The following is a 54,944-nucleotide window of genomic DNA, read 5'->3' as shown; positions in this document are numbered from 1 at the left end:
GCTTCACAGAGGCGCGTTCGCGTCTCGAACAACAATGGAGTCGCGGCGAAGAGGCGTCTACCGAAGATCTCCGCGTCGCTCTGAAACGCTATCGAGAATTCTTCGACCGCCTGCTCGCGGTTTGACGCTCGACTAGGTAACGCCGGCCAGAACCCATTCGACCCGCACATGGGTCGGATGGGTTCAGTCGTATTGTCTCGAAGCTGCGCGTCGGTCGGGCGCTCAGCCGTGCGGCGCCTCTGAGATCTTGGTGTCTTCCTTGCCGACCGCCTGGCAATAGATTGTCACCGAGGCCTTGGTTGCGGTGATCTCCAGATTCGCCGGGTCCTGACCGCTCTTGTCCTTGAGCATCTTGCTGACTTCGTCTTCTCGTCCTGGGTGAGGAAGTCCTTGCACTTCGTGTCGCCGCCGGTGTTGACGATCTCGGACGCCGAGCAGCCGCTCATTGCGGTCGCCACCGCCGATGCCGCTAGGACGGAGTAGACGATTTGCTTCACTGAGGACCTCTCTCACGGGGACTGGCACGGAGTTAATTCACAGAATGCGCAGATTTGAAACCCTGCCGTGTGCCTGTTCGAGCCTGTGTGGCTGTGGCGGCGTGGGTGAGTGCAATAACCGGCGGGTCCGGTGTCCTCGCCGCTGTCGCTGGAATGCGTCGCCCAGAATTTCGTTTCTCTCACATTTGTTTCCGCGCGCAAAGCTCGGGTAAGCCCTTGACGAGTGGGTCAATTTTGTCGGGCACCGCCTCGGCTTAGGCCATCCACTCCGACTGCACCGCGGTGTTCACCGAGAGCGGCTTCGGACCCGCAACGAGAAGTGAAGGGAAGCAAATGTCGTTACCAAGTGATCGTCCCCAGGGTGGGGTAGGCCCGTTATCGGGTGGCTATCCGGCCGGAGTTCCCGCACCCATCGCGGAGCCTGGACTCAGCGCACAGCGCGCAGAACGTTCGACCGCCGACGTCGCAAAAGATCAGGCTGCTGAGGTCGCTGGGACAGCGCGCGACGCCGGAAAACACGTAGCCGGCGTAGCAGGCGAGCAGGTCGGCGAGGTGGCCTCCGAAGCCACCCATCAGGTCAAGCAGCTTGTGCAACAGACCCGAGGTGAACTCACTGAGCAGGCTGCAACCCAACAGCAACGGGTAGCAGGTGGCTTGCGCTCGCTCAGCAAGGAACTCAGGGCGATGGCTCAGGGTTCCGACCAAGCCGGCATGGCCACCGATCTTGTCCACCAGGCCAGTGAGCGCACCAACGCTGTGGCGTCCTGGCTGGAGCAGCGCGAACCGGGGCACGTGCTAGACGAGGTGACCCGTTTCGCCCGGCAACGCCCTGGAACGTTTCTGGCCCTCGCCGCCGGTGCCGGCTTACTCGTCGGACGTCTCGGTCGTGGTCTGAAAGCAGCCACCGACGACAGCAATGACGGCACGGCGCCACAGCAACCCGCGGATGTCCCGAACGCTCGGTTGGCCGCGCCTAGCGGCCCGGGTTACGACCGAAGCCCGACGCCATTAGCTCCGACGCACCCGCCGACGCCGGGTTACGACCGCACTGGCGGATATGACCCCGCACCCGGTTACCAACCCCCGCGGCAACCGCCCGCCTACCCACCGCCGGCACCGGGATACCAGCAGCCGCAGGCGCCGGCATACCCTCCGCCACCCCGCTTCTCGCCGCAGCCGGGATCGGCTAACCCTCAGGGGCCGAGCGGGCGGGATATAGCTCCGTGAGTGCGCCATACGGCAGTTCGGATACTCCCGACGCGTCGGCGCCGTCGGTGGGCGAATTATTGAGCGAGGTCAGCAGCGACCTCTCTGAGCTCGTGCGCCAGGAGCTGGCGCTGGCCAAGGCCGAAGCAACCCAGACCGCGACCCGCGCAGGGAAGGGCGCAGGCATGCTCGTGGGCGCAGCCCTGGCCGGAGTCTTCGTACTGCTGTTCCTGTCGCTTTCTGGTTGGTGGGCTCTCGGCAACGTCATCGGGCGCTCCTGGTCGGCGTTGGTGGTGATGCTCGTCTGGGCGATCATCGCTGCGGTGCTGGCCGTGGTGGGACGTACCGCTTTAACTGCTGTCAAGGGACTGCCGCGCACTACCGACACCGTCAAGCGCATCCCGGATGCGCTCACCCCACACCCTGAGGAGATCCAATGACCACCAGCAATGACCCCGACCAGATCCGCGCCGAGATCGAGCGCACCCGCAATCGTCTCAGCACCAATGTCGACACCCTGGCCCATGAAGCCAAGCCGAGCACGATGGCTAAGCGTCAGGTCGGCAGGTTAAGTGGCGCGGTCGGCGGGCTACGGGAACGGGTGATGGGCTCGGCTCAAGACAGCACCTCCGCTATCAGCGAATCCGCGCAGTCGGCGGTGTCTTCGGCGGCCGAGGCTGCGCAGTCCGCACCCACCGCTGTGCGCAGGCAGGCGCAAGGCAATCCTCTGGCTGCTGGACTCATCGCGTTCGGCGCGGGGCTGGTGGTGGCCGCATTGATCCCGGCGAGTGAGAAGGAACAACAGGCCGCCGCGGCGGTGAAGGATAAGGCGCAGCCACTTCAGCAGGAAGTAACCGAGGTGGCCAAGGACGCGGTGCAGAACCTGAAAGAGCCTGCGCAACAGGCTGCCCAAGCCGTAAAGGAAACCGCGACCGATGCGGCCGGCACCGTCAAGGAGGAGGGCACGTCAGCCGCGCAGGATGTGCAGGACCACGCCCAGGACGCCAAGCACGCCGTACAAGACAAGCAAGGTTAGCCGCCTGCTGCTGTTCCAAGACCGAACATCAGCCTAGCTCGGCTTCCGTGGCCTGGGCCTGCGAGTGTTATTGGCGCGCAGCGTCCTCGAAGACAACCGCCTTCGCGAGCTTCATCGCGACGATGTGGCGCTTTCGATAGCCACGAGAACGTCGTCGGAGGCCTTGCGCAGCATGGCCAGCCGCTGCGGCCCCAACACGTCGATGAAGAGTTTCCGAACGCGGGCTGCGTTGACGGGAGCCGATGACTCGATCGCGTCTCGGCCCGCGCGGGTTAGCACGACGTCCGGATAACGCGCATTGGACCGGGCCGCGACCTCTCGGCGTACCAATCCGCGTTTCTCCATCCGGCTGAGGTGATGCGACAGCCGGCTCTTCTCCCATTGCGTGGCCTGACCCAACTCGAACGCGCGCATTCGGCCGTCCGGAGCCTCGGAGAGGTTTACGAGTACCTCGAAGTCCGAGCCCGATAACCCGCACTCGCGCTGCAATTGTCCGGCGAGGTGCCGCTCCAATCGGTGATGCATGGTGACGAAGCTGCGCCACGCCGCCAACTCCTTCTCGCTCAGCTGCTCCTCATCTGCCATGACTCATATTCTAGCGCACCGAGTTGACATATCAACTCAAATCGATAGAGTTCGAGCCACCAGATGACATATCAACTCGGAACGATTGGAGAGATCATGACCGACGGAAAGTTGATCGCTGTGGTGGGCGGCACCGGATCGCAGGGTGGCGGCCTGGTACGGGCCATCCTTGACGATCCCGCACGGGAGTTTCGGGTGCGGACGCTCACCCGTAATGCACAATCCGCGAAGGCTCGTGAACTGGCGGCCGCAGGCGCGGAGGTCGTCGAAGCCGACCTTGACGACGGGCCGAGCGTGCGCAACGCGTTCGACGGCGCCGAGGGCGCGTTCGTCGTCACCAACTACTGGGCTGAGCGCTCTCCGAAGGACGAGGCCGAAAGGACAAGGGCCGACATGGAACTCGCGCAGGCGGACATCGCCGCGCTGGCGGCCAAGCAGGCCGGCGTCAGTCACGTGATCTGGTCGACTCTCGAGGACACCCGCGACGTCCTCGGCGCCGACGACCGTGTGCCCACTGTCGATCAGCGATACAAGGTGCCACACTTCGACGCCAAGGCCGAGGCGGACGCGGTGTTCCGCGAATACGACGTGCCAACAACATTCCTACGCACCACCTTCTTCTTCGAGAGCTTCGCCGGCGGCGTCGGCCCGACGCGGGCCGGCGACGGCGCACTCGTGCTCACGCTGCCGATGGCTGACCAGCCGCTGTCCGGCGTCGCTGTCGCCGACATCGGCAAGACCGCGCTGGGCATCTTCAAGCGCGGCGCCGACCTCATCGGCGAGACGGTGAGCATTGCGGGTGACCACTTGACCGGCGAGCAGTACGCGTCGGCGTTCAGCGATGCCTTTGGTGAAGCGGTCACCTACCGGCCAATGAGCTGGGAAGACTTTCGCGGGCAGGGCTTCCCCGGCGCGGTCGAGATGGGCAACATGTTCCAGTACTACGCGCAGAACTCGGCACGCTTCGTCGGCGATCGGGACCTGGCGGCAGTGCGCGAGCTCAATCCGGCACTGCAGTCGTTTCGCGACTGGCTCGCCGGGGCCGAGCTTCAAATCCCCTGAGCCAATTCGGAAATCGCCCGGTGAATCGTCGGCCGTCCCTGGCCGGAGGAGGAGCGCCGCGGCGTCGTCTTTGACTCGACGCGGCCGACGATTAGTTCGGACCAAGGAAAGTGAAACTATTTCTGGTGTTGTCAACCTGGTGTGCAATCTAGGCGTTGCAGCACAGTGCTCTCGTCAGCTCGAGATCTTGTGGAGCACTCTGGCTAGCGACATCGAGAACTGCGCTGACTAGGAGAGTGCCCCGGCAATGAGTGCTCGGAGCGCAAATCACGTTCCCGCACTCACAGCTGCGGCTCCTCCGGTGCGCATCGATCAGGATGTGGCGGCTGACACGGCGATATCGGTGCAGGGCGCCACCGCAACGTTCCGGTCTCGCGGTGCGTGGGCCGCAATCGGCGATCTCGTCCTGGAATCCGGTGCGCTTCTTCCGGACGTACGCCTGTTTCACGAGGCGTTCGGCAATCTTGCCGACGATAAAAGCAATGCGGTCTTGGTGTTCCACGGCCTCGCTGCTAACAGTCACCTTGCACGCGACACAGTCACACAGGATCCGGGCTGGTGGTCCGGCGTGGTGGGGCCGGGCCTCGGCCTAGACACCGAACGCCTGTGCGTGATCTCTGCCAACATCCTCGGCGGATGCTACGGATCGACGGGCCCCACGAGCATCGCACCGGACGGCCAGCCCTGGGCGAGCCGGTTTCCGCCGCTGACTATCCGCGACCAGGTAGCGGCAGCGGTGCGGCTGGGCGAGACACTCGGGATCACCACATGGGCAGGGGTTGTGGGTGTGTCATTTGGTGGTATGCATGCTCTCGAATGGCATGTGGCCGAACAGGGTAGGGCCGAACGTGTGGCGGTAGTCGCGGCGCCCTGGGCGACGACCGCCGAACAACTCGCGACCAACACCATGCAGACCGAGATCGTAAAACTGGACCCGGAATTCCGCGACGGGTTCTACCTCCGACTCGGCACCCGACCGCGGTCCGGCCTTGCACTTGCCCGGCAGGTGGGGATGCTGCAGTACCGCGCTCGCGACGAGTTCAACGAGCGCTTCGGCCGCGTGCGTCAGGATCTTGACGAGGGACCGTACGCTATCGAGTCGTATTTTCGTGCGAACGGGGCGAAATTCGCCGAATCGTTTGACGCTAACAGCTTCATCACGCTCAACGGCGCCAAGAGCTCGCACGATATCGGGCGTGGCCGCGGGAGCCCCGAATGCGCGCTGCAATCGTCAGCGGCTCCCCTTCTCGTGGTCAGCATCGAATCCGACCGTCTCTTTCCGTTGGCTCAACAGCGGTTCATTGCACGTCACTCGCCCGGTAGCGTCAGCGGAGATGAACCAGTGGTGCTCCACAGCGGGCACGGCCATGACGCGTTTCTCATCGACCAAGCGTGGATGAGCCGCACCCTCGGCGAGTTCCTCTGCTGACGGGGGTACCGGGTCCCTGTCTTCTAGGCGGCTTCGATTCACCGTGCTTTTATCCGTTTCGCGGTCTAGCGGGGCCTTGCTACCTTGCCTATCGGCCCCCGGGCCTTTCTCCCGTGACGGTGCTCGGTCGACAGGCTGAATAGGCGTGCAGGAGTGTGAAACTCGTCGCACGCTTCCTACCGCTTCCGCGCTCGTCGCTGCACCTGCATGGCACGACGCATCCGCTTCAGCGATGCGACTACCACTTCGACGAAAACGGATACGAGATAACGTGGCAACTGCTCAGAAGCGAATCTTCGACGACGTCACACAAACTGTGGGAAGCACTCCCATCGTGCGTTTGAACAATCGTCTTGCTGTCGACGGCACAGAGCTGCTGTTGAAGCTCGAGTACTACAACCCAACAGCCAGCGTGAAAGACCGGCTGTCCGTGGGTGCAATCAACTTCGCGGAGAAGAGCGGGAAACTGCGACCAGGCGGCACGATTGTCGCTGCAAGCAGCGGAAACCTCGGGATCGGACTGGCCGCCGCGGGGGCCAGCCGCGGTTATCGCGTTGTCATCGTCATATACGAGGACACAAGTTACGAGCGGAAAGTCGTCGTACAGAACCTCGGGGCGGATCTTGTCCTGACGCCGAAAGAAGACGGCGTGCGAGGGTCGGTCGAGGAAGCCGAGAGAATCGCCAGCAAGACTCCCGGCGCATTCTTCGTGAATCAGTTCATCATTCCCATCAACCGCGAAGTACATCGGGAAACGACTGGACCTGAAATCTGGGAGGACACCGCTGGAGATGTCGACGCAGTAGTAATCGGCGTCGGGTCGGGCGGGACGATCAGCGGTGTCGGATCCTTCCTGAAGGAGAAGAATCCGGGTATCAAGGTCTTCGCGGTCGAACCCGACAATTCCGCAGTCCTGAGCGGCGAGAAGTTCAGTGCACACAAGATCTACGGCTTAGGTCCCAACTTCAAGAGTCCCAATTTCGCAGACGAAGTAGTCGACGAAATTCTCCGAGTCACCGAGGACGACGCGGCTGCCACTGCCAGGCAGCTCGCCAGACACGCCGGAATCCCCGCCGGCCTCAGCGGCGGAGCCTCGGTAGCTGCGGCCAGACACGTCGCCGAACGCCGGGACCCGTCCATCCGAACGATCGTCACTCTTGTTCCCGATTCCGCAGATCGCTACATATCAAGCTTTCTCTTTCAGGACGCATTCGATGAGAACGGGGTGCTTCGCGCGCATGTCGGTGTTTGAACAAGCGATCGATAGTCAGAGTCACGCTCAGCTTGAAGCGCGTGCGGCGCGCCTCCGGCAACCGGGCAAGCAGTTCAAACTGGGGTTCTTCACTCAGGTGCCGAGCCGAGCCGACCAGCCGGCGCGACGCACATACGACGAACTCGTCGAAAGCATTGTGGCCGCCGAGGACATCGGATACGACAGCGTGTGGATCGGGCAGCACCATTTCAGCCCCGAGGATGGTGGTGTTCCATCTCCTCTGGTCGTGCTAGCCGCGGTCGCGGCACGGACCAAGCGGATCCATCTGGGCACAGCCGTCATCGCTTTGCCGTTCGAGCACCCGATCAGACTCGCTGAGGATCTCGCAGTGCTGGACGAGATATCCGGGGGCCGAGTCCAGATCGGATTAGGGGGAGCCCGAGGAGATCTGCAGGCTTTCAACACGTTTGGAGTCGACTTCTCGGCAAGGCACGACCTATTCGATCGGAATCTCGAAGTCCTTCAACATTTGCTAGATGGCCGGAGCTGCGCCGAGTTCGCCCAGCCTCCGAACGTCGGCGGGGAGGACGCCGCTACTCCAGTGGACGGCATGTCGTCAGAGGAGCTATCGGCCTCCGATGCGGTTGCCGGACTACAGGCTTCAGCGGACGTGGAGCCGAAGCGTCTCTTTCCCCGCGCGCCGAGTCTCCGGAGCAGGGTGTGGCAGACAGCCAGCAGCGAGGACAGAGCTCGGAAGATCGCGCGAAATGGGAACGGGCTCATGATCGGCGCGTTCCACGACCACGTCATTTTCCATCAGCTTCGATTCATAGTCGGCTACCTCGAAGAGTGGCTGACAATCAACGGAAATCTCGACGAGGCGCGCGTAGGTGCACAGCGGTTCACGTATCACGGTGAGAGTGCAGACGCGATAGCGGCAGAACTCGGCGCTCATGTGTCGGCGACTCAGAAGACTCTGGAAGCCCGTTTCCCGCAACTCGCATCGCTGTCTACGAAAGAGTATCTACGGTCGGTGACACGGTCCGGCACCTCTCGAGATATCGTGCAGCAGCTTTTGAAAGATCCCGCGTTGTTGGGGTTCGTGACCGACTTCTTCCCCACGACAGGATTGTTCCCGTCGGTCAGGGAAGGTACTTCGGGAGCCGACCTCGATGTCGAACGGTTGCGTGTGTTCGCCGAGGAGATTGCGCCGGAGCTCGGCTGGAAGCCCGCTGCCCACCAATGACTGCCATGCGACTCGAGGACTCCCCGTAGCGAGACCTTCCTCACCAATCCTGCTGATAATCAGTTTGATTCGTCGGGCGCTGTTCTATTCGCCGCGATTCAAATGATTAACGCGCATGCCTGCGGTACCTACGCTTTAAGTGTCTGCCCTCTTGCTGACGGACAAGGAGTCGAGGTGCCTCGGACTCCGCGCGTTGACTAGCGCCCGGCAGTCGCCGTCACGCTTCAGTACCCACCTAAGGAGACCTCCCTTGCCACAGCTCGAATTTATCCAACAGTCAGGCGCACTGGGATATGCCCTGTTGTTCGGTCCGGGCATCGTCCTGTTACTCATCGCCCTCGCGGTGAAGGGCGCCGTCAAGACGACACACAACTTCGTGATCTCGGGCCGGCTGCTCGGATTCGGCTTCGGGGTGGCGTCGCTCATCTCGGTGTGGACGTGGTCGATGGCGGTCATGCTGTCGTCCGCGCAGGCTTACACCTGGGGCACCTCGGGACTCGTCTGGTTCATCGTGCCCAACGGGCTCGCGGTTATCATCATGGTGCCGTTCGCCTTGAAACTTCGCCAGAAGATGCCCGCCGGCTACACGCTTGCGGAGTTCATCCGGGCACGGTTCCAGAACAGCATCAGCAGTGTGGCGACTCTAGTCTTCCTGATCGGTGCGCTGCTCGGCGTCATCATGATTAACCTGGCCGGCCTGGTGCTGGTGATGAACAAGATCTTCGGACTCACCCCGATCAGCATCGTGATCACCGGCATCATCGTCGTCACCGTCTACTCCTACTTCGGTGGGCTCACCACTTCCGCAGTGACCGGCACGCTGAACACACTTCTGCTCGGAGTCGGGTCATCGGTAGTGGTTCTCTACGCCTTGGCCAAGGCAGGAGGGGCGGGGCTGGTCTTCAACGAAGTTCAGGCACTCGGCGATCAGCACCTCAATCCCTTCAACCCGGTCACCGCTGCGAGCTTCGGTCTCGCGTTAGCACTCGGCCTGCTCACCAATGTCATTGCAGACCAGTCCTTCTGGCAGCGCGTTTGGGCGATCCGGCCCAAGGATCTCGGCCGCAGCTTCCTTTGGGCAGGCGTCTGGTTCTATCCCATTCCACTGGCGCTGGGCCTACTGGGATTCATCGGTGTCGCCTATGGCGTGACACCCGAACAGCTGGGGTCGCTCGGGGCGGGTGCGATCGGCCCGCACGTCATCGCCAGCCTCGGCTTGCCGATATTCATCATCGCGCTCTACACCCTTGTGGTCGTCAACGCGTGCTTCGCAGCCATCGACGGCGCGCTCTCAGGTGTTACGTCGCTGGTGGCCGTCGACATCGTCCATCGCTACTGGCCGCAGGTCTCCGAGCGCAAGCTCCTCACCATCACCAAGACCAGCATGATCGTCGCAGCCGCGATCGCCGGCGGCGTGGTGCTGACAGGGATCGATTACGTGAATCTTGTTACCACGGTGTACTTCTACGGAACGAGCCTGCTCATCCCGGTCACGCTGAGCATCTTCTGGTCGCGCATGACCGGAACCGGATATGTCGCCGGCGTGGTTGCGGGCATCGTCGTCGGTGGGCCGCTGCGCGAGACGCTTGGGCCGACGTACGGCCCTCTCTTCGGCATCATCGGCCTGATCGTGGCATCGGCCGTCGTATCGATCGTGGTGAGCCTGCGCGCCAACTCGCGGTTCGACTTCGACAGCTTGGCGGAGGGAAAGCCAGTGCTGCTGGAGCGGGAAGGCGCGAGAGCACCGAAGAAGGTCGCCGAGGAGCCTGAAAAGCCCGCGGCGGCGACCGACGACGACGTCCTCGTCGAGCCCGCCGGACAGCAGTAATCACACCGCTCACCAGAAAGGCATTGTCATGACCATCTTCTACATCGGTGCGACCATCGGTTTGGTCCTCGCCGTGATTTACCTGATCGTCGGAGCCAAGAGCTTCCTGCGGATCCGACGAGAACTGGCAAGCAACAACGACATTGCGATCGAGGAAGAGATCGATGCATCCGAGGTCGCGCTCGTTCCCGGGTTCACCTGGAAGGCGACGCTGGCGGTTCTGACATCGTTCGTCCTGTTGATTGCCGCGTCCTATAGCGGCGTGTTCTGGTACGTGCTCGCGTTGAGCGGGCTGGGCACCGCGGCGGCAGTGATCATCGCGTTCGTTCTCGAGCTGCGCGGCGACCGCACCGGGACGGTGGCATGACCAAGAAGAAGGCCCATCTGCTCGGCTTCGTCCAGCACGGGGTGATGAACCACGCGTCGACGATGTGGGCGCATCCTCGCGACAAGGTCGGCTATCACTGGTCACGTCCGGAATACTGGCGCGACCTCGGCAGGATCATGGAACGGGGACTATTCGACGCGATGTTCATCGCCGACGAGCTGGCTCCGTACACCACCTACAAGGGCAATTCGGATCCGGTGGTGAAGTACGCCGGGCAGTGTCCGGTTCACGAGCCCGCAACTCTGGTGCCGATCATCGGGGCGTTCACCAAACACCTCGGGATCGGCATCACGTTGTCCACTTCCTTTGTGCCGCCGTACATGATGGCCCGCCACCTGTCCACGCTCGACCACCTGACGAATGGCCGCGTCGGCTGGAACATCGTGACGTCGTACTCCAAGAGCGAGTTCCAAGCGATGGGCAAGGACAACCTGACGCCCCGCGACAAGCGCTACGAGGTGGTCGAGGAGTACATGGAGATCCTCTACCAGCTCTGGGATTCCTGGGATGACGACGCGATCGTCTACGACCGGGAGAACGGTGTCTTCGCTGACCCGTCGAAGGTGCGCGAGATCGACTTCCATGGCGAGTTCTTCAAGTCCAAAGGAAGGCATTTCGTCGCGCCGTCGCCGCAGAAGCGCCCGGTGCTGTGGCAGGCAGGCTCGTCGGATCAGGGCCGCGAATTCGCCTCCAAACACGCCGAATCCGTGTTCGGCATCTTTCCGACGCCCAAGAGCATGCGGGCGTACGCCGATGACATCCGTACTCGTGCTGACGACCACGGGCGCGATCCGGAGTCGGTGAAATTGATCTACGGCCTGCAGACCATCATCGACCGCGACAAGTCTCGTGCGAACGACAAGTACGGCGAGTTCGTCGAGAACGTACAGATCGAGAGTGCACTGGGAATCCTTTCGGGCCATACCGGATTCGACTTCTCCACGCTGGGGCTGGACGACAACGTCGTCGACGCCGATGTGCAGGGGATCCGGGGGCTGTTCGACGCCATCCTCGAGGCCAAGGACGGCGCACCGGTGACGGTGCGTGAGGCGGCGCAGATCTACGGTGTGTCGATGGGCGCCCCGGTCGCGGTCGGCACACCGTCGGATGTTGCCGATCAGATGGAGCAGTACCTCGACGCGGGCGGCTGTAACGGGTTCATGTTGCTCGCCAGCGACACGCCGGGCTGCTTCAACGACGTGACCGAGTTACTGGTACCTGAGCTGCAGCGGCGCGGACGGTATCGGACGCGCTATCCCGGAACGACGCTGCGGGAAAGCCTGCAGGAGTACTAATCGCGCGCGCCCACCCAGCTGTGCAGCGGGCGACCCCCTCGACCAGGCCCTTGCCGGTCACGCGGACGACCGGTAATCATCAGCGTCCCTGCAGCTTCGTCGTAATCAGTCCACCGCAACCCGAGGAGCTCGCCGCGCCGAAGGTCAGTCGCGATGAGGATCGTGAAGGGGTCGGCCAGATCATGCTGGCGCAGTAGTCGGAGGAGCGCATGCGGACCTGACGAAACAAGTCCGCGGCGGGGCGCCGTACCATCGCGCTGCCGCGGTTCGCCATCAGTGTGCTCGCCGCGCGGCGTAAGTTGCCGTATTTCGGGGGCGTCCGACGATCATCTTCCCGTCGACGTCCAAATTGCAGATCAGAGCACCGCTGCGTACCAAAACATAGGGAAACGCCTGATTTCTCCGACCTATAGGTATGCGTAGCATCTGACCCAGCATCGGAGGCGACCCCTAGGAGAGCGCCATGTTTGTAACGAAGATCGTCGACAGCTGTGCGCTGCTGGCCGCCGCAGTGGCCCTGAGTACCGGGGGGTTGCTGGCGTCGCCGACGGCGCACGCTGCTGCGAACTGCACGGTCGATGGCCAATACTTCGTCATCCACCAAGACAACGGCGTCGATATAAAGGTCGCCTCCAACGGATCCGAGCTGGGACCGAACGCACTCTCAAACAAGGGAAATGACATGGGCCCGGGTGGGACTGTCACTGGCAGAATCACCGGGCGCAAGATCGACTTCTCGGTGACCTGGTACACCAACCAATATGGTCTGCAGGGTGACCCCGGAACAGCGCATTTCACCGGCTTCATCGGCGACAACCTTGCCGACGGCAACTCGACCGGTGCTGCGTACAACGTGGCCCGCGAAGACGAAGTCACAACGTTCTGGGCTGCTTCTCACTGGAACTCGGTGGGCTACCCCTTCATCTGCACTGCCGACGACAAGCCGGCTACCGATCCGAAGGCGCTGGGGGAGGCCACGGTCATCGCCGATACCGACATCTACGACAAGCCCGACGGCAAAGGGAAGAAGATCGGCACCCTGCTTGTCGGCGAAGTGCACCCGGTGATGGAACCGTGCCGGAACGACTGGTGTCGTGTCGGCCGGATCGAACTCGGTGGCTACGAGGGGCTGCCGAACGGAACGGCCTGGGTCTACAGCAAGGGCTTTCTGACGTTCTCCCCGTGAGTGGGTACATCCTCGAGTACACCCCGTGTACCTCGCGAAGCACCCCAGAAACATAGAGCCCTGGTGCGCCGTCAGGGTTTCGAACCCCGGACCCGCTGATTAAGAGTCAGCTGCTCTACCAACTGAGCTAACGGCGCGCGAGTGCGACAATAACAGGCCCCGTCGCGGAGGAGGAAATCCCTTTCCGGCCCCCCACCTGAGCAGACTCTCAGCGAAGTCGCGCAGAGTCCCAGGTTGCCCTTAGACTATTGCCAAGAATCTCGGTGAGCACGAGCCGTTACGAGTTGGAGCACAGTATGAGGCAGGTCAATGATATGGCGCGTCCGCGCCGTTTCCGTGCCTGTTTGATGGCCATCGCGGTGCTGCCGGCCCTGGTCCTGGGCCTCAGCGCGTGCGGCGGCAACTCTGCTCCGCCGCAACCGCAGGTCATCAACGACAAGGGCACCCCCTTCGGTGACCTACTGGTGCCCAAGCTCACCGCATCGGTCAAGGACGGCGCCGTGGGTGTGACGGTGGATCAGCCCGTGACGGTGGGCGCCGAGGACGGAGTCCTCGGGGCGGTCTCGATGGTCAACGACGACGAAGGCACCCCGGTCGCCGGTGAGCTGAGTCCCGACGGCCTGACATGGCACACCACCGAGCCGCTCGGCTACAACACGCGCTATACGCTGCAGGCGCAGTCGCTCGGCCTCGGCGGTGCCGCGAGCCAACAGATGACTTTCCAGACGCACTCGCCAGAGAACCTGACGATGCCGTACCTGTTGCCGAACGACGGCGAGGTCGTCGGCATCGGTCAACCCGTCGCCGTCCGATTCGACGAGAACATTCCCAACCGGCTAGCAGCACAGCGGGCGATCACCGTCACGACGAACCCGCCCGTCGAAGGTGCCTTCTACTGGCTCAGCAACCGCGAAGTGCGTTGGCGCCCAGCTCAATACTGGAAGCCGGGCACGACGGTGGACGTCGCCGTCAACACCTACGGCGTCGACCTCGGAGACGGCCTGTTCGGCCAGGAGAACATGACTACGCACTTCACCATCGGTGACGAGGTGATCGCGACCGCCGACGACAACACCAAGACGCTGACCATCAGGCGCAACGGCGAGGTCGAAAAGACGATGCCGATCTCTATGGGCAAGAACAACACCCCCACCAACAACGGCACCTACATCGTCGGTGACCGGTTCGGGCACCTGGTGATGGACTCGTCGACCTACGGCGTGCCTTCGAATTCGCCCAACGGATACCGCACCGAGGTGGACTACGCCACTCAGATCTCCTACAGCGGCATCTACGTGCACGCCGCGCCGTGGTCGGTCGGCAGCCAGGGCTACAGCAATGTCAGCCACGGCTGTCTGAACGTCAGCACCAGCAATGCGCAGTGGTTCTACAACAACACCAAGCGTGGCGACATCGTCGAGATCTCCAACACCGTCGGGTCGATCCTGCCCGGCGAGGACGGCCTCGGCGACTGGAACATTCCGTGGGATCAGTGGCGGGCGGGTAACGCCAACGTCGAATGACGCCGACGAGACGGTTGGCGGCGATCGCAGCGGCGTGCATTGTGGCGATGACCGTGTCCTGCGTTTCGTCTACGCACGACTCCGTGGCGCCGGGTAGCAGCGAAGCGTCGCCGAAGCCAGAGTTCACCCAAGTGACCAGCTCGATGTTCGTTGATCAGTCGGCTGCTCCGAACAGTGCCGCAACGGAATTCACGGCCCCGAGTATCGAGAATCTGACGCCAGGATCGCGGGAACCCGTCGATCCTCCAGAGTGCGCGCCGATCTTTTGGGGGCCGAATTCCACTCAAGTGGGATCTGTCTCGTGGTCGACGACGATCGCCGCCGACATGTCGTCGATCGACCAACTCAAAGTCTTTAATCTGTTTCTATCGGTGCCCGTCGAGCGGCCAGACTTCGTGAGCACGCTTGGCAAGTGTGGAACGGTCACCTATCAAGGCGTCGCGACAAAAGCGTCGCTCCTGCACTTGCGTGGGGTGCCGAATTGGGCCACCGCAACCCGGATCATCTCGCAAGGGGCCGACGGTGCCGGGATCATCGGTCTTTGCCGTGGCCTTTTCGTCTCCGTGGCATTTACTCAGAAGCCCGGCGGCGACCTCTCGCCAGATGACACGAACGCTTTGGTGAAGCTCTTCAACGATCAGGTGGCAAAGCTAGAAGCGATCTAGAAGGACAGTTTCCTAACTATCACCTCGTGGTGGTCGCAGTGGGCGTCGGCGCTAGCGACAGGCCGGTGTAGATCTCGTCCAGCATGGTCGGCAGAAGCGCCTGGGCTGTCGTTTTGTCGTCCGGCGAGATCGTCAGGTTCGTCCAAATCACTAGTGACACATCGTTGTCCGGGTCATACCCCATGAAGGAGTTGAAGCCGGGCATCTCACCGCCGTGGTAGTACATCGAGGCGGTCGGACTGAAGCGTTGGTACGAGATGCCGTACCCGTACTTCTGCCCGTCCGGGTTCTCCGGGTCTTCGGCTTGCACACTGTCGAGCCACTGCTTCTGATAGTCGGCGTTGAAGACCTTGCCCGACACCAGGTCCCGAATCCAGGTCGCCAAGTTGTCGGCTGTGGAGATGACGCCGCCTGCCGCGTGGGCATAGGACGCGTTCTGGTTCGTGTAGTCGATGGGCTTCAACGTCCCGGCCTTCGCGGCGGCCTTGATGTCGGCAGGGTAGGGGTCGTCGACCATCGCGTGGGCCGACCCCCCATACATGTATCCGTGCGAGTACCGAGTCGGAACCGACGTGTCGTCGATGGCTGGTAGTGACGTCTGCTGCAGGCCCAACGGCCCGAACAGCCGGTCCCGCAGCTGATCTTGCAACGGACGACTGCCTGCCTTCTCCGCGATCAACCCCAGCAGCGCGTAGTTGGTGTTGTTGTACTCGTAGGCCGTGTTCGGCGGGTCGTTGGGCGGATGCGCGAACGCGATCGCCAGCACCTCCTGGGGGGTCCACGCTCCCGCGAGGTTTGCGTCCAGCTGGGCCGAGAACGCAGGCGCGTTCGTGTAGTTGTATAGCCCGCTGCGCATCGTCAGGAGTTCGGCGACTGTGATGTTGGCGCCGTTGGGGACGTCGGGTACGTAGTCGGACACCGGGTCGGTGAACTTGAGCTTGCCGTCCTGGGCCAGCAGCACGACGAGTGCGGCGGTCATGGTCTTGGAGTTCGACGCGATCCGGAAATGCGTGTTCACATCGGGCGGCGTCTGCTTGCCCAGCTCGGCCGTGCCGACCGCCGCGGTGTAGCTGCCCTGCGGCGTACGGATGGCAACGACCGCGCCGGGCACGAGCATCTCTTTTGTCGCCCTCTCCACGACGGCTTGAAGCGCCGCCTGATCGATGGGCTTGAGCGCCGATGACGCTGACGGCGAGCCTGCCGTCGTCGTCGTGCCCGAATCCGTTTTGGTCGGCGGCGTCGATGAGCAGGCGGCCACCAGGAGGGCGGCGCACGTCGTCACAACGGCAGTCCTCGCGATGCTCATGGGAATGCTCCTCGCCGCCGGATCGTGTCCGGAGCCTAGGTCGGCACAAGCCGTGACGGACAGCGAAAGAAAAAAGTCGGAGGGCTAAATAGCCCTCCGACTTCTGCGGGGTGGCTGACGGGACTCGAACCCGCGACAGCCAGGATCACAACCTGGTGCTCTACCAACTGAACTACAGCCACCATCGCCGCTGACCCCACGGGCACTGCGGCGTGTCGATATTAGCCGCTTGGGCGCTCGGCAGCCGAATCGATTTGGTCGTCGTCGGACGCCGGCGGGCTCAGTTCGGCCGATATCGCGGCGATATCGCTGGTCGACGGCCCGGGCGGGGTGACGAACGCGGTCCGCCGGTAGTACTGCAACTCGCGGATCGACTCATGGATATCGGCCAACGCGCGATGCGCCAGCCCCTTCTCCGGCTGGCCGAAATAGATGCGCGGAAACCAGCGCCTGCACAGCTCCTTGATGGAGCTGACGTCGATCATCCGGTAGTGCAGGAAGTCGTCGAGCCCAGGCATGTCGCGCGCGATGAAGCCGCGGTCGGTGGCGATCGAGTTGCCGGCAAGGGGAGCCGTCTTGGCTTGTTTGACGTGGCCGCGGATGTAGTCCAGCACCATCTGCTCGGCGGCAGGCACGTCGACCGTCGATGCCCGCACCTCTTCGGTGAGCCCCGATCGGTCGTGCATCTGGGTGACCACCTCGATCATGCCCGACAGTGCTTCGTCGGGTGCGTGGATGACCACGTCGAGGCCTTCGCCCAGGATGTTGAGGTCGGCATCGGTCACCAGGACCGCGATTTCAATGAGCCGGTCGGATTTCAGGTCCAGTCCGGTCATCTCACAGTCGATCCACACGAGTTCGTCACGCACAGCAATCAACAGTAGGCCCACACCCACCGACTGGCCCACCACACCCACCGCGGTGGTGCTCGCACAGTACTGTTCGGTCCATGACGACCGAGTCAACCGCTTCACCTGCCCAGCAGATCGCCGCCGGATACGAAGTCGAGGGTCAGGCGCTTGAACTGGGCACTGTCGTCGTTGACGGCAGCGTAGATCCCACTGCGCAAGTGCGCATTCCATTGGCCACCGTCAACCGCCACGGCCTCGTCGCGGGTGCGACCGGCACCGGCAAGACGAAGACGCTGCAGGTGCTCGCCGAGCAGCTGTCCGCCGCAGGCGTTCCGGTGATGATGGCCGACGTCAAGGGCGACCTCTCCGGGCTGTCCCGACCGGGCGAGACAAGCGACAAGACAACGCAGCGCGCCAAGGACACCGGCGACGATTGGACGCCGACCGCCTTCCCCGTCGAGTTCCTGTCGTTGGGAACATCGGGGATCGGTGTGCCCGTCCGCGCTACGATCTCCAGCTTCGGGCCGATCTTGCTGTCAAAGGTGCTGGACCTCAACGCTACTCAGGAGTCGACGCTGGGTCTGATCTTCCATTGGGCCGACCAGAAAGGCCTGTCGCTGCTGGATTTGAAGGATCTGCGTGCGGTCATCCAATTCCTCACCAGCGATGAGGGCAAGCCCGAGCTGAAGAACCTCGGTGCGGTGTCGCCGACGACTGCGGGCGTCATCCTGCGCGCGCTGGTCAACCTCGAGGCTGAGGGCGCGGACACCTTCTTCGGCGAGCCCGAACTGGAGCCCAAGGACCTGCTGCGCCTCGACCCGCAGGGCCGCGGAATCATCAGCCTGCTCGAGCTCGGTGACCAGGCCGCCAGGCCGGTGATGTTCTCGACGTTCTTGATGTGGGTCCTTGCCGACCTCTTCACCACGCTGCCCGAGATCGGCGACGTCGACAAGCCGAAGTTGGTGTTCTTCTTCGACGAGGCGCATCTGCTGTTCACCGACGCGTCCAAGGCCTTCCTCGAGCAGGTCGAGCAGACCGTGAAACTGATCCGGTCCAAGGGCGTTGGTGTCTTCTTCTGCACACAGCTGCCCACCGACGTGCCCAACAACGTGCTCAGTCAGCTCGGTGCCCGTATCCAGCACGCGCTGCGCGCTTTCACTCCCGACGACCAGAAGGCGCTCTCCAAGACCGTCCGCACGTACCCGAAAACCACTGTTTACGACCTGGAATCGGCATTGACGTCGCTGGGTATCGGCGAGGCGATCGTCACGGTGCTTTCGGAAAAGGGTGCGCCGACGCCGGTGGCGTGGACGCGGATGCGCGCACCGCGTTCGCTGATGGACACCATTGGTCCCGACGCGATCAAGGCTGCCGCACAGGCCAGCCCGCTGCAGGCCGAGTACGGCCAGACGATCGACGGCGACTCGGCCTACGAACGACTGAACGCGCGACTCGCACCGCCAGAGCAGCAGCCGCAGACAGCCAACGACCCGTCGCTGCCGCCGCCGGTCTATGTGCCGCCGCAACCTAGCGGTGAGGCCAGTGCCGAAGGCACGGTGACGGCGCGGAAGTCCGTCGAGCCCGGCATGTTCGACAAGATGATGAGCAGCCCCGCATTCAAGAGCGCGATGCGTTCGGCGGGCACGGTCATCGGTCGCGAGATCACCCGCAGCATCTTCGGCACCGGCCGCCGCCGCCGCTGACTAGCTCCCGCGAAACGGAATTCCAGCACCAAAAGTTCGAGTAGGGCGGTGCTGGAATTCCGTTTCGCGATGGAGAAGCTAATCGCCGCCGAGCTTCTTGTAGACCGCGCCGACTATCGGGCTGACGATCGCGCGGGGAGCGTAACCGCTCGCCACCGACATCGCCTTCGACGTGACACCGGGCACGACCCGCATCTTGTTGCGCTCCAACGCATCCAGCGACAGCTTCGCGGTGTATTCGGTCGAGATCCACAGGAAGTCCGGGATCAGCTTCTCCACCAACGTCTGCTCGTGCTCGACGGGTAAGGTCTCGCGGACCGGGCCCGGCGCCAGCACCGTCACATTCACGCCTGCGCGCTTGAGCTCGCCGCGCAGCGACTCGCTGAATGTGTTGACGAACGCCTTGGTTGCGGCGTACGTCGCGTTGTTCGGAATCGGCGAATTGCCCGCCGCCGAACCGGAAATCAGGATCCCGCCTGCTCCGCGTTCGACCATGCCGGGCAGCACGGCAAGCACGAGGTCGTGCACGCCGAGCACATTCAGTTGGACCTGCGCCTTCTCGTCGGCCGGATCCAGCTTGGCGACGGGCCCGAACGTCGCAGTTCCGGCGTTGGCGCACAGAATCGAGATGTCACGGCCGGCCAACTCCTCCGCCAGCTTCGTTCGCTCGGTCGGATCGGCGAGGTCGACGGGGCGCACCTCGACGACGACGCCGTACTTGTCGGTGATCCGCTCGGCCAACGTCCGCAGTACGTCCTCACGCCTCGCGGTGATGATCAGGTGATGCCCTCGGGCGGCGAGTTCGATGGCCAGCGCCTCGCCGATGTTCTGCGACGCACCTGTGACGACTGCGCGGGCATCCGGGCTGGGTGCGGGTACAGGCATGGGCCGGACTATATCGTGGGCGACCGTGATGCAAACGCGGCCGCCTGGGCAACCTGCACGGCGGTCGCAGGTCCTGGCTTGGGGACTGTGGGACGTCGGCGCGACGGGTGTCAACGCGATCGTCACGACATTCGTCTTCTCGGTCTACCTCACGAGCACGGTCGGCGACGACCTGCCCGGAGGGACCACACCGCAGAGCTGGCTGTTCCGGGCACTGGCCGCCGCCGGTCTGGTGGTGGCGGTGCTGGCACCACTCACCGGCGTCTGGGTCGACGCGCCGTGGCGGCGCCGTGGTGTGCTCGCGTTGCTGAGCGCGGCCGTGATGCTGCTCACCGCATCGATGAGCCTGGTCCGCGACGATTACCACTATCTGTGGCTCGGCCTGATTCTGCTTGGCGGCACCGCCGCGTGCGCCGAGCTCTCGACAGTGCCCTACAACGCGATGATGCGTCAGCTCTCGACGCCTCAGACCTCAGGCCGTATCTCCGGATTCGGTTCCGGCATGGGCTATTCCGGCAGTGTCATGCTGCTGCTGATCGTCTATGTCGGCGTCATCGCGGGCGACGGCGATACCCGGGGGCTGCTCGGCATCCCAGCCGCCGACGGCCAGAATGTGCGGGCGGCCATGCTGCTCGCCGCCGTGTGGTTCGCGCTGTTCGCGCTGCCCATCTTCTTCGCGGTGCCCTCGCCGCCGCGTCAGCCCGCCGACGCGGGGGAGGGCGTCGGCCTCGTCGGCGCCTACCGCAAACTGTGGCGCGAGATCGTCGGCGAATGGCGCCGCGACCACAACATCGTCTACTACCTGTTCGCCAGCGCGGTATTTCGCGACGGCCTGACCGGAGTGTTCTCGTTCGGCGCCGTCCTCGGCGTCAGCGCCTACGGGATATCGAGTGCCAACGTCCTGTTGTTCGGCGTGAGCGCGAGCGTCATCGCCGCCCTCGGTGCCTTTGTCGGGGGTCTCATCGACGACCGGGTCGGATCCAAGCCGGTGATCCTCGGGTCGTTGGCATCGATGATCGCGATCTCAATGGTGCTCTGGTCACTGTCGGGCCCGCTCGGCTTCTGGGTCTGCGGGCTGTTGCTCTGCCTGTTCGTCGGGCCGACACAGTCATCGGCGCGCACCCTGATGCTGCGGATGTCGACCGAGGGAAAGGAAGGCGTCACGTTCGGTCTCTACACGACGACCGGCCGTGCGGTGTCCTTCCTCGCGCCATTCCTGATCTCGGTGTGCATCGACTGGTTCGGCACGGTGCGGGCAGGCATCGGTGGTCTGGTGCTGGTACTGGCCGCGGGCATGGTGATGATGGCGCTGGTCCACGCGCCGCACCGGGTTCCGGCGCGCTAGCGGACGGCGGTGCAGATCGTCAGGCCATTACCGGTGTTCGACTCAACCACGACGCCGTTGACCGTCACCGAGCAGGACACCTGCCTGCCCACATTGATGATCGTCAGGCTCGCGGAATCCTTTGCAGGAGTTGGCAAGTCAGCTTGCTTGCGCCACGGCAACAGGACGTTGAACTCCGTCTGCAGCACGCTGCCGGTGTCGACGTACGTGATGTTGATGGCCCTGCCGGTTCCGGTGACTTCATATAGCACCGACTCGGTCGCGCCTGGGCTCGCCGACTCGCTGGGCGGGGTGGCGCTCGGCGTCGGCACCGGGACGATCGGGGGAAGCGGCCGCAGCGACGTCGTCGACGAAGGCGTTCGAGAGGTCGAGGTCGAAGGCGCCGGCATCGGCGGCGGCGCAACGACCGTGTCCTGCTTCGAGCTGTTGACGACGACGAGGGCGATCACCAGGCCGACGACCAGGAACACCGCGACTGCGGCCGCCACCCACAGCCACCGCGGCGACTTGGGCTTTTCCGGGCCCTCCGGCGGCTCGCCGGGAGCATATGGCTGGCCATATTGCCCGGTGCCGTATTGGCCCGACGTGTACGGGTCGTAGCCGTACTGGCCGGTCGTGTACGGGTCGTAGCCGTATGGCGGCAGTTGCCGGGTGGGATCAGGTCCCTGAGGTGCCTGGTAGGCGGGTGGATACGGGGGCTGGCCTGAATACGCCGGATCGGGATATGCGGGATAGGTATAGCCCGACGGTTGTATCGGCTCGGGGCCTTCGCCTCGTGGTGTATTCGTCATACCCACCTCATGGCTGAAGGGTACCTGCGTGACGACGGGTGGCCCTCGGCCAACGGATAAGCAGAACGCTTATAAGGCGGCCCGTGGCAAGCTGATATCGATGACGCAGACGGTGCGCACGAACTACGGCGCGTCGCTGTCGCCGGACGCGACAGCGTTCGCGCACCTCGTCGACGAGGGCGGATACCCGCGGGCGGTTCAACGTTTTCTTCGCGGCTGGCGCGCGAGTTCATCACGAGACGTCGAGTTGCCCGTAGAGGGCCCGGTCAACCGCGTCATCCACTCTGCCGACGGGCATTGGCTGGCTTGCGAAGTCGCTCCTGACGGCGGCACCCGCAGCCAGATATGGGTCGTCACCACCGATCCTGATGACCGCGCCGCACGGCGAATCGACATGTGGCTGCCGGGCTCGCCGGAGGGCACCGCCGAGCTCATCGGTTGGGACGGTATACAAGTCGCCGCGATTCTCACCGGCGAAGACGGCATCGGTAGTTCCTGTCTGATCGACCCCGCCGACGGCACCACGACCATCCTCGATCGGCGGTCGGGCGGCCGGCTCGTCGACGCCTGGGCGGGCGCCGTACTGGTGCGCGTGGGCCCGCGCGGCTACCGGGATCTGATCATGCTGCGCGGGCTGACTGAAATCGCCCTGCTGCCATACGATCCCGGGTCGACGACCGACACCGGCGTCATCCTCGACGACCAGCATCCCCGGCGCCTGCGTGCGGGCCTGGAAGGGGAGATGTTCGAGCTGTACCAACCGGCGAAGATTTATGGACCCAACGCCACGCAAGGCTACGTGCGTGCCCTGATCCGTAGTGAGAACGGCACGGACCACGCCCGTCTCCTCGAGGTGACGACGACCGCCAACGGGGTCTCTTACCAGGTCGTTGCCGAACGCCCCGGATATGAACTCGACGAATTCGTCGTCAGCGACGACCTGTCGACGGTAGCGCTGCTATGGAACATTAACGGCGGCAGTGAGTTACAGATACTCGAATATGCCGACTACACCTTGCACGAGCCGATACCGCTTCCCGGCATGGTGGCCTCCGAACTGACCATCAGCGCAGGCGGGTCCATGGTGGCGATGACGGTCGAGAGCCCGGACAAGCCGCGCACCGTGGAACTCGTCGAGCCGCGTACCAGGGAGTGGGAGCCCATCGACCCCGAGCCGAGCAGGGGGCCGCTGTCAGCGCCGCCGACGCTCGAGACCATCACCGCCCGCGACGGGTTGACGTTCACCGGCTGGCTGTTCCGTCCACCGGACGGGGTCGACCCGATCGGGGCGATGATGTTTCTGCACGGCGGGCCCGAGGGACAGGGCAGGCCCGGGTACAACGAGTTCTTCCCGCCGCTTCTGGAAGCGGGCATCACTGTCTTTCTGCCAAATGTCCGCGGGTCAGGGGGATTCGGTCGGTCGTTCATGCATGCCGACGACCGCGAAAAGCGCTTCGCAGCCATCGACGACGTCGCCGACGTCGCATTGTTTCTGGCTCACCGCGGCCTAGCGCCCGCCGACCGTATAGCCTGTTGCGGCTGGTCCTACGGCGGATACCTGACCCAGGCGGCGTTGACATTTCACCCGCAGCTGTTCGCGGCAGGCATCAGCATCTGCGGGATGAGCGATCTGAATACGTGGTACCGCAACACCGAGCCGTGGATCGCAGCGGCGGCATATTCCAAGTACGGCCACCCGGTGAGCGACCGGGAACTGCTCGACCAGCTGTCCCCTTTGCTCCGCGCGCACGCGTTGACCGCCCCACTGCTGCTGGTGCACGGACTCAACGACACCAACGTCCCGCCGAGTGAGTCGCAACAGATGTACGACGCTTTGCGGATATTGGGCCGCAGCGTCGAGCAACTGCTGTTCGAGGACGACGGTCACGAGATCGACAAGCGCGAGAATCGAACCGTACTGGTCAAGGCGATGGGTGAGTGGCTCACCACGGCGTTTGCATCGAGCCCGAACTCCTGAACGATTCAAGATCAAATTGACGCGTTTACTGGAATTGTCCCTTGGGTAAAACTCTCCTGCGCCAAAGCGGCGCTCAACAGGAGGAGGCCAGCATGCGTGGTGGCGGAATTCTCGGCGTAATTGTCTTGGTTTGGTTGCTGATCGGTGTAGTGGCGGCCTACCAGAGGGATTACTTCAAGACCGACGCAAACAATTGCGCTACGGCGGGAACCATCGCGTTAACGGTCGTAGCCGGGCCGTTGAACTACGCGGGCGCGAACCCGAAGGTGGCGGATTGCGACGTCAAACTGCCTAAGCCCAGCCAGTAGTCAACGGGCTGTTATCAATTCATCTGATCGAATGGAGTGAGCGATGATCGTCCTTGGAGTGATCCTCCTGATACTGGGGATCCTTTTCGGTATCTCGGTGCTGACCTATATCGGCGTCGTGCTGATCGTTATCGGCGCCGTGTTCTGGATTCTCGGAGCCACCGGCCGCGCTGTTGGTGGTCGAAAAGTCTGGTATTAGCGTCTACTAACGACTAGACGCCGCTTCGGCCGGCTGAGGACAGGGCCGCGATCGTCATCTTTCTCAAGATCGCTCGCGAGCTGGAAACTGCTCCTTGGCCGGCCGATTTGGCTGTGGCCGGCCGGACGCTGTGCGGCGTTGAGTTCAACAGGCCGAAGACGGCGTGCGCCATCAGTCGCGCGCCGGCAGCATCAGCGGCGCGGTTCAGTCGGAGGAGAACGTCCACCCACACCTCCACATACTGCCTCTGGGCCTTGCGGACCTGACGCTTCGCGCGCTCGGGCAGATATTCCAGATCGCGGTCCTGGATGCGGATCAGGTCGGACTCGCCCAGCGCGAAGTCGAGGTGGAAGTCGATCAGTCCGTCCAGCGCGGTCGCACCATCGGGTGCTTCGGCGACAACGGTGTTCGCCCCCGCGAGCAACCGGGTGCTGATCCCCACGAGCAGTTCGACCAGAAGCGCTTCCTTATTGGGGAAGTGCCGGTAGATCGCGGGCCCGCTGACACCTGCGGCGGCACCGATGTCCTCGAGTCGCACAGCGAGAAAGCCTCGCTCGGCGATCAGCCGTTCCGCCGCCGCGATCAGCTTGTCGCGGCGGTCGGACTTCGCCTTGCTGCGGCTGGTTCGAGACGGCGCGGAAGCAGACCCGGAAGCAGGGAGGGACAAGGTCTTACCCCCATCGCGCTGGTGGACATTTCGGTTAATCGTCACTAACATCCTACGAGTTAGTCGTGATTAACTCAACCAAGGCGGGCAGTGCCGATGACAGCGACGTTGCAGTCCAGCCGCGAGCAACATCTGCAGCTCGTCGCGCAATTGCGGGAGAAGATGGCCGCTGCCGCGCTCGGCGGGTCGGCCAAATCCCGCGAACGCCACGTCAGCCGCGGCAAGCTACTGCCGAGGGATCGGGTGGACGGGCTTCTGGACCCCGGCAGCCCCCTGCTCGAAATGTCGGCCCTTGCCGCCGACGGTATGTACGACGACGAGTGTCCCGGTGCAGGCATCATCGTCGGCATCGGCCGGGTGTCTGGGCGCGAATGCATGATCGTCGCCAACGACGCGACCGTCAAAGGCGGCACCTACTACCCGATTACGGTCAAGAAGCATCTGCGCGCCCAGGAAATTGCCCGGCAGAACCGGCTGCCCTGCATCTATCTCGTCGACTCGGGGGGCGCGTTCCTGCCGCGACAGGATGAGGTTTTCCCCGACCGCGACCATTTCGGCCGCATCTTCTACAACCAGGCGACAATGAGCGCCGACGGCATCCCGCAGATCGCCGCGGTGCTCGGCTCGTGCACCGCGGGCGGCGCGTACGTACCCGCGATGAGCGACGAAGCGGTCATTGTCCGCAACCAGGGCACGATCTTCTTGGGTGGGCCGCCGCTGGTGAAGGCGGCGACCGGCGAAGTGGTGACAGCCGAGGACCTCGGCGGCGGTGACCTGCACTCGAAGACCTCCGGCGTCACCGACCACCTGGCCCATGACGACCGCGACGCGCTGCGGATCGTGCGACGCATCGTCTCGACGCTCGGGCCGCGACTAGATCCGCCGTGGAACGTCGCCCCGACCGTCGACGCGGTGGCCGACCAGAGTGAGCTCTACGACATCGTTCCCGTGGACGCGCGGGTGCCCTACGACGTACACGAGGTGATCACACGAGTCGTCGACGGCGGTGAATTCGCCGAGTTCAAGGCCGAATACGGGTCGACGCTCGTCACCGGGTTCGCTCGTATTCACGGCCATCCGGTCGGCATCATTGCCAACAACGGGGTGTTGTTCTCCGAATCGGCCTTGAAGGGCGCGCATTTCATCGAGTTGTGCGACAAACGGATGGTGCCGCTTCTGTTCCTGCAGAACATCTCGGGCTTCATGGTGGGCCGCGACTACGAGGCAGGCGGCATCGCCAAGCACGGAGCCAAGATGGTGACCGCCGTTGCGTGTGCGCGGGTCCCGAAGCTCACCGTCGTCATAGGCGGTTCCTACGGCGCGGGTAACTACTCGATGTGCGGGCGCGCGTATTCGCCCCGCTTCCTGTGGATGTGGCCGAATGCCAGGATCTCGGTGATGGGCGGTGAACAGGCTGCGTCGGTGCTGGCCACGGTCCGCGGCGAGATGACACCCGAGCAGGAGGAGGAGTTCAAAGCCCCGATCCGCGCGCAATACGAAAGCCAGGGCAACCCCTACTATTCGACCGCACGCCTGTGGGACGACGGCGTCATTGACCCCGCTGACACCAGAACCGTTGTCGGGTTGGCACTTTCAGTGGTGGGCCAGGCTCCGGTCGAGCCCGTCTCCTATGGCGTTTTCCGGATGTGATGTGGTGATTCCCGCTTCGGTCCTACCCTCCGCTCCTCGCTGCGTTCCTCGCTTCGCTGCGGTACTCGCTGCGATGCTCAGGAAGGACCTCCGCTCATGACCTTCAACACTGTTCTGGTGGCTAACCGCGGCGAGATCGCCGTGCGGGTGATCCGCACGCTACGGCAGATGGGCATCCGCTCGGTCGCAGTTTTCAGTGACGCGGACGCCGACGCCCGCCATGTCGCCGAGGCAGACGTCGCTGTCGGTATCGGGCCCGCTCCCGCGCGGCAGAGCTACCTCAACATCGACGCGGTCGTCGACGCCGCCCGCCGCACCGGCGCCCAGGCGGTCCATCCGGGTTACGGATTCCTCTCGGAGAACGCCGAATTCGCCGCTGCGCTGGAGACGGCGGGCATCGCGTTCATCGGACCGCCTGTCAAGGCGATCCAGACGATGGGTGACAAGATCGCCGCCAAGACGACGGTATCGGCGTTCGGCGTACCGGTTGTGCCGGGCATCGCACGGCCCGGCCTCACCGACGAAGACCTGATCACGGCGGCGGGCGACATCGGCTATCCGGTGCTGGTCAAGCCGTCGGCCGGCGGTGGCGGCAAGGGCATGCGGGTCGTGCATGAACCGTCGGAGTTGGCGGCCGCTCTGGTCAGTGCGCGACGCGAGGCCGGCGCGGCATTCGGCGACGACACCCTGTTCCTCGAGCGATTCGTGTTGAGCCCCCGCCACATCGAGGTCCAGGTGCTCGCAGACGGCTACGGCAACGTCGTCCACCTCGGCGAACGAGAATGCAGCCTTCAGCGCCGCCACCAGAAGGTGATCGAGGAGGCGCCGTCGCCCCTGTTGGACGCCGCGACGCGGGCGCGCATCGGCGCTGCTGCCTGCGATACCGCGCGCAGTGTCGACTACACCGGCGCGGGCACCGTCGAGTTCATCGTGTCTGCCGACCGGCCCGACGAGTTCTTCTTCATGGAGATGAACACCCGTCTGCAGGTGGAGCATCCGGTCACTGAAATGGTCACCGGCGTCGACCTCGTCGAATTGCAGGTGCGCGTCGCCGCGGGCGAGAAGCTGCCGATCGCGCAGGACGACATCACGATGACCGGGCACGCCATCGAAGCCCGCGTCTACGCCGAGGATCCCGCGAACGGCTTCCTGCCGACCGGTGGCACGGTGATCGATCTCACCGAGCCCCATGGCCCGGGTGTGCGCGTCGACTCGGGGCTCAGGGCGGGCACGTTCGTCGGCAGCGACTACGACCCGATGCTGGCCAAGGTCGTCGCGCACGCCGCCGATCGCTCGGCCGCGCTGCGCGCGCTGGACCGTGCATTGGCCGGCACCGCCGTCTTGGGGGTGACGACGAACGTCGAGTTCCTGCGGTTCCTGCTGGCCGATCCCGATGTCGTGGCGGGCCGGCTCGACACCGGGCTGTTGGACCGCAGGACAACGGATTTCGCGCCGCTGCAACCGGGTGACGACGAGCTGATCGCCGCCGCGGCATACAAGTGGGTGCGCAGCTGGCCGGTGCCGGAAGGCAACCTGTGGGAGGTGCCGTCGGGCTGGCGAATTGGGCAGCACGGTCCGGCGGTCGCCCGTTTGCACGCAGGTGCGCGCACCGATCACGTGTACCTGATCGGAAGGCCGCAGGCAGCGACCGCTGTGGTCGAAGACGGTGAAGCGCGCACCTTCACAGTGAGTCTGGATGGCGACCGGCTGGTGGTGACGCTCGACGGGTTGCGTACCGATTACCTCGTCGCCGCGGCAGACGGCCAGATCTGGTTGGCACGGGCAGGGCTCACCGCAGTGGTCGTCGAGGTACGCGAGGCGCCGGTTAGACCCGACGACGAACACACCGGCGACGCTGAACTCGTCAGCCCCATGCCGGGATCCGTTGTCGCGGTGGGAGTCGAGGACGGCGCCGATGTCGATGCGGGCGCCGTCGTCGTCGCGGTCGAGGCGATGAAGATGGAGCACGCGCTGACCGCACCGGTCGCCGGTGTGGTGGAACTCCTCGTCGCCGTCGGCGACCAGGTCAAGGTGGGCCAACCGCTGGCCCGAATAACAGCGATTGAGGAAGCGAAGCAGTCATGAGTGAGTTTCTGGCCACCGGGATGCTGCCCGACCATTACGAGCAGCTCGCCAAGACGGTGCGGGATTTCGCGCAGAGCGTCGTGGCTCCCGTCGCCGCCAAGCACGACGAAGAGCACTCGTTCCCATACGAGGTCGTGTCGGGCATGGCCGACATGGGACTGTTCGGGCTGCCGTTCCCCGAGGAGTACGGCGGCATGGGCGGCGATTACTTCGCGCTGTGCCTCGCACTCGAAGAGCTCGGCAAGGTCGACCAGAGCGTCGCCATCACGCTGGAGGCCGGCGTGTCGCTCGGCGCGATGCCGGTGTACCGGTTCGGCAACGAGGAGCAGAAGCAGGAGTGGTTGCCGCTGTTGGCAAGCGGTAAGGCGCTGGGCGCATTCGGACTGACCGAGGCGGGCGGTGGAACCGACGCGGGCGCGACCAAGACGACGGCGAAACTCGATGACGGGCACTGGGTCATCAACGGCAGCAAGCAGTTCATCACCAACTCCGGCACCGACATCACCAAATTGGTGACGGTCACCGCGGTCACCGGGGAAGCCGATGGCAGAAAAGAGATCTCGTCGATTCTGGTGCCGGTGCCCTCCGAGGGCTTCACCGCCGAACCTGCCTATAACAAAGTCGGTTGGAATGCCTCTGACACCCACCCGTTGAGCTTCGACGACGTTCGGGTGCCCGCCGAGAACCTGTTGGGCGAGCGCGGGCGGGGCTATGCCAACTTCCTGCGCATCCTCGACGAGGGCCGCATCGCGATCGCCGCCTTGTCTGTCGGCGCCGCACAGGGCTGCGTCGACGAATGCGTGAAGTACGCGAAGGAACGAGAGGCATTCGGCGCGGCGATCGGCACGTATCAGGCCATCTCCTTCAAGATTGCGCGGATGGAGGCGCGGGCATATGCGGCACGAACGGCCTACTACGACGCCGCCGCACTCATGCTGGCGGGCAAGCCCTTCAAGAAGGCCGCCGCAATCGCCAAGCTCGTCGCCAGTGAAGCCGCGATGGACAATGCGCGCGACGCGACACAGGTGTTCGGCGGATACGGCTACATGAACGAATACCCGGTCGCACGGCACTACCGCGACAGCAAGATTCTCGAAATCGGTGAAGGAACAACCGAAGTCCAGCTGATGTTGATCGCCCGCGAGGCTGGGCTGTGACCGACAAGAAGGTCGTCACCCAACGTGGCCTGTGGTTCGAGGAGTTCGAGCCGGGCGTGGTCTATCAGCATCGGCCGGGGCGCACCATCACCGAAGCCGACAACGTCCTGTTCACCACGCTGACGATGAACACGCAGGCACTGCACCTGGATGCCGCATTCTCCGACGCGCTGCCGCCGTTCAACCAGCGCCTGGTGAACTCGATGCTCACGCTGTCGACGCTCGTCGGACTATCGGTGGCGCAACTGACCCAGGGCACGATCGTCGGCAACCTCGGCTTCGGCGAGGTCGCGTTCCCGAAACCGCTTTTTCACGGCGACACGCTCTACGCCGAGACCGAGGTCACCGACAAGCGCGAATCCAAGAGTCGTCCGGGCGAGGGCATCGTCACCTTCGCCCACACCGGCCGCAACCAGCACGGCGACATCGTGGCGACCGCATCGCGAAAAACGATGGTGCGCAAAGGGCCTGAGGGAGACGCATAGTGGCACTGGGAATCAACGGGCCTGGCTGGTTGTTCTGCCCGGCCGACCGCCCGGAACGCTTCGGGAAGGCCGCGGCCGCAGCCGATGTGGCGATCCTCGACCTCGAAGACGGTGTCGCGGCGAAAGACCGGGACGAGGCCCGCGCTGCGCTGATCGACAACCCGTTGGACCCGGACCGCACCGTCGTCAGGATCAACCCCACCGCCACGGCCGACCACGCGCCGGACCTGGACGCGCTCGCCAAGACGGCGTACACGACCGTGATGCTGGCCAAGACCGAGGACCCGCAGCAGATCCGCGACCTGGCGCCGCTGGACGTCGTGGTGTTGATCGAGACACCACTGGGTGCGGTGATGGTGAACGAACTGGCGCGCATGGACAACGCATTCGCGCTCATGTGGGGCGCCGAGGACCTGTTCGCGGCGACCGGCGGCACTGCGAACCGGTGGCCCGACGGCGGCTATCGCGATGTCGCCAGGCACGTCCGGTCGCAGGCGTTGCTGGCGGCAAAGGCCTACGGGCGGATGGCGCTGGACTCGGTGTACCTCGACATCAGGAACCTCGACGGGCTGCGGACCGAAGCCGATGACGCCGTCGCGGTCGGTTTCGACGCCAAGGTGGCGATCCATCCGACACAGGTCGCAGTCATTCGGGAGGCCTACGCACCAAGCGATTACCAGGTGGATTGGGCGCGACGAGTGCTCGACACGGCGCGCGGTGAACGAGGCGTCTTCCAATTCGAGGGCATAATGGTGGATGCCCCAGTGCTGAGGCGAGCAGAGCGCATCGTCCAGCTAGCGCCACACCCTGGCACCTAGCCGGAAGCCCCTTACCAGGGGTTTTGCTCTGACGCCTCCGTGCTGAGCACCTCAGTCGCCTGTCGGCGCGATCCGCCGTCAGTGACCCTAGGAGGCGGTATGGCACGGTTCGTCCAGGCACCCCTGACGTCGTTCGATGTCGAGTTGGAGCCGATTCAACTGGTCGCTCCCGACGGGACGCCGACCGCTGAGACCCGGTACCGCCGAGATATTCCTCCCGAGACGCTCGGCTGGCTCTACGAGCTGATGGCCGTCACCCGCGCGCTCGACGCGGAATTCGTCAACCTGCAGCGACAGGGCGAGCTCGCGCTGTTCGCGTCATGCCGCGGTCAGGAGGCCGCGCAGATCGGCTCGGCTGCGTGCCTGCGCAAGACCGACTGGCTGTTCCCGCAGTACCGGGAGATCGGCGCGTTCCTGGTGCGGGGCATCACCCCGGCGCAGATGGGCGCGGTGTGGCGAGGCCGATGGCACGGCGGGCTTGGGTTCACCGAGAAGTGCGTCGCGCCGATCGCGATCCCGATCGGCACCCACGGTTTGCACGCGGTGGGGGCGGCGATGGCCGCGCAGCGGCTCGGCGAAGGTTCGGTGACCGTTGCCTATCTCGGCGACGGTGCGATGAGCGAGGGCGACGCCCACGAAGCGCTCAACCTGGCCGCCGTGTTCAAGGCGCCGTGCGTGTTCTTCGTGCAGAACAACCAGTGGGCGATCTCGGTTCCGGTCAGCAAGCAGCAGGCCGGCCCGTCGATCGCGCACCGCGCGATCGGCTACGGGATGCCCGGCATCCGCGTCGACGGAAACGACGTGCTCGCCTGCCAAGCGGTGATGGCCGAAGCCGGTCAACGCGCCCGCGAGGGGCGCGGCCCGACGCTGATCGAAGCGGTCACCTACCGGCTCGGACCGCACACCACTTCCGACGACCCGACCCGCTATCGGTCGCAGGAAGAGGTCGACAAGTGGGCGGCGCTGGATCCGATCCCGCGCTACCGCACCTACTTACAGAACATCGACGTGTGGACCAAGCGGCTGGAACACCGCGTTGAAACCCGGGCCGCGCGGCTGTGCGCGGAACTACGCGACGCCGTCATCAACACGCCCGACATGGATATCGGCGACCTGTTCGACACGGTGTACGCCGACATCACCCCGACGCTGCAATCCCAGCGCGACCAGATGATGGCCGAGCTGGCGAAGGAGGCGTGACATGACTCAGATCATCGAGCGGCCCGCTGACTACGGGGACGACGCACATGAACCCGCGCTGTTCACGCCGGTACCGACGACGACGTGCCTGACGATGGTGCAGGCGATCAACCGGGCGCTGCACGACGCGATGGCGGCCGACGACCGGGTTCTGGTCTTCGGCCAGGATGTGGCGACGCTCGGCGGCGTCTTCCGCGTCACCGAGGGTCTCAACGAAACCTTCGGCGACGGAAGGTGTTTCGATACCCCGCTGGCGGAGTCGGCGATCATCGGCGTCGCAGTCGGTCTCGCGATCCGCGGCTTCGTGCCGGTCCCCGAGATCCAGTTCGACGGGTTCTCCTACCCAGCGTTCGACCAGATGGTCAGTCACCTGGCGAAGTACCGTGTGCGCACCCACGGCGACGTGGACATGCCCGTCACGATCCGGATCCCGTCGTTCGGCGGAATCGGCGCGGTCGAACACCATTCCGAATCCACCGAAACGTATTGGGCGCACACCGCAGGCCTGAAGGTGGTGGTGCCGTCGACTCCGTCGGACGCCTACTGGCTGCTGCGGCATTCGATCGCCAGCCGGGACCCGGTCGTGTTCCTGGAGCCCAAGCGGCGCTACTGGGCGCGCGAGAACGTCGACACCGTCACGCCCGGCTTGCCCATCGGTCGTGCCGCGGTACGACGCATCGGCGACGACGTCACCGTGCTCACCTACGGCGGATTGGTCCAAACTGCTTTGGCCGCAGCGGATTTAGCCGCGGATCACTACGGCTGGAGCCTGGAGGTCGTGGATCTGCGCTCGCTCAACCCGCTCGACTTCGACACGATCGCGGAGTCGGTGCGCAAAACCGGACGCGCCGTCGTCGTTCATGAGGGTGCCCGCACCCTTGGCTTCGGCGCGGAGTTGGCGGCGCGCGTCCAGGAGGAGCTGTTCTACGACCTGGAGGCACCGGTCCTGCGCGCAACCGGTTTCGACACCCCGTATCCACCCGCGCGGCTCGAGAAGCTCTGGCTACCCGGCGTCGACCGACTGATCGACTGCGTCGAGAAAGCGATGAGCGCATGACAAGCCCAGACAGTTTGCGCGACTTCCTGGTTCCGGATCTCGGCGAGGGCCTCGAGGACGCGACGATCACCAGCTGGAGTGTCGAGGTCGGCGACGACGTCGAACTCAACCAGACGCTGTGCACGGTGGAGACCAACAAGGCCGAAGTGGAGATACCCAGCCCCTATGCGGGACGCATCGTCGAACTCGGTGGTGCAGACGGCGAAACGCTGGCCGTCGGTGCGTTGCTGGCGCGCATCGCAACGGATGCACCGGCGCCCGCTCGGACTGATGAGCGGCCGAAACGCAAACCCGTACTCGTCGGCTACGGCACCGACGACGAGATGGACGCCAGTCGGCGGGCACCGGTCTCAGACGGCACACGGCCGCGTGCCAAGCCTCCGGTGCGCAAGCTCGCCGCCGACCTGCATGTCGACCTGGCCTCGCTGGCGCCGGGTTCCGGTCAGGACGGCATCGTCACCCGCGAGGATGTTCTTGCGGCCGCAGAGACGTCGAGACCTGACTCGGACACCGTCGACGTGCATGGTGTGCAGGCGACGATGGCGCAGCGAATGACGTTGTCACGAAGCAAGATTCCGGATGCGCATGCGAGTGTCCAGGTCGACTGTTCGGCTCTTCTGCGGGTACGCGACCGGCTGCGGGACGCTGTCGGTGATGACGGCCCGCCGATCACGGCGTTTGTTCTGACGCTTCGGCTGTTGACGATCGCGCTGACCCGTCACCCGATGTTCAACTCGACATGGGTGGACACTGCCGGTGGACCGCACATCCACGTCCATTCGGCCGTGCACCTGGGATTCGGCGTCGCGGCGCCGCGTGGGCTGCTCGTGCCGGTCGTCAAGGACGCGCAGGACAAGTCGACGCGGGAGTTGGCGGCGACGGTGTCGCGGCTCATCGAGCAGGCACGCGCGGGCACCGTCAAACCGGTTGAGCTGCAGGGCTCCACGTTCACGGTGTCGAACTTCGGCGCGCTCGGGTTGGACGAGGGCGTGCCCATCATCAACTATCCCGAGGCCGCCATCCTGGGCATGGGGTCGTTGAAGGCGCGGCCGGTCGTGGTCGACGATGCCGTGGTCGCTCGGCCGACGATGACGCTGACGTGCGCCTTCGACCACCGTATCGCCGATGGTGCGCAGGTCGCGTCGTTGCTCGGCGAGCTGAAGCGATTGATCGAGTCGCCGGAGCTGGCGCTGCTCGACAGTTAGCGCTACCTGCGCTTGGCGGCGGCCAGCCGCTCGGCGAACTCCGGCGAAAGAATCGACGTCGCTTGTGGTTTCAGCTCGGTATCGACGGCGATCCGGTGCTGGTCGAGGTCGATCGAACCCGGGTTGGCGGTCGCACGCATGGAGGCCTTGGTGGCGAGCACTACCTCGCGCGGTGCTGCCGCGGGCCCGGCGGCCAACTCTTTAGCCGCGGCGACGGGATCCTCGGCGACGTCGAGCGCAAGGCCGTACCGTACGGCGGCCTCGGCGTCGAAGCGCATCCCGAACAGCAGCGAGGCCCGGGCCGCCTGCACGCCGACCGCACGCTGCAACATCCACGTCGCGCCGCCGCCGGGATGGATGCCGAGCTTTTGGAAGCGCGGATCGAAGATGGCCGCCGGCCCTGCGATGCGCACATCGGCGGCGAGCGCGAGGTTGAGCCCGGCTCCGATGGCGGCACCGTTGACGGCCGCGATCGTGGGAAGCGTGCAGTTCGCCACGGCGAGGAAGCCGTCGTAGATCGTCCGCAGGCCGTCCTCGGTCGCCTCGCCGAGCGCGGTCAGGTCGGCGCCTGCGCAGAACGCCTTGCCCGCACCGGTGACGATGAGGGCGTGCACGTCGGTGTTCGCCTCGGCCGCGTCGACGGCCGCACGCAGCCCAGCTGATATCTCGGCGGTGACGGCGTTGCGGCGCTCTGGATCGTTGATGGTGATCAGCGCGACGTGGTTTTCGACCTGCACAAGGACGTGATCAGACATCGGCTCAGGCTAGTGATCGCCTACAGGGTCGCGGTGATGGGCCCGAGGATCTGGCAGTTGTCCGCGGGCAGGGTGGGGACGATGATGCCGCAGCCGCGGCCCCGGGATGAGTAGGTGGCGCCGGGTTGGTAGGGCTGGGAGTAGAAGGCCTGTGCGGTGTCGGTGCCCTGCATGCACGATCCACCCTGCTGACCGGCAAGCTCCACACACGCCACGCTCTGGTAGGGACTGGCCGCGATGCCGCACACCACCGAGGTGATGGTGGCCGTCACCTTGCTGACGCCGTCGACCTGCACGACCTGCGGGGGCGACAAGGTGAAGCCGCACGGCGGCGGAGGCATGGGCTCGGCTTGCGCGGCGGTGGCGCCGATGACGCCCGCCATCGCCAGGGTCAACGTTGCCGACATAGCCATGACGAGCCGGATCATCTCTCGATGGTAGATCAGCCGCGGCGCCTCAGACTTCGACTTCTGCAGGACGGTTGTGGTCTCCCAGGCGGCACGACCCTCCTGCAGAAATCGGCGGGCCTACGCAGCAGGCAACGACGACGGGTCGACGGGGAAGTCGAAATAGGTTTCCGGGTACGCCTCGGGCTTGAGGGTGTAGTGCCACCACTCGTTCTCGTAGTTCATCAAGCCCTGCTTCTCCATGCCGTCCTTGAGCAGTAGCCGGTTCTTGAGCTGGTCGCCCTGCACCCGCGGGTCGAGGGTGTGTGCCAGCGTGTCGAAGCAGTCGTAGCCGGTGCCCATGTCGAGCGAGCTGTCGGGGAAGCGGAGCGGCTGCGGCGCGGTGCAGTCGATGAGCGGCTCGCCGGGTTGGTACGGCCGCGTCTCCTGCGCCGGCATCGGCACCAGGGTGAGGTCCATGGTGCTGCCGCGGCTATGACCCGATTGCTCGGCGATGTAACCGTCGGCGAAGAGCGCCGTCTTGTCCACCCGTGGGTAGAACTCGGCCTTCATCCGTTGGTCGTCGAGATCCTTCGCCCAGGCCACGAAGTCGTTGACCGCCCGCTGCGGCCGGTAGCAGTCGTAGACCTTGAGGGTGTGGCCGGCTTCAAGGAACTCCTGCTGCGCGCGGCGCAGCGCCTCGGCCGTCGACCGGGTCAGGATGCACATCGGCGCGAGGTATCCGTCGACGGGGTCGCCGGTGAAGTTGTGCGGCGTGAAGTAGCGGATCTCCTGCAGGATCGTCGGGTCGACGTCGGCGAGTGAGACGAAATCCTGCGGCGCCGTGGGTTGCGCCGCCACATTCGGGGCCGACATCGTGGCGGCGGCCGCCACGAGTGCCGCGCAGGCGAAGAGCCGCGAGGCGATCGACGTGATGGTCATGCGCTCCACAGTAAAAGGTAGTGATAGGTCCCAACTAGCGTTGGGGCGTGGACAAGACGCCGCCTCCCGACAATCACGTCCACACCCGGTGGTCATGGGACACCGCCTCTAGCTCGACGATGCGGCTTGCCTGCGCGCGCGCCGTCGAGCTGGGCCTGCCGGGGCTGGCGTTCACCGAGCACGTGGACTTCACAGACTGGGTACTCGCGGACGGCCGGCGGGTGGCGCCGCTCGACGTCGAGGGTTACCTGGCCGACGTTGCCCGGTGCCGAGACGAGTTTCCGGAACTGCGGATCCTGGCCGGCATCGAAGCGGGCGAGCCGCACCTCTTTCCCGGCGATGTGAGTGCTGTGCTGTCCGCCGGTAACTTCGAGCGTGTGCTCGGCAGCCTTCACGGAATCGACGTCGACGGCACGTTAAGTGCAATCGGCCGAACGCTGTTCGCGGCCACCGATCCACATGAGCTGATGCGAAGGTACTTCGCCGAACTCGACGTCCTCGTCGGCGGGTCATCGGTATTCAATGTGCTGGCGCACTGCGACTACCCGCGGCGCTACTGGCCCGCCGAACGCGTTGGCGCGTACGACGACTCGGACTTCGAAGAGGAGTATCGGACGGTGTTCAGGACGTTGGCGTCGTCGGGCCGTGCGCTGGAGATCAACACACGCAGCCCGATGGCGTCGGTGTCGCAGCTGCGGTGGTGGTGGGAAGAGGGAGGCGATGCGGTGTCGTTCGGCAGCGACGCGCACGACGCTTTCCGGGTGGGCGAGCGGTTCGACGTCGCGGTTGATGTGGCGGAGGCCGCCGGCTTCAGAGCGGGGCGGGACCGGTTCGACTTCTGGCGGCGCTGAGCCAATTGCGACGCGTCACTGCGGGTGGGTCGCGAGGTACTCCTGGACCGCGACCGGTGTCGACGATGCGTACCCGATGGGCAGCAGCAGATCACCCGCGGTCGTCTTGACGTAGACCTCCCAGCGGTAGAAGCCGGTGAATGCTGGGGGGTCGACGGCAAGGACCGCCGCGTAATCGTTGACAGCGCGCACGTATTGGGCGGCGTGGTTGTACTGATAGATGGCCTGGTCGTGGTTGCCGGCGAAGCCGTTGGCCGCCAGGTAACGGCCGGCTGCCAAAATACTGTCGCGCGGCGAGTAGATGTCGCCGCCGTCGCCGTAGCCGGCGAATGTCGACGGCAGGAACTGCATGGGGCCCTGGGCGCCTGCGCTGCTCGGCCCGACGACGCTGCCCAACCGGGTCTCGACCAAGTTGATCGCGGCAAGGTAGTTCCAACCGACGCCGGAGGCCGCTTCCGCCTCGCGGTAGTACCCCAGCAACTCGTCGGGCGGCGCCGGTGCCACGATGCGCCAGGCCGGGACCGTGTCCCGCGTCTCCGCCATCGCGGTGAGCTGTCGGCGCGCGTCGACGTTGAGGTCGTAGACCTGCTGCAGTGCGGCCGGTATCCGCGGACGGGCGATCGCATCCAACTGGCTGTCGCGCCCGATTGCGCGGTAGGCCGCCTGCTGTCGGCGCGCCGCTGCCTGAAGTGCCGCCTCGGGTGTCGACGGGTCACGGAGTGCCTGTTCGTCGGCGACCAGGTCGTCGGCCAGCTGAGCCGGATCCGACGCAAGAACGGGCTGCGCGCCCGAAGGTTTGGCCGTCTCGTCGTCCAGCGGGGCCACGGTGGGAGGTGCGGACGGTGCCGTGCTCAGGGCCGTGGTCGGCGCGGGCGACGCCGCCGGAGCTGGGGTGTTGTACGTGCAGCCGGCGAGTGCGAGTCCGATCGCGGCGAGCGCCAGAGACGTACCCCGTGTTTGGCTCACCGCACGAAGCGTATGTCCTAGGCGCGGTACTTTTCGACCGCGGCGGCGTACTTGTCGAGCAGCCGCAGGGACTCGTCCTCCGGTTTCGTCGGCAGCAGAAGTCCCACACGTCCGTAGCCGAGATCTTCCAGGCCGCGCCAGTAGTCGGGGTCGACAGGCGTGCCGAACGTGGCCAACGGCACGTCGTGGCCGGCGTTGTCGCGCATCTGATCTATGCGCTTCTTCAAATGCTCGATCGGGCTGGGGTTCGATATCCAGCCCGCGTTGTGCCTGATCACTCGCTTGACGGTGGCGTTCGAGTCGCCGCCGATGAAGATCGGCGGATGAGGCGTCTGCACCGGCTTGGGCCGCAGGAAGGACGCGTCGAAATCGACGTAGCGCCCGTGGTATTCGGCCGGCTCGTCGGTCCACAGCGCCTTGATGGCCTCGATGCGCTCGTCGAGCAGGGCGCCGCGCGTCTTCGGGTCGGTCCCGTGATTGCTCAGCTCCTCGATATTCCAGCCTGCGCCCACCCCGAGTACGAAACGGCCACCCGAGATCAGGTCGATGCTCGCGGCCTCTTTCGCCGTGATGATGGGGTCGCGCTGGATGAGCAGCGCGATACCGGTGATCAGTTCGATCCTCGACGTCACAGCGGCGGCCGCCGCGAGCGTGACGAACGGGTCGAGCGTGCGGTAGTAGATCGACGGCAGGTCGCCCCCCATCGGGTATGCGGACTCGCGGCTCGCCGGAATGTGTGTGTGCTCGGCGATCGCCAGCGATTCGAAGCCCCGCTCTTCGATTGCGCGCGCCAACGTCACCGTGTCGATGGTGTCGTCGTTGACGAACGTCGAGATTCCAAACTTCACTGCCGCCTCCTTGGTGCGCTCACTGCCACGTTCCGACGCTGACGACGCTACGGCTATTCCGCGAGGTGGGTGCGGGCGTCGGAATAGGCCGGTCACCGTCGCCACCCAACAATCGAGCGCGTGCCGCCTTCAATGACGCGGTGCGGAAAGGTCGTACACGGTCGCGGTACCGACGTTCAACGGCACGAAATTCGCGGCGACCCACCGCGCGATGTCCGTGTGCGCGCGACCGCGACCCGGGCCGTGGGTGGTGTCGGGTGCGATGTAGTAGCCGATTCGGTGGTTGGTCACGTCGTCCTGGAACTGGCTGAGCGAGGGCACAGGATCCGAACCGGAGAAACCGCCGATCGCCATCACCGCGGTGTTGGTTGCTAGCTCCAGGCCCGCCGCCGCCGATGATCCGTTGATCGCCGCCGACCACTGCGTGTGCGTGCCCTCTAGTAGGTCGTGCAGTTGGGCGTTGTCCGTGTCGGTGGTCCAGCCACCGCGTCCGAAGCCGCCGCTTGTCTCCACCGATGGCCCGACCGTCGCGCCTCCGCCTTCATGGGACTGGCCGATGGTGGCGAACGTGTACGAGGCAGATCCTGCGCCCGCGACGACGACGGCGGCCGCGAGGCAGACCTCGGCCACCCGCCGACGGTTCTGCGAACTGAGCGCTACCAGGAGTGCGATGGCGGCGGCGATGGTCAGGGCCAGGATCATCCATCGCAACGCAGGCATCCAGTCCGCGTTGCGGCCGAGGAGCCACCAGCTCCACGTGCCTGTCGCGAGAACCATTGCGGCCAAGGCGCTTCGACCGAATACCGTGTGGCGCACCCGCCACGCCTCGCTGCCGCCGATGGCGACCAGCCCTGCCATCGCGGGCGCCACCGACAGGCAGTAGTAGGGATGCGCCATGCCCTTCATGTAGCTGAGCACCAATCCGTCGATCAGCAGCCAGCCGCCGAAGAGGATGGCGCCGCCGCGGGTGAGATCGGCGCGCCGTGCCCGTCGGCGCGTCACGACGACCACCACCGCCGCGAGCAGAGCGGCGGGGAGCAGCCAGCCGATCTCGAAGCCGAACTCCCCGGAGAACAGCCGCCCGATGCCCGGGTCTGCCCCGCCGAATTGGCTGAAGCCGCCGTGACGCGCCCCCGATACGCGGACGGTGGATCCCAGGGCGGAACCGATCGACGGACCGAACATGAACGCGCCGCCGTGGTCGCGGCCGAGCACCCGCGCCAGGCCGTTGTACCCGAGGACCAGGTTCATGAAGTTGTTGTCGGTCGAACCGGCGAGATAGGGGCGCGACGAGGCGGGCCACAGCAGCGTCAGCAATACGAACCAGCCCGCAGAAGCCAGGCATGCCAGGGCGGCCAACGCCAGGTCCAGGAGTCGCCGCCGAACCGTCGTGGGCGCGACCACCAGGTAGGCCAGCCCGATCGCCGGTGCCACCATCAGCCCCTCCAGCATCTTCGCCAGAAATGCGAAGCCGAGTGCCGCGCCGGCCAACGCGAGCCACTTGGCGCCGGCCCGCTCCAAAGCCCGCACCGTGCAGTAGGCGGCTGCCGTCATGAGCAGCACCATGACGGCGTCGGGGTTGTTGTATCGGAACATCAGCGCCACAACGGGGGTCAGGGCGAACAACGCGCCCGCGAGCAGGCCCGCGTTCCCCCCCGCGGTCCGCCGCACCGCCGCGTAGAGCAACGCGACGCTTGCCACGGCCATCAGCGCTTGCGGTACGAGCATGCTTGCGCTGCTGAAGCCGAAAATCTGGCCGGACAGTCCCATCACCCACTGAGACACCGGAGGCTTGTCCACGGTGATGAAGTTGTCGGGATCGACCGATCCGAATAGCAGCGCCTCCCAATTCTTCGAACCCGCCTGCGCGGCGCCGGCGTAGAACTGGTTGCCCATGCCGTTGACCGTGATGTTCCACAGGTAGGTGATCGCCGTGGCGGCCAACAGAACGGCGAGCGCGACGCGACGGCGACCCACGCCGCCGATGCGACGCCGGACGCGAACGGGAATCTCGCCTGCCGTGTCAGCAGCGGGGGGTGCCTCCAACGTCGAAGTCATAGCATCATTGGCGCATCGCAGTTGATGTCCCGGCTATGGCTGAGGTGCCATGTTCCTGTGAATAGGTCACCCGCAGGAGTTCACCGTGAACATCGCCACGCCGTGCGACGGGACCAGGACAGGACCGACCGCTCCAGTGCTGTCGCTTTCGGTATGAGCCCACAGATCACGCAAGCGGTAACAGCTGCTGGCCGGTAAACCCACTGCCGCCGCAGTGGTTCCGACGTCACCGGGGGTGGCGCCCGCGTTGGTCAGCGCCACGGCGACCGCGCCGTGGGCAAGCGGCTTGATCCAGACGCGTGCGTCGCCCTGCAGCGGATGTCCCTGTGCGACAAGCGGATCCTGGTCGACGGCGATGACATCGTGGTTGGTCAGGATGGCCAGCGTCTGCGGACTCATCGTGCGGACATCGTTGCCCGCCAACAGCGGCGCCGCCAGCATCGCCCACAGCGAGAAGTGCGCGCGCTGCTCGGTGTCGTTCAGGCCGGGCTGCGCCGGTCCGAGGGACATCGTGGGGTGCGAGCGGACAAACTCGTTCCAGCCGAGCCCGATCACCATCATGTCGGGATCGTTGATGTGGGTTGGGCCGCTCCTGTCGGCCTGCGGGATTGCTACACCGGCGCCCTGCACGACACCGGCCAGACCTCGAGACCACAGCGCGTCGTCACCCCATGCGGGAACCAGATCGACCGAGTTGCGGTTCATGTCCGCGATCTTCGACCAGTCGTATCGGGTTCCGGCGGCGGCGTCGTCCGAACTGTTCGGGTTGATGCTGTAGAAGATGCGACGGCCGGTGGCGTGCAGAGCATCTCGCATCGCGGAGAAGTAGTGCACCTGCAAGGTGTGCGGGGCCTGCGGCCGACACCAGTCGTACTTGAGGTAGTCGACGCCCCAATCGGCGAATGTCTGCGCGTCGATGCGCTCGTGCCCCGCCCCGCCGATGCGCGGATCCTGGCCGCAGCCCTGGTTGAACGGACTGTGGTAGATGCCCAGGTACATGTGGCGATCGTGGGCGTAGCGGGCGATACCGGCTATCCCGTGCGGGAAGCGCGCGGGGTCCGCCTGCAGCTTGCCATTCCGGTCGCGGGTTGATGCCGCCCAGCCGGCGTCGAGGTTGACGTACCGGTAGCCGGCGTCGCGCAGGCCAGATGACACCATCGCGTCGATGGTTTGCCTGACCGTCTGCTCGGTCAGCGATACTCCCGAATTCCACGAGTTCCAGCCCATTGGGGGAAGCATCGGCGCGCCACTGGGCGCACTGCAGCCTGCGGTGACGACGGCGGCGCAGACCGCCAGCACCAGGAGCCGACGCACAGGATCAGCGTGGCATCGCTTCCTGGCAATGACGTTGTGGATTCATGTGTGCGCGCGATTGTCAGCCAGCGGCGTTGGGCCGCAACGGTGGGCATGCGCCGCCGTAGTCGCTCGCGAGCTCGAAGTGCCAGATCTCATTCGCATAGATTTGGCACAGCCCGTACGCCGAGCCGTTTCGGATCAGCCAGTCGTCGGCGCCTGCGGGACCGACGTCGACGGCCTTGCCGATCACATGCTTCGACACCTGTGGCGACGTGACGTACTGGCTCGCAATCTCGGCGCTGCCGTACTGGACGACGGCATCGTCGAACAACTGCTGCTGGAACTCGGGTGACCGCCATCCCGACGTCAGGCCGATGGTGATGCCTTGGACGGCGGCGTCGTCGGCAGCCCGCTCGACGGCGTCGAGCAATGCGGGGTCGAGTCGGTTCACGGCAGGGCTGGACAGATCGAACGGGCTCAGCCGCTGACCGTCGGGAAGCCCTCCCTCGGCGCTGAAGTCCATTGATGGGCCGGTCCCGGAATCGGCTGCCGCGGGAGCGGCGGCACCGAAGCCGGCCAGCACCACAACCGCTGCTAGCAGCCAATTTCGCGTCAATCGCACAGGGGTATTATCGACGCTGACCCCGGGAGTTGCGAAATCGTCGGCCGGTAGCCACGTCCGTTAGCCCGCCCACTGGCTTTCCGCCCAGGTTCGCCCGTTAGGGTCATGCCTTCGATGGAAGGTTTCGAACTGCGGCAAACGGGCGATAACGGCGGTATGTGGCGCCATCCGGATTGGCGGAGTCGATGCCGCTAGCCCCCGGCGATGTGTTTGCCGGCTATACGGTCGTCCGGGCGCTCGGGTCAGGCGGCATGGGCGAGGTGTATCTCGTCGATCACCCCAGGCTGCCGCGTCGGGATGCCCTCAAGCTGCTGCCCCTCGAACTCACGACCGATCGCGAGTATCGGGAACGGTTCAACCGCGAAGCCGACATCGTTGCGAACCTCTGGCATCCGCACATCGTGGGTGTGCACGACCGCGGCGAGTTCGGTGGTCAGTTCTGGATCACCATGGACTACGTCGAGGGCACTGACGCCGGGCAACTTCTGCAGCGGTACGGAGGCCGTGGGTTGCCTGCCGAAGAGGTTGCGCTCGTGGTTTCCGCGGTTGCAGACGCGCTGGATTATGCCCACGAGCGCCAACTCCTGCATCGCGACGTCAAGCCGTCGAACATCCTGCTGTCCGAGGATGATTCGAGCCGCCAACGGATCCTGTTGGCCGACTTCGGCATCGCGAGGCGGGTCAATGACTCGAGCGGGTTGACCGCGACGGACATGACCGTCGGAACCGTGGCATACGCAGCACCGGAGCAGCTCATGGGTGAGGCGATCGACGGCCGAGCCGACCAGTACGCGCTCGCGGCGACGGCCTTTCATCTGCTGACCGGACAGCAGCCGTTCCAGCACACTAATCCGGCGGTCGTCATCAGCCAGCACCTCACGGCGCCGCCGCCTGCGATCGCCGACAGGGTTCCGGAGCTGTCGCGGCTGGGCCCGGTGATCTCCAAGGCCCTTGCGAAGAAGCCAGAGGATCGGTACCCCACGTGCATGGCCTTCGCTGATGTGCTGGCGAAATGCCTCGGTGGCACACCGCATGATCACGGTGCTGACGGCGCCACGCTGCCGGCGCCGAAGACGCCACGCGTCACGACGAAGCCACCGACTCAGCGCCGCTGGCTGCGGTGGGCGGTAGTGGCGGCAGCTTTCGTGGTGCTCGCCTGCGCGGCCGTCGCGATTGCACTGCACTTCGTTGACCGGCAGCGCACCACCACGGCTGCGCCGCCTCCGCCGACGGCGACGATTCCTGTGGTGTTGATCGGTGCGGACTGCGCCACGCTGGGCGCGGAAGGGATGACCGCGGCCGGGCAGACGGCGTACTGCGCAAGATTGCCGGACACCGGCGACATCATGTGGTCGATCTACTCGGGAAAGGTACCGGAGCCCAGCGATACACCGGCGCCGACTGACGAGGTCTACCCGCCTGGCATCGAGGAGCAGGTTCGCGTCTGCGTGCAGCAGACGGGGCAGACCCGTGTGAAGTGCCGCGAGGACGTTCGGCAGGGAAATCTGTCCGGGCCCGCGTAGCGCCCCCGGCAGGACTCGAACCTGCGACCGACCGCTTAGAAGGCGGTTGCTCTATCCGCTGAGCTACGGGGGCAGCGCACTCACCCTAACCGAGCAAGCGAGTCCCCTCCGACCGTCGTGCTGCCGCTCCTACATCGCCACCAAAGGCACGTCACAGCGAGTTACGGCGGACTAGCGTGGGTACAGGATAGGCGAGCCAACGGGAGGAGCAGCAACGATGGCAGGGTGGCCGCAGCCATGAGCGACGCGCTGGAACCGGATGCGGCCGAACCTCCCGAGGAACTCAGTCCCGTCGACCTGATATTGCATCGCGGCGAGGCCAACCCACGCACGCGGTCGGGGATCATGACGCTCGAGATTCTCGACAGCTCCCCGGATTGGGAACGCTTCCGGACGAGGTTCGAGAATGCGTCGCGGAAGGTGTTGCGGCTGCGGCAAAAGGTGGTGATGCCGACGCTGCCGACGGCGCCCGCGCGCTGGGTGATCGACCCGGACTTCAACCTCGACTTCCACGTGCGTCGCGTCCGTGTCTCCGAACCCGGCACCCTGCGCGAGGTCATGGATCTCGCCGAGGTCGCGCTGCAGTCGCCGCTCGACATCTCGCGCCCGCTGTGGACGGCGACGCTCATCGAGGGACTCGCAGGCGGCCGGGCAGCCCTGATGGTACATCTCAGCCACGCCGTCACCGATGGCGTCGGTGGTGTCGAGATGTTCGCCAACATCTACGACCTCGAGCGTGACCCGCCTGCGCAAAGCGCTCCGCCGCTACCCATTCCGCAGGACCTGTCGCCGAACGACCTTATGCGGCAGGGGTTCAATCGGCTCCCCGGAGCGATAGCGGGCGGGGTTCGCGATGCGATATTGGGCGCTGTGCAGGCGGTCGGCCAGGTGATACGCGACCCTGTCTCGTCGGTCGGCAGCGCCGTGGACTACGCGATGTCGGGCGCCCGGGTGATGGGGCCCGCGGCCGCACCATCGCCGGTGCTGCAGCGGCGCAGCCTGTCGTCGCGCAGCGATGCGATCGACATCGTGTTCGGTGATCTGCACAGGGCAGCCAAGGCGGCCGAAGGCTCGATCAACGACGCATACCTGGCGGGACTATGCGGCGCACTGCGGCTCTACCACGAACACATGGGCGTGCCGATCGACACGTTGCCGATGGCAATTCCGGTCAACATGCGGTCCGACAACGATCCCGCGGGTGGCAACCGATTCGCCGGAGTCAATCTCGCGGCGCCCATCGGCATCGTCGACCCCGCGAAGCGGATCAAGAGCATCCGGTCGCAAATGACCCGAAAACGAGACGAGCGCGCCGTGAACATGGTCGGCGTCATCGCTCCGATGCTCAGCCTGTTGCCGGACACGGTGCTCGAGTCGATGGCCGGTTCGGTCGTCAATTCCGATGTGCAGGCCAGCAATGTGCCTGTCTACGCCGGGAACACCTTCATCGCGGGCGCAAAGATCCTGCGGCAGTATGGACTCGGCCCGCTGCCGGGGGTGGCGATGATGGTCGTGCTGATGTCGCGGGCCGGCTACATCACCGTCACCGCCCGCTACGACCGCGCCGCCGTGACGGACGGCAACTTCTTCGCGACGTGCCTACAACGGGGATTCGACGAAGTCCTCGCCCTGGGCGGCGAAGGACGTTCCGTCCCAGCATCATTCACACCTATCATCGATGAGCCCAGTCCTCCATCACTGAACGGAAACAGCGCCCTATGACACCGGCAGACGACCAGACGACACGGCGTGCCAACCGGCGGACCATGCGGTTGCCCGGCTCGGTCGCCGAGATCCAGGCCAGCCCGGCGGGTCCCAAGGTCGGCGCGTTCTTCGACCTGGACGGCACCCTGGTGGCCGGCTTCACCGGCGTCATCATGACCCAGGATCGCTTGCGGCGCGGTCAGATGGGCGTCGGCGAGTTCATCGGCATGGTGCAGGCCGGCCTGAACCATCAGCTGGGCCGGTCGGAGTTCGAGGACCTCATCGGCAAGGGCGCGCGCATGTTGCGTGGCAGCTCGCTCGGCGACATCGACGAACTCGCCGAGCGGCTCTTCATGCAGAAGATCATCGGACGCATTTATCCCGAGATGCGCGACCTTGTTCGCGCTCACATGGAGCGGGGCCACACCGTCGTGCTCAGCTCATCGGCGCTGACGGTTCAGGTGGAACCGGTGGCACGCTTCCTCGGGATCAAGAACGTGCTGAGCAACATGTTCGAGACCGACGACGACGGTCTGATCACCGGTGAGGTGAAGACGCCGATCATCTGGGGTCCCGGCAAGGCAAGGGCGGTGCAGGCGTTCGCCGCCGAAAACGGCGTCGACCTGTCCAAGAGCTACTTTTATGCCGACGGCGACGAGGACGTCGCGCTGATGTATCTGGTCGGCAACCCACGGCCCACCAATCCGGCGGGCAAGCTGGCCGCCGTTGCGGCCAAACGAGGTTGGCCGGTGCTGCGCTTCAGCAGCCGCAGCGGCAGCAGCCCGCTGTCCCAACTGCGCACGGCCGCCGGCGTGGCGTCACTGGTGCCCATCGCGGCAGGTGCAGTCGGCCTCGGCCTACTGACGCGCAACAAGCGCACCGGCGTCAACTTCTTCACGTCGGCGTTCGGGCGGTCACTGTTGACGGCCACCGGCGTGAACATCAACCTGCTCGGAAAAGAAAACCTGACCAAGAAGCGGCCCGCGGTGTTCATCTTCAACCACCGCAACCAAGTCGACCCCGTCATCGCGGGCAGGCTCGTCGACACCAACTTCACCTCGGTCGGCAAGAAGGAACTCGAGAACGACCCGATCGTCGGCACCATCGGCAAGGTAATGGACGCGGCGTTCATCGACCGGGACAACCCGAAGGCCGCGGTCGAAGGGCTGAGGAAGGTCGAGGAGAACGCCAAGAAGGGCCTCTCCATCCTGATCGCGCCGGAGGGCACCCGCCTCGACACCACCGAGGTCGGCCCCTTCAAGAAGGGCCCGTTCCGCATCGCGATGTCTGCCGGAATCCCGATCGTGCCCATCATCATTCGCAATGCCGAAGTGATCTCGGCGCGCGATTCCACGACCTTCAATCCCGGCACCGTCGACGTCGTCGTGTACCCGCCGATATCCACCGACGACTGGACCGTGGAAAACGTGTCGGACAAGATCGCCGAGGTACGCCAGCTCTACTTGGACACGCTGAGAGACTGGCCGCACGACTCGGTTCCGAAGATCGGGCCGTACGCGCGGACCAGGAGTACGGCCAAGAAGACAGCCGCGAAGAAGGCTGCGCCGGTGGGGAAGTCGGCGCCCGCCAAGCAGGCTGCGCCGGCCAAGAAGGCAGGCGCGAAGAAGGCTGCGCCGGCCAAGAAGGTGGCACCTGCGAAGGCAACAGCCGCGAAGACCACCAAGGCGACGGCCAAGAAGGCACCGGCCAAGAAGGCGCCGGCCAAAAAGGCGGCCGCGAAGAAGGGACGGCCGTGACCGCCGCCGACCCGATGGCTCCCTTCTCCACCACCGACGATGCGTTGGTGCTGGCGTCGGTGGGGTCGCCTGCCGAGCGAGAGTTGTTGAGCGACTGGCTACAACAGCAGAAGCGCGAACACCCTGAGGCCAACGTCGCGGTGCTGGAGTTTCCCGACGGCGAGCCGCCGCCGGGCGTGCTGGCGCGCCTCGTCCAGGAACTCGAAGCCGACGAAGACCGCAGCGTTGTTCCCGTGCGGGTCTTCTGGATGCCTCGCGGGCTGCCCACCCGTTCCAAGGTGGTCGCACTGATCTCGGGTCGCGACACCTATCGGCCGCCCGAGATTCTGCAGAAACGCTTCCTCAAGCGAGACCCGTCACGCGCGCGGGTGGTGGCGGGGGAGCCCGCGAAGGTTTCCGAGCTGCGCCAGCAGTGGAGCGACACCACCGTCGGCGAAAACCCCCGCGACTTAGCCCATTTCGTGATCCGGCGCGCCAGCCTGGCCATCGAACGTGTCGAGTTGCGGCTGCTCGGACCCGAGTACAAGTCACCGCAGCTGGTGAAGCCGGAGATGCTGGCGTCGTCGCGGTTCAGGGAGGGGCTGGAGAAGATTCCCGGCGCGACGCTCGAAAAAGCGGGCGAGATGATCGACGAACTGGGCACCGGGTGGAGCCGGTTCTCCGTCGATCTCATTCCGTCGATGGGCCGGGCGATCTTCAGCCGGGGGTTCGACCCGAACATCGACTACGACCGCGCCGAGATCGAGAACATGCGGCACGCGTTGGAAACCCATCCCGCCGTGCTGCTGTTCTCCCACCGGTCCTACCTCGACGGTGCGATCGTGCCGGTCGCGATGCAGGAAAATCGGCTGCCGCCTGTGCACACCTTTGCGGGCATCAACCTGTCGTTCGGGTTCATGGGACCGCTGATGCGCCGCTCCGGCGTCATCTTCATCCGGCGCAAACTCGACGACCCGCTGTACAAGTACGTGCTCCGACAGTTCATCGGCTACATCGTCGAGAAGCGGTTCAATCTGAGCTGGTCGATCGAGGGCACCCGGTCCAGAACCGGAAAGATGTTGCCGCCCAAGCTGGGTCTGATGAGCTACGTGGCCGACGCCTATCTCGAGGGTCGCAGCGGCGACATCCTCCTTCAGCCGGTGTCGATCAGCTTCGACCAACTGCACGAGACAGCCGAGTACGCGGCGTACGCCCGCGGCGGTGAGAAGACGCCCGAGGGGGTGTCCTGGCTGTACAACTTCATCAAGGCTCAGGGCGAACGCAATTACGGCAAGATCTACGTGCGATTCCCCGAAGCCGTGTCGATGCGGGAGTACCTGGGCGAGCCCGGCGGGCCGATCGGAGAAGACGAGGCCGCCAAACGCCTTGCCATGCAGAAGATGGCCATCGAGGTGTCCTGGCGGATCCTGCGCGCGACACCGGTCAACGCGACGGGTCTGGTCGCCGCGCTTCTTCTGACCACCCGCGGCACCGCGCTGACGCTGGACCAACTGCATCACACGCTGCAGGACTCGCTGGACTACTTGGAGCGCAAGCAGACTCCGGTCACCAACAGCGTGCTGCGGCTACGGACAGCCGACGGCGTACGGTCCGCCCTGGACGCGCTGTCCAACCGCCATCCGGTCACGCGGGTCGACGGCGGACGCGAGCCGGTGTGGCGGATCGCACCCGAGCAGGAGCACGAGGCGGCGTTCTACCGCAATACGATCATCGATGCCTTCCTCGAAACCGCCATCGTCGAACTCGCGCTGGCCTACGCCGCGCGGGCCGACGGAGATCGGTTGGAAGCGTTCTGGACTCAGGCGATGCGGCTGCGCGCCCTGTTGAAGTTCGACTTCTACTTCGCGGAGTCGACGGCTTTCCGTGAGCACCTCGCCGAGGAGATGGCGTGGCACGACGACTGGGAGGCCCATGTCGCCGCCGGCGGCGAGGAGATCGATCCGCTGCTGCGGGCGAAGCGGCCGTTGATCTCCCAGGCCGTGCTGCGGCCCTATTTCGAGGCGTACGAGATCGTGGCCGACGTGCTGCGCGACGCCCCCGCCGAGATCGACGAGAAGGACCTGACGAATAAGGCGATGGGCATCGGCAACCAGTACGTCGCGCAGAATCGGGTACGCAGCACCGAGGCGGTTTCGGCGCTGCTGTTCGCCACCGCGCGTCAAGTGGTCGCCGACCAGCATCTGCTGGAACCGGCGGCGGATCTGGTTGAGCGGCGGACCGCCTTCCGCGACGAACTGCGCGACGTGCTGCGCGACATGGACCGGGTCGAGGAGATCTCCCGCGAGCAGTTCTACGCCCGCGAGATGAACCGACGCGGTCTGCGCGACGCGTTCGAGTAGCCCACAGGGCGGGGCCATACGCTTGGAGCATGACCACGGCCACCCAGAACGTGCGCACCAGCGCTGTGTGGCCTGTGCTGCTCGGGGTCGCAGCGCTGGCAGGCGTGACCGCGGCGGGCCTCGGCGCGATGACGCTGGCCGACGCGCTGACCGCGACGGGCCTGCCCGATCCGGGTCCGGTCACCACCTACGGCCTGCCGTTCGTGCGCGCCGCGGGCGAGATCGCGGCCGTCGTCGCCGTCGGGTCGTTCATGTTCGCCGCGTTCATGGTGCCACCGCAGCAGAATGGGGTTCTCGACGCCGACGGGTATCGGGCGTTGCGCGTCGGGACCGTTGCGTCGGCGATATGGACGGTGTGCTCGGCGCTGCTGGTGCCGCTGACCGTTTCCGACGTCACCGGCCAGCCCCTGACGTCACGGCTCAGCCCGTCGGACATCTGGGCGGTGGCCGGCCTGGTCGAAACGGCAGGCGCATGGCGCTGGACGGCGGTCCTTGCCGCGATCGTCACGGTCGTGAGCATCCCGGTGCTGCGGTGGTCGCCGACGCCGATGTTGTTCGCGGGGTCGCTGGTGACGCTGCTGCCGCTTGCGCTGACCGGGCACTCGTCGTCGGGTGGCTCGCACGACCTGGCCACCAACAGCCTGCTCATCCATTTGATCGCCGCCGCGCTGTGGGCGGGCGGCCTGTTGGCGCTTCTCGTGCATACCTTGCGGGGCGGCGGGCACGCCGATCTGGCCGCGCGCCGATTCTCGGCTGTCGCGTTGTGGTGCTTCATCGCGATGGCGATCAGCGGCGTCGTCAACGCCCTGGTGCGGATCCGGCCCGGTGACCTGTTCGACGACGGTTACGGTCTGCTCATCATCGCCAAGGCCGTCGCGTTGTGCACGCTGGGTGCCATCGGTTGGCGACAGCGGCGCAGCGGTATTGCGGCACTGCAAGCCGACCCGGCGGCACGCGGGCCGCTGATCCGGCTGGCGATGACCGAGGCGGTCGTCTTCGGTCTCACCTTCGGCATTGCGGTCGCGTTGAGCAGGACTCCGCCGCCGCCACCGCCGGTGTTCAACCCGTCCATCCCCGCCGTCGAGATCGGCTACGACTTCGCCGGGCCGCCGACGGTGGCCCGCGTGCTGTTCGACTGGCGCTTCGACCTCATCTTCGGGACCGCGGCCATCGTGATGGCGCTGGTCTACATCGCCGGTGTGATACGACTGCGTCGGCGTGGCGACGTATGGCCGACGGGCCGGATCGTCGCGTGGCTACTCGGCTGCCTGGTGTTGTTGTTCACGACGTCGTCGGGTATCGGTCGGTACATGCCCGCGATGTTCAGCATGCACATGGCCGCCCACATGCTGCTGTCGATGCTGACGCCGATCCTGCTCGTGCTCGGTGCGCCGGTGACGCTGGCGCTGCGCGCGCTGCCCGCCGCGGGAAAGGCGCTACCACCGGGACCGCGCGAATGGCTTCTGGCCGCACTACATTCACGCGTATCACGGTTCCTCACCAATCCGATCGTCGCGACGGTGTTGTTCGTCGCCGGGTTTTACGGCCTGTACTTCGGCGGGATCTTCGACGCCGCAGTCGGCACCCATGCAGCGCACGTCGCGATGAACCTGCACTTCCTGCTGACCGGATACCTGTTCTACTGGGTCGTCATCGGCGTCGACCCCACTCCACGACCGATACCGCCGCTGGGCAAGGTCGGAATGGTCTTCGCGTCGCTGCCACTGCACGCGTTCTTTGGCGTCGTGCTGATGAGCACCAACAGCGTGCTGGGGGAGAGCTTCTACAAGTCGCTGCAACTGTACTGGCACACCGACCTGCTCGGCGATCAGAAGCTCGGCGGTGGAATCGCTTGGTCGGCAGGTGAAATCCCGCTCGTCGTGGTGATGATCGCGCTGCTGGTGCAGTGGACTCGCAGCGACCGGCGCACCTCCACGCGGCTGGACCGCGCCGCCGACCGTGACGATGACGCGGACCTGGCCGCATACAACGCGATGTTGGCTCAACTGTCGAAGCGGGACCCGCGCTAGCCGTGACCGACGACGGGTACTTCGGCGAAGAGATAGCCGCTCGCTACGACGCCGACACATCGGGCATGCACGATCAGAGCGTCATCGAAACCGTCGTCGATGTGCTCGCCGGCCTCGCCGGTGACGGGCGGGCGCTGGAATTCGGTGTCGGGACGGGTCGTATCGCCCTTCCGCTCGCGCGACGGGGCGTCGAGGTTCACGGCATCGACCTGTCGAAGGCGATGGTCGCACGGTTGTACGAGAAGCCGGGCGGAGCGGCGGTCGGCGTGACAATCGGAGACTTTTCCGGCGCGCGTGTACCCGGCGACTTCTCGTTGGCCTACCTGGTTTTCAACACGATCAACAACCTCACGACTCAAGATGCCCAGGTTGCCTGCTTCGTCAACGCCGCCGCGCATCTGCACCGGGGTGGCAGCTTCGTCGTCGAGGTCGGCGTCCCGGCGCTGCGACTGCTGCCGCCGGGACAGCGCGCCGTCCCGTTCGACGTCGGCGAGAAGTGCTGGGCCTACGACCTTTACGACTGCGCAACGCAGGCGATGAGCTCCAACTACGTCGACGAGGATGACGGCAATGCGCGGCTGAGGTCCATTCCGTTCCGCTATGTGTGGCCCGCCGAACTCGACCTGATGGCCCGCATCGCCGGACTCGTTCTCGTCGAGCGATGGCAGGACTGGGACGGCACACCGTTCACCCACGAGAGCAGCCGGCACGTCTCGGTGTGGCAGAAGCAGGCCTAGCTCTAACCGCTTGTTTCCCCGAAACGGAATTCCAGCACCCCTGCACTCGCACTTTCGGTGCTGGAATTCCGTTTCGCGGGTCAGGCATCGACCGCTCATCCACAGTCCGCGATTCATCCACAGGTCACGCCCGACGGCGGCGGGCGATGCCGCGATGCGTCGGCCCCGGCCGGGTCAATGGCGAGGTACGGCGAAACCAGATCAATCGAAAGGACGAGCAATGTTCGAGACACCGTTCACTGTGGTCGGCACCATCATCACCGATCCGATCCTGCGCAGGGTCGGCGATCAGGAGGTCTACAAATTCCGGGTGGCCAGCAATTCGCGGCGGCGCACCCCCGACGGCAACTGGGAGCCGGGCAACTCCCTGTACGTCTCGGTCAACTGCTGGGGCAAGCGTCTGGTGAAGGGCGTCGCGGGTTCGCTCGGGAAGGGAGACCCGGTCATCGTTGTTGGATATGTGCACACCAGCGAGTACGAAGACCGCGAAGGCGTTCGGCGTTCGTCGCTGGAAGTGCGGGCCACCGCGGTCGGGGCGGATCTTGCGCGAAGTGTCGCGGGAATCGATCGACCGAAGGCCAATGGCTTGACCAGCGACGATGCTGCGGATACCACGGACGACGCGCCGGGCGAAGACGCCGAGACGACCGAGCCGGACGAGGCCGCCGGCGAGAAGGCTCTCCCGGTGCCTGCATAGCCGGATCGGGCCGCTGACGCGCGGTCGGGACGACCATGGTCAACGCCTACGATGGTCCGCGAGCAATACCAAGACCAGAGAGGCATTACAACGGCATGGCCGATTTCATCTACACGATGCGGAAGGTCCGCAAGGCGCACGGCGACAAGGTGATCCTTGACGACGTCACTCTGAATTTCCTGCCCGGCGCGAAGATCGGCGTGGTCGGTCCCAACGGCGCGGGAAAGTCGAGCGTCCTGCGGATCATGGCCGGCCTGGACCAGCCCAACAACGGCGACGCGTTCATTCAGCCCGGCGCGACCGTCGGAATCCTGCAGCAGGAGCCGCAGCTCGACGAGGACAAGACCGTCCGCGAGAACGTCGAAGCCGGTGTAGCCATCAAGGGCAAGCTCAACCGGTACAACGAGGTCGCCGAGCTGATGGCCACCGACTACACCGACGAGCTGATGGACGAGATGGGCCAGCTCCAGGAGGAGCTCGACGCGGCCGACGCGTGGGACATCGATTCCCAGCTCGAGCAGGCGATGGACGCTCTGCGCTGCCCGCCACCCGACGAGCCGGTGACCCACCTCTCCGGCGGTGAG

At 65.3% G+C, this 54,944-nt stretch carries 49 protein-coding genes, 3 tRNA genes and 1 pseudogene; 34 read left to right on the top strand and 19 right to left on the bottom strand.

The window, feature by feature from the left end; all coding sequences use genetic code 11:
• Positions 1 to 222: 222 nt before the first annotated feature.
• Together QOJ24_RS19955 and QOJ24_RS19950 are read right to left on the bottom strand one after the other, a co-directional pair.
• Positions 223 to 446, bottom strand: a pseudogene (locus QOJ24_RS19955) (hypothetical protein).
• Positions 447 to 872: 426 nt separating this feature from the next.
• On the bottom strand, positions 873 to 1,229 hold the full coding sequence (locus tag QOJ24_RS19950) for a hypothetical protein (protein WP_526264337.1): 357 nt from the start codon (positions 1,227 to 1,229) through the stop codon (positions 873 to 875).
• Positions 1,230 to 1,720: 491 nt separating this feature from the next.
• Here QOJ24_RS19950 and QOJ24_RS19945 point away from each other — a divergent pair, with 491 nt between their 5' ends.
• Together QOJ24_RS19945 and QOJ24_RS19940 are read left to right on the top strand one after the other, a co-directional pair.
• Positions 1,721 to 2,143 (top strand): phage holin family protein, encoded by a 423-nt coding sequence (locus QOJ24_RS19945; RefSeq protein WP_526264335.1) that lies wholly within the window; start codon positions 1,721 to 1,723, stop codon positions 2,141 to 2,143.
• A complete protein-coding gene (locus tag QOJ24_RS19940) occupies positions 2,140 to 2,739 on the top strand; it encodes a DUF3618 domain-containing protein (protein ID WP_526264334.1) in 600 nt (199 codons plus the stop codon). The genes QOJ24_RS19945 and QOJ24_RS19940 overlap by 4 nt, the downstream gene beginning before the upstream one ends.
• Before the next feature lie 111 nt (positions 2,740 to 2,850).
• On the opposite strand, the gene QOJ24_RS19935 is transcribed toward QOJ24_RS19940, so the two are convergent.
• The gene (locus QOJ24_RS19935) at positions 2,851 to 3,324 is read right to left on the bottom strand and encodes a MarR family winged helix-turn-helix transcriptional regulator (RefSeq protein WP_526264332.1); all 474 of its coding nucleotides are present in this window, start codon (positions 3,322 to 3,324) and stop codon (positions 2,851 to 2,853) included.
• Between the two features lie 96 nt (positions 3,325 to 3,420).
• Between QOJ24_RS19935 and QOJ24_RS19930 the strand changes: the two genes are divergently transcribed.
• The 8 genes from QOJ24_RS19930 (at position 3,421) to QOJ24_RS19895 (ending at position 12,971) form a co-directional block, all read left to right on the top strand.
• Complete coding sequence (locus QOJ24_RS19930) at positions 3,421 to 4,386, top strand: NmrA family NAD(P)-binding protein (RefSeq protein ID WP_526264330.1); 966 nt, start codon at positions 3,421 to 3,423, stop codon at positions 4,384 to 4,386.
• A gap of 343 nt (positions 4,387 to 4,729) precedes the next feature.
• Positions 4,730 to 5,815: a homoserine O-acetyltransferase MetX gene (gene metX, locus QOJ24_RS19925; protein WP_526264328.1), complete on the top strand. Its 1,086-nt coding sequence runs from the start codon at positions 4,730 to 4,732 to the stop codon at positions 5,813 to 5,815.
• 271 nt (positions 5,816 to 6,086) lie between these two features.
• The gene (locus tag QOJ24_RS19920) at positions 6,087 to 7,067 is read left to right on the top strand and encodes a PLP-dependent cysteine synthase family protein (RefSeq protein WP_526264326.1); all 981 of its coding nucleotides are present in this window, start codon (positions 6,087 to 6,089) and stop codon (positions 7,065 to 7,067) included.
• Positions 7,030 to 8,274: an LLM class flavin-dependent oxidoreductase gene (locus tag QOJ24_RS19915; RefSeq protein WP_526264351.1), complete on the top strand. Its 1,245-nt coding sequence runs from the start codon at positions 7,030 to 7,032 to the stop codon at positions 8,272 to 8,274. Before QOJ24_RS19920 ends, QOJ24_RS19915 begins: the two co-directional genes overlap by 38 nt.
• Before the next feature lie 250 nt (positions 8,275 to 8,524).
• Positions 8,525 to 10,102: a sodium:solute symporter family protein gene (locus QOJ24_RS19910; protein WP_526264324.1), complete on the top strand. Its 1,578-nt coding sequence runs from the start codon at positions 8,525 to 8,527 to the stop codon at positions 10,100 to 10,102.
• Positions 10,103 to 10,130: 28 nt separating this feature from the next.
• Positions 10,131 to 10,469: a hypothetical protein gene (locus QOJ24_RS19905; RefSeq protein ID WP_526264322.1), complete on the top strand. Its 339-nt coding sequence runs from the start codon at positions 10,131 to 10,133 to the stop codon at positions 10,467 to 10,469.
• The gene (locus QOJ24_RS19900; RefSeq protein WP_526264320.1) at positions 10,466 to 11,785 is read left to right on the top strand and encodes an LLM class flavin-dependent oxidoreductase; all 1,320 of its coding nucleotides are present in this window, start codon (positions 10,466 to 10,468) and stop codon (positions 11,783 to 11,785) included. Before QOJ24_RS19905 ends, QOJ24_RS19900 begins: the two co-directional genes overlap by 4 nt.
• A gap of 463 nt (positions 11,786 to 12,248) precedes the next feature.
• On the top strand, positions 12,249 to 12,971 hold the full coding sequence (locus tag QOJ24_RS19895) for a hypothetical protein (protein WP_526264318.1): 723 nt from the start codon (positions 12,249 to 12,251) through the stop codon (positions 12,969 to 12,971).
• A 61-nt stretch (positions 12,972 to 13,032) separates the two neighbouring features.
• Here QOJ24_RS19895 and QOJ24_RS19890 read toward each other — a convergent pair.
• Positions 13,033 to 13,108, bottom strand: a tRNA-Lys gene (locus tag QOJ24_RS19890).
• A 159-nt stretch (positions 13,109 to 13,267) separates the two neighbouring features.
• Here QOJ24_RS19890 and QOJ24_RS19885 point away from each other — a divergent pair.
• Positions 13,268 to 14,494, top strand: a complete 1,227-nt coding sequence (locus tag QOJ24_RS19885; RefSeq protein WP_526264316.1) for an Ig-like domain-containing protein — start codon at positions 13,268 to 13,270, stop codon at positions 14,492 to 14,494.
• A gap of 131 nt (positions 14,495 to 14,625) precedes the next feature.
• Positions 14,626 to 15,159, top strand: a complete 534-nt coding sequence (locus tag QOJ24_RS19880; RefSeq protein WP_526264314.1) for a hypothetical protein — start codon at positions 14,626 to 14,628, stop codon at positions 15,157 to 15,159.
• 19 nt (positions 15,160 to 15,178) lie between these two features.
• Here QOJ24_RS19880 and QOJ24_RS19875 read toward each other — a convergent pair whose 3' ends face one another.
• The 3 genes from QOJ24_RS19875 to orn all read right to left on the bottom strand — a co-directional run bounded on the left by QOJ24_RS19875 (position 15,179) and on the right by orn (position 17,334).
• Positions 15,179 to 16,465 carry a serine hydrolase domain-containing protein gene (locus QOJ24_RS19875; protein WP_526264312.1) on the bottom strand — a complete coding sequence of 429 codons (1,287 nt, stop codon included), beginning with the start codon at positions 16,463 to 16,465 and terminating at the stop codon, positions 15,179 to 15,181.
• Between the two features lie 109 nt (positions 16,466 to 16,574).
• Positions 16,575 to 16,647: transfer RNA gene (locus tag QOJ24_RS19870), tRNA-His, on the bottom strand.
• A 39-nt stretch (positions 16,648 to 16,686) separates the two neighbouring features.
• Entirely contained in the window at positions 16,687 to 17,334 is a 648-nt protein-coding gene (gene orn, locus QOJ24_RS19865; protein ID WP_526264349.1) for an oligoribonuclease, read from the bottom strand.
• 80 nt (positions 17,335 to 17,414) lie between these two features.
• Between orn and QOJ24_RS19860 the strand changes: the two genes are divergently transcribed.
• Positions 17,415 to 19,019 carry a helicase HerA-like domain-containing protein gene (locus tag QOJ24_RS19860; RefSeq protein WP_526264310.1) on the top strand — a complete coding sequence of 535 codons (1,605 nt, stop codon included), beginning with the start codon at positions 17,415 to 17,417 and terminating at the stop codon, positions 19,017 to 19,019.
• Between the two features lie 78 nt (positions 19,020 to 19,097).
• Here QOJ24_RS19860 and cmrA read toward each other — a convergent pair whose 3' ends face one another.
• Positions 19,098 to 19,904 (bottom strand): mycolate reductase, encoded by an 807-nt coding sequence (gene cmrA / locus QOJ24_RS19855; RefSeq protein WP_526264309.1) that lies wholly within the window; start codon positions 19,902 to 19,904, stop codon positions 19,098 to 19,100.
• Between the two features lie 28 nt (positions 19,905 to 19,932).
• On the opposite strand from cmrA, the gene QOJ24_RS19850 reads away from it, so the two are divergent.
• Positions 19,933 to 21,249, top strand: coding sequence for an MFS transporter (locus QOJ24_RS19850; RefSeq protein WP_526264347.1), 1,317 nt, complete (start codon positions 19,933 to 19,935; stop codon positions 21,247 to 21,249).
• Here QOJ24_RS19850 and QOJ24_RS19845 read toward each other — a convergent pair.
• Positions 21,246 to 22,040, bottom strand: a complete 795-nt coding sequence (locus QOJ24_RS19845; RefSeq protein ID WP_526264307.1) for an MmpS family transport accessory protein — start codon at positions 22,038 to 22,040, stop codon at positions 21,246 to 21,248. The two genes, QOJ24_RS19850 and QOJ24_RS19845, sit on opposite strands and share 4 nt — an antisense overlap.
• A 100-nt stretch (positions 22,041 to 22,140) precedes the next feature.
• Here QOJ24_RS19845 and QOJ24_RS19840 point away from each other — a divergent pair, with 100 nt between their 5' ends.
• From QOJ24_RS19840 to QOJ24_RS19830, 3 genes are all read left to right on the top strand, one after another.
• Positions 22,141 to 24,018 carry an alpha/beta hydrolase family protein gene (locus QOJ24_RS19840; RefSeq protein WP_526264345.1) on the top strand — a complete coding sequence of 626 codons (1,878 nt, stop codon included), beginning with the start codon at positions 22,141 to 22,143 and terminating at the stop codon, positions 24,016 to 24,018.
• 92 nt (positions 24,019 to 24,110) lie between these two features.
• Positions 24,111 to 24,326: a hypothetical protein gene (locus tag QOJ24_RS19835; RefSeq protein WP_526264343.1), complete on the top strand. Its 216-nt coding sequence runs from the start codon at positions 24,111 to 24,113 to the stop codon at positions 24,324 to 24,326.
• A 43-nt stretch (positions 24,327 to 24,369) separates the two neighbouring features.
• The gene (locus QOJ24_RS19830; protein ID WP_526264305.1) at positions 24,370 to 24,525 is read left to right on the top strand and encodes a hypothetical protein; all 156 of its coding nucleotides are present in this window, start codon (positions 24,370 to 24,372) and stop codon (positions 24,523 to 24,525) included.
• Between the two features lie 13 nt (positions 24,526 to 24,538).
• Here the strand turns inward: QOJ24_RS19830 and QOJ24_RS19825 are convergent, their stop codons facing one another.
• On the bottom strand, positions 24,539 to 25,192 hold the full coding sequence (locus tag QOJ24_RS19825; protein ID WP_526264303.1) for an SACE_7040 family transcriptional regulator: 654 nt from the start codon (positions 25,190 to 25,192) through the stop codon (positions 24,539 to 24,541).
• Between the two features lie 96 nt (positions 25,193 to 25,288).
• Between QOJ24_RS19825 and QOJ24_RS19820 the strand changes: the two genes are divergently transcribed.
• The 8 genes from QOJ24_RS19820 to QOJ24_RS19785 all read left to right on the top strand — a co-directional run bounded on the left by QOJ24_RS19820 (position 25,289) and on the right by QOJ24_RS19785 (position 34,849).
• Complete coding sequence (locus QOJ24_RS19820) at positions 25,289 to 26,842, top strand: carboxyl transferase domain-containing protein (protein WP_526264301.1); 1,554 nt, start codon at positions 25,289 to 25,291, stop codon at positions 26,840 to 26,842.
• 96 nt (positions 26,843 to 26,938) lie between these two features.
• Positions 26,939 to 28,927, top strand: coding sequence for an acetyl-CoA carboxylase biotin carboxylase subunit (locus tag QOJ24_RS19815; RefSeq protein ID WP_526264299.1), 1,989 nt, complete (start codon positions 26,939 to 26,941; stop codon positions 28,925 to 28,927).
• Positions 28,924 to 30,084 (top strand): acyl-CoA dehydrogenase family protein, encoded by a 1,161-nt coding sequence (locus tag QOJ24_RS19810; RefSeq protein ID WP_526264297.1) that lies wholly within the window; start codon positions 28,924 to 28,926, stop codon positions 30,082 to 30,084. Before QOJ24_RS19815 ends, QOJ24_RS19810 begins: the two co-directional genes overlap by 4 nt.
• The gene (locus QOJ24_RS19805) at positions 30,081 to 30,569 is read left to right on the top strand and encodes a MaoC family dehydratase (RefSeq protein ID WP_526264295.1); all 489 of its coding nucleotides are present in this window, start codon (positions 30,081 to 30,083) and stop codon (positions 30,567 to 30,569) included. The genes QOJ24_RS19810 and QOJ24_RS19805 overlap by 4 nt, the downstream gene beginning before the upstream one ends.
• Complete coding sequence (locus tag QOJ24_RS19800) at positions 30,569 to 31,387, top strand: HpcH/HpaI aldolase/citrate lyase family protein (RefSeq protein ID WP_526264293.1); 819 nt, start codon at positions 30,569 to 30,571, stop codon at positions 31,385 to 31,387. The genes QOJ24_RS19805 and QOJ24_RS19800 overlap by 1 nt, the downstream gene beginning before the upstream one ends.
• 99 nt (positions 31,388 to 31,486) lie before the next feature.
• Complete coding sequence (gene pdhA / locus QOJ24_RS19795; protein WP_526264291.1) at positions 31,487 to 32,587, top strand: pyruvate dehydrogenase (acetyl-transferring) E1 component subunit alpha; 1,101 nt, start codon at positions 31,487 to 31,489, stop codon at positions 32,585 to 32,587.
• A 1-nt stretch (position 32,588) separates the two neighbouring features.
• Positions 32,589 to 33,644 carry an alpha-ketoacid dehydrogenase subunit beta gene (locus tag QOJ24_RS19790; RefSeq protein ID WP_526264289.1) on the top strand — a complete coding sequence of 352 codons (1,056 nt, stop codon included), beginning with the start codon at positions 32,589 to 32,591 and terminating at the stop codon, positions 33,642 to 33,644.
• Entirely contained in the window at positions 33,641 to 34,849 is a 1,209-nt protein-coding gene (locus QOJ24_RS19785) for a 2-oxo acid dehydrogenase subunit E2 (protein WP_526264287.1), read from the top strand. Before QOJ24_RS19790 ends, QOJ24_RS19785 begins: the two co-directional genes overlap by 4 nt.
• A 2-nt stretch (positions 34,850 to 34,851) precedes the next feature.
• Here QOJ24_RS19785 and QOJ24_RS19780 read toward each other — a convergent pair whose 3' ends face one another.
• The 3 genes from QOJ24_RS19780 to QOJ24_RS19770 form a co-directional block, all read right to left on the bottom strand.
• On the bottom strand, positions 34,852 to 35,604 hold the full coding sequence (locus tag QOJ24_RS19780) for an enoyl-CoA hydratase (protein WP_526264285.1): 753 nt from the start codon (positions 35,602 to 35,604) through the stop codon (positions 34,852 to 34,854).
• A gap of 20 nt (positions 35,605 to 35,624) precedes the next feature.
• Positions 35,625 to 36,032, bottom strand: a complete 408-nt coding sequence (locus QOJ24_RS19775; RefSeq protein ID WP_526264283.1) for a hypothetical protein — start codon at positions 36,030 to 36,032, stop codon at positions 35,625 to 35,627.
• A 99-nt stretch (positions 36,033 to 36,131) separates the two neighbouring features.
• Positions 36,132 to 36,932 (bottom strand): M15 family metallopeptidase, encoded by an 801-nt coding sequence (locus tag QOJ24_RS19770; RefSeq protein WP_526264281.1) that lies wholly within the window; start codon positions 36,930 to 36,932, stop codon positions 36,132 to 36,134.
• A 47-nt stretch (positions 36,933 to 36,979) separates the two neighbouring features.
• On the opposite strand from QOJ24_RS19770, the gene QOJ24_RS19765 reads away from it, so the two are divergent.
• A complete protein-coding gene (locus QOJ24_RS19765; protein WP_526264279.1) occupies positions 36,980 to 37,783 on the top strand; it encodes a PHP domain-containing protein in 804 nt (267 codons plus the stop codon).
• A gap of 15 nt (positions 37,784 to 37,798) precedes the next feature.
• On the opposite strand, the gene QOJ24_RS19760 is transcribed toward QOJ24_RS19765, so the two are convergent.
• The 5 genes from QOJ24_RS19760 to QOJ24_RS19740 all read right to left on the bottom strand — a co-directional run bounded on the left by QOJ24_RS19760 (position 37,799) and on the right by QOJ24_RS19740 (position 43,573).
• Positions 37,799 to 38,749: a lytic transglycosylase domain-containing protein gene (locus QOJ24_RS19760; protein ID WP_526264277.1), complete on the bottom strand. Its 951-nt coding sequence runs from the start codon at positions 38,747 to 38,749 to the stop codon at positions 37,799 to 37,801.
• Positions 38,750 to 38,766: 17 nt separating this feature from the next.
• Positions 38,767 to 39,597: an LLM class F420-dependent oxidoreductase gene (locus QOJ24_RS19755; RefSeq protein WP_526264275.1), complete on the bottom strand. Its 831-nt coding sequence runs from the start codon at positions 39,595 to 39,597 to the stop codon at positions 38,767 to 38,769.
• Positions 39,598 to 39,726: 129 nt separating this feature from the next.
• Complete coding sequence (locus QOJ24_RS19750) at positions 39,727 to 41,655, bottom strand: ArnT family glycosyltransferase (RefSeq protein WP_526264273.1); 1,929 nt, start codon at positions 41,653 to 41,655, stop codon at positions 39,727 to 39,729.
• A 66-nt stretch (positions 41,656 to 41,721) separates the two neighbouring features.
• The gene (locus QOJ24_RS19745) at positions 41,722 to 42,969 is read right to left on the bottom strand and encodes a glycoside hydrolase family 27 protein (RefSeq protein WP_526264271.1); all 1,248 of its coding nucleotides are present in this window, start codon (positions 42,967 to 42,969) and stop codon (positions 41,722 to 41,724) included.
• A 61-nt stretch (positions 42,970 to 43,030) separates the two neighbouring features.
• Positions 43,031 to 43,573 (bottom strand): M15 family metallopeptidase, encoded by a 543-nt coding sequence (locus QOJ24_RS19740; RefSeq protein WP_526264269.1) that lies wholly within the window; start codon positions 43,571 to 43,573, stop codon positions 43,031 to 43,033.
• A gap of 185 nt (positions 43,574 to 43,758) precedes the next feature.
• Between QOJ24_RS19740 and QOJ24_RS19735 the strand changes: the two genes are divergently transcribed.
• Entirely contained in the window at positions 43,759 to 45,096 is a 1,338-nt protein-coding gene (locus QOJ24_RS19735; RefSeq protein WP_526264268.1) for a serine/threonine-protein kinase, read from the top strand.
• Here the strand turns inward: QOJ24_RS19735 and QOJ24_RS19730 are convergent.
• Positions 45,097 to 45,169 (bottom strand) — tRNA-Arg (locus tag QOJ24_RS19730).
• A 164-nt stretch (positions 45,170 to 45,333) separates the two neighbouring features.
• On the opposite strand from QOJ24_RS19730, the gene QOJ24_RS19725 reads away from it, so the two are divergent.
• From QOJ24_RS19725 to QOJ24_RS19695, 7 genes are all read left to right on the top strand, one after another.
• Positions 45,334 to 46,818, top strand: coding sequence for a wax ester/triacylglycerol synthase family O-acyltransferase (locus QOJ24_RS19725; RefSeq protein WP_526264341.1), 1,485 nt, complete (start codon positions 45,334 to 45,336; stop codon positions 46,816 to 46,818).
• On the top strand, positions 46,815 to 48,557 hold the full coding sequence (locus QOJ24_RS19720; protein ID WP_526264266.1) for an HAD-IB family hydrolase/lysophospholipid acyltransferase family protein: 1,743 nt from the start codon (positions 46,815 to 46,817) through the stop codon (positions 48,555 to 48,557). Before QOJ24_RS19725 ends, QOJ24_RS19720 begins: the two co-directional genes overlap by 4 nt.
• Positions 48,558 to 48,571: 14 nt before the next feature.
• Positions 48,572 to 50,896, top strand: a complete 2,325-nt coding sequence (locus tag QOJ24_RS19715) for a glycerol-3-phosphate 1-O-acyltransferase (protein ID WP_526264339.1) — start codon at positions 48,572 to 48,574, stop codon at positions 50,894 to 50,896.
• Positions 50,897 to 50,925: 29 nt separating this feature from the next.
• Positions 50,926 to 52,926, top strand: coding sequence for a bifunctional copper resistance protein CopD/cytochrome c oxidase assembly protein (locus QOJ24_RS19710; protein WP_526264264.1), 2,001 nt, complete (start codon positions 50,926 to 50,928; stop codon positions 52,924 to 52,926).
• A gap of 2 nt (positions 52,927 to 52,928) precedes the next feature.
• Positions 52,929 to 53,663: a class I SAM-dependent DNA methyltransferase gene (locus tag QOJ24_RS19705; protein ID WP_526264262.1), complete on the top strand. Its 735-nt coding sequence runs from the start codon at positions 52,929 to 52,931 to the stop codon at positions 53,661 to 53,663.
• A 220-nt stretch (positions 53,664 to 53,883) separates the two neighbouring features.
• Positions 53,884 to 54,360, top strand: coding sequence for a single-stranded DNA-binding protein (locus QOJ24_RS19700; protein ID WP_526264260.1), 477 nt, complete (start codon positions 53,884 to 53,886; stop codon positions 54,358 to 54,360).
• Between the two features lie 95 nt (positions 54,361 to 54,455).
• Positions 54,456 to 54,944: ATP-binding cassette domain-containing protein (locus QOJ24_RS19695; RefSeq protein WP_526264258.1), on the top strand; the 489-nt coding region annotated here is incomplete at its 3' end.

It is taken from the genome of Mycobacterium sp. (assembly GCF_032159775.1).
Lineage (GTDB): Bacteria > Actinomycetota > Actinomycetes > Mycobacteriales > Mycobacteriaceae > Mycobacterium.
Note: the sequence above shows the minus strand (reverse complement) of the source record. Positions and strands in the feature narration are given on the sequence as shown.

Coding starts and splice junctions, on each gene's coding strand:
- QOJ24_RS19940 (WP_526264334.1), top strand. CDS start 2,140: ATGACCACCAGCAATGACCCCGACCAGATCCGCGCCGAGATCGAGCGC.
- QOJ24_RS19935 (WP_526264332.1), bottom strand. CDS start 3,324: ATGGCAGATGAGGAGCAGCTGAGCGAGAAGGAGTTGGCGGCGTGGCGC.
- QOJ24_RS19930 (WP_526264330.1), top strand. CDS start 3,421: ATGACCGACGGAAAGTTGATCGCTGTGGTGGGCGGCACCGGATCGCAG.
- QOJ24_RS19915 (WP_526264351.1), top strand. CDS start 7,030: ATGAGAACGGGGTGCTTCGCGCGCATGTCGGTGTTTGAACAAGCGATC.
- QOJ24_RS19905 (WP_526264322.1), top strand. CDS start 10,131: ATGACCATCTTCTACATCGGTGCGACCATCGGTTTGGTCCTCGCCGTG.
- QOJ24_RS19900 (WP_526264320.1), top strand. CDS start 10,466: ATGACCAAGAAGAAGGCCCATCTGCTCGGCTTCGTCCAGCACGGGGTG.
- QOJ24_RS19895 (WP_526264318.1), top strand. CDS start 12,249: ATGTTTGTAACGAAGATCGTCGACAGCTGTGCGCTGCTGGCCGCCGCA.
- QOJ24_RS19885 (WP_526264316.1), top strand. CDS start 13,268: ATGAGGCAGGTCAATGATATGGCGCGTCCGCGCCGTTTCCGTGCCTGT.
- QOJ24_RS19875 (WP_526264312.1), bottom strand. CDS start 16,465: ATGAGCATCGCGAGGACTGCCGTTGTGACGACGTGCGCCGCCCTCCTG.
- QOJ24_RS19860 (WP_526264310.1), top strand. CDS start 17,415: ATGACGACCGAGTCAACCGCTTCACCTGCCCAGCAGATCGCCGCCGGA.
- cmrA (WP_526264309.1), bottom strand. CDS start 19,904: ATGCCTGTACCCGCACCCAGCCCGGATGCCCGCGCAGTCGTCACAGGT.
- QOJ24_RS19850 (WP_526264347.1), top strand. CDS start 19,933: ATGCAAACGCGGCCGCCTGGGCAACCTGCACGGCGGTCGCAGGTCCTG.
- QOJ24_RS19845 (WP_526264307.1), bottom strand. CDS start 22,040: ATGACGAATACACCACGAGGCGAAGGCCCCGAGCCGATACAACCGTCG.
- QOJ24_RS19840 (WP_526264345.1), top strand. CDS start 22,141: ATGACGCAGACGGTGCGCACGAACTACGGCGCGTCGCTGTCGCCGGAC.
- QOJ24_RS19835 (WP_526264343.1), top strand. CDS start 24,111: ATGCGTGGTGGCGGAATTCTCGGCGTAATTGTCTTGGTTTGGTTGCTG.
- QOJ24_RS19830 (WP_526264305.1), top strand. CDS start 24,370: ATGATCGTCCTTGGAGTGATCCTCCTGATACTGGGGATCCTTTTCGGT.
- QOJ24_RS19820 (WP_526264301.1), top strand. CDS start 25,289: ATGACAGCGACGTTGCAGTCCAGCCGCGAGCAACATCTGCAGCTCGTC.
- QOJ24_RS19815 (WP_526264299.1), top strand. CDS start 26,939: ATGACCTTCAACACTGTTCTGGTGGCTAACCGCGGCGAGATCGCCGTG.
- QOJ24_RS19810 (WP_526264297.1), top strand. CDS start 28,924: ATGAGTGAGTTTCTGGCCACCGGGATGCTGCCCGACCATTACGAGCAG.
- pdhA (WP_526264291.1), top strand. CDS start 31,487: ATGGCACGGTTCGTCCAGGCACCCCTGACGTCGTTCGATGTCGAGTTG.
- QOJ24_RS19790 (WP_526264289.1), top strand. CDS start 32,589: ATGACTCAGATCATCGAGCGGCCCGCTGACTACGGGGACGACGCACAT.
- QOJ24_RS19785 (WP_526264287.1), top strand. CDS start 33,641: ATGACAAGCCCAGACAGTTTGCGCGACTTCCTGGTTCCGGATCTCGGC.
- QOJ24_RS19780 (WP_526264285.1), bottom strand. CDS start 35,604: ATGTCTGATCACGTCCTTGTGCAGGTCGAAAACCACGTCGCGCTGATC.
- QOJ24_RS19775 (WP_526264283.1), bottom strand. CDS start 36,032: ATGATCCGGCTCGTCATGGCTATGTCGGCAACGTTGACCCTGGCGATG.
- QOJ24_RS19770 (WP_526264281.1), bottom strand. CDS start 36,932: ATGACCATCACGTCGATCGCCTCGCGGCTCTTCGCCTGCGCGGCACTC.
- QOJ24_RS19750 (WP_526264273.1), bottom strand. CDS start 41,655: ATGACTTCGACGTTGGAGGCACCCCCCGCTGCTGACACGGCAGGCGAG.
- QOJ24_RS19735 (WP_526264268.1), top strand. CDS start 43,759: ATGCCGCTAGCCCCCGGCGATGTGTTTGCCGGCTATACGGTCGTCCGG.
- QOJ24_RS19725 (WP_526264341.1), top strand. CDS start 45,334: ATGAGCGACGCGCTGGAACCGGATGCGGCCGAACCTCCCGAGGAACTC.
- QOJ24_RS19720 (WP_526264266.1), top strand. CDS start 46,815: ATGACACCGGCAGACGACCAGACGACACGGCGTGCCAACCGGCGGACC.
- QOJ24_RS19715 (WP_526264339.1), top strand. CDS start 48,572: ATGGCTCCCTTCTCCACCACCGACGATGCGTTGGTGCTGGCGTCGGTG.
- QOJ24_RS19710 (WP_526264264.1), top strand. CDS start 50,926: ATGACCACGGCCACCCAGAACGTGCGCACCAGCGCTGTGTGGCCTGTG.
- QOJ24_RS19700 (WP_526264260.1), top strand. CDS start 53,884: ATGTTCGAGACACCGTTCACTGTGGTCGGCACCATCATCACCGATCCG.